Source organism: Burkholderia sp. MR1-5-21 (genome assembly GCF_053427715.1).
This window is the reverse complement of the sequence record NZ_JBSAXD010000010.1, coordinates 57,672-115,342: the sequence shown is the minus strand read 5'-3', so window position 1 is coordinate 115,342 and position 57,671 is coordinate 57,672. Positions and strand designations below refer to the sequence as shown.

The following is a 57,671-nucleotide window of genomic DNA, read 5'->3' as shown; positions in this document are numbered from 1 at the left end:
TCGATAGGAGTCGATCATGAAAAAATTTGCTGTGTTGGCTGCCACTTTCTTTTGTGTATTTCTGGCTAATGGAAGCGCATTTGCCGATCTTCGCTTTGGTGTGATGAACGAGCCGTACGCCCCGTTCTTTAAGCAAGATGCTTCTGGAAAATGGGAAGGTTGGGAAATTGATATGATGAACGCTGTCTGTGCGCAAATGAAGGAGAAGTGCACGATCGTTCCGATTTCTTGGGATGGATTGATTCCCGCGCTTCAATCGAAGAAAATTGATGTTATCTGGTCTTCGATGACGATCACGGGCAAGCGTGAAAAGGTGATCGATTTTACCGATAAATACTACAATACGGGTGCGATGCTGATCGGGTCTAAAGGTGTGAAAAGTGGCGTCGCACCGGCCGACCTCGCAGGAAAAACCATCGCAACTCAAGTTTCCTCGATCCAATCTGACTATTTCAAGAAATACTTCGCTGATAAATCGAAAGAGAAGACTTATCAAACCGTGGAAGAGATGTACCAAGATCTCTCGGCCGGACGGGTGGATTATGTCTTTTCGGATGGAACCTCGCTTCTGGAGTTTCTGAAGACTGATTTTGGCAAGGGATGCTGTGCGGTTGCTGGATCGGTAAAGGACGATCAGGCCATTCTGGGTAAGGGTGTCGGCGGTGGCGTTCGGAAATCTGATGGCACCCTGAAGAACAAGATCAACGCGGCAATCAAGGCGATTCGCAGCGATGGCGAGTATATGGCTATCTCCAAGAAGTACTTTGACTACGATCCGTACGTGCAGTAATTGAGAAAAGTGGGCGCCCGCGTCATGTGCTTCTGTTAGCTGATGACGCGGGAATCGAGCAGGCAGCATCGTGGATTTTTGAATCTTATGGATCTGGTATCTCTAATTCGGCTCTTCTCGCCCTTTCCCCCAGGTTGGGGAGGTATGCTACTTAGCGGTGCGGCCACTACACTGGCAATCGCGTTCGGGGGGTATATAACTGGCACCGTGATCGGTTTGCTAGGTGCCATGGGAAAACTCCACGGAGGCCGTGCTGTTCGCTTTTGTTTTGACAGCTACACCGTCATTGTTAGAGCTGTCCCGGAACTGGTTCTGATTGTTAGCTTGTTTTATGCGGGGACGGATGGGCTAAATGAGCTCCTCGCCTTATTTGGTCTACCACCTGCGGACCTCAATGGGTTTGCAGCTGCGATTATTGTCCTGGGAATTGTTCAGGGGGCTTATGCCACTGAGGTGATCCGGGGTGCGATTTTGGCAATTCCGGCCGGTCAGATCGAAGCAGCCAAGGCTTGCGGAATGCCAGCTTGGACTCGCTTTCGTCGCATTACATTCCCTTCCATGGTGCCCAATGCCCTTCCGGGGCTCGCCAATCAGTGGATGTCGATCACGAAGAACACTGCATTGATCGCGGTGGTTGGTTATCAAGAATTGTCGCTTGCGACTCTTGTCGCGGCGGGCAGCACGAAGCATTACTTCGCATTCTTCCTGGTGTCCGGTGCTATCTATTTGGCCATCACATTGGTTTCAAATGTTATTTTTTCGAGGCTGGACAAACGCTTCCGAGTCGGTCAGCGCCGATCATGAGCCATTTTTTGAATCTTCCGTAAACTTTTGCGTGCTCGGGTGGGCCTCATGGATTTTTCTTGGATTTATGATTATTCGACGATTCTTGTCGACGGATTCGTTCAAACTCTCTTACTGCTTGTCCTGTCCGTTTTGATTGGTTTCGCGTTGGCCATCGGTCTAGCCTTGGCACAACTGACTAAGTGGAAGTTGTTTTCTTTGCCGGCAGGATGGTTTTGCACGACGTTTCGCGGAACACCACTTCTGCTTCAACTATGGTTTTTGTACTACGGTGTCGGATCGCTGCTGCCGTCGATACCTGGTATTCGAACCAGCATTTTATGGCCGGTACTTCGAGATGGGTTTACGTTTGCCGTCATTGCGTTCTCACTTAATCTCGCAGCATATCTGGCAGAGATCCTTAGAGGGGCGCTCCTGAGTGTGCCGCGCGGCGAGCTGGAAGCAGCACAGGCCTGTGGAATGAATTATGTGCTTGTCGCTCGCAGAGTGTGGATGCCACGTGCATTTCGGCTAGCTATCCCGTCGATCGCTGGTGAGATTGTTTCCCAGCTCAAAGCAACGCCTCTTGCATTCACGGTTACGGTGATGGATCTTTATGGTGCGGTGTATAAAATCAGGCAGGACACGTTTCTGGTATATGAGCCGCTCGCCCTTGTTACGATCGTATATGTTCTGATGGCTGGGATGATAGCCAAGATTTTTAAAATCGTTGAAAATCAGGTTCCATCGCGACGGTAATTTCCAGGTGAAAAATCTGGTGAAACGCGGGTGTGATTCACTCATCTCATAAAATTGAACTAAATTTGTAAGGTTAGATATGTCGAGCGATGTCTATGGGTCGAACCAGAACTATGAGTGGTTCAGGGCGAAAGCAAAGCGTCGGCTTCCGAAAGGTATTTTCGAGTATATCGATCGCGGTGCTGAGGATGAGGTTGCTCTGGCATACAACAGGCGACAGTTCGAGAGTATAAAATTGCTGCCTCGTGTGCTGAATGATGTATCGACGCGCTCATTAAAAACGACGGTTTTCGGCCGCGAGCAAAGTATGCCGACCATTGTCTCGCCGACCGCCTGTGCAGGGTTGGGTTGGTACAAAGGCGAGATCGAGTTAGCGAAGGCGGCTGCACAAACCGGAATTCCGTTTTGTGCGGCAACTGAGGCTATCACTTCGGTTGAAGAAATCGCCGATACTGCGAAGGGGAACGTATGGTTTCAGCTCTATGTCTGGGAGGACCGCAAACTCACTCTCGAATTACTTGATCGCGCGATGGGTGCCGGGGTCGAGACGCTTGTCGTGACGTCAGATACTGCCGTATATCCGAAGCGCGAATACAACTATAAAAACGGCTTTGATATGCCGATGCGATACACATTGCCGGCGATTTTGGACATTCTGAGGCATCCAGGGTGGCTTTTTGGGGTGCTGGCGCGCTATTGGATGAGCGAAGGCATGCCTGCCAATGCAAATTATCCGGCGGAATTCAGGAATACCATAATTAAAGCGAAGGCGGATCAGAGGGTAAATATTACTCCCTCTTTAAATTGGGAAGACATTTCTCAGTTGCGGCGATACTGGAAGGGAAATTTAATCATCAAGGGTGTCCTTCATCCTGAAACGGCTTTGGCCGCAGCTTCGTCGGGAGCCGACGGAATTATTGTGTCGAATCATGGAGGGCGTTTGCTTGATAGCGCTGTCGCCCCGGCTGACATCCTTCCACAAATCGTGGATTTAGTCGGCCATAAGCTTACGGTACTTGCAGATAGCGGCATTCGTCGGGGCAGTGATGTAGTGAAACTCTTGGCTCTCGGTGCACAGGCCGTCTTGGTTGGGCGCGCATTCTTGTTTGGCACTGTTGCGGGTGGCGCACAGGGCGCTGCCGATGCGATGCACATGTTAAAGGACGAGATCGAACGCACAATGGGTTATTTGGGGTGTCGTTCAATAGATGAAATTGGTCCAGATTTGCTTCTGAGTAGTTTTTCAAACACCGTTCGAAATCTAATTAGGCGGCAATCGACTGCGATGATTGATGCATAGCTTGATTGTGTTTTCTATTGATGGTATTTTGGGGTGTGGGTGGTACTAACGGTTCTGAATGCTATTAAATATGTGCTGCGAAGAGAGAGAAAGCGGATCATTTAATTGAGTTTTTTGTCGAAGCGATCGATCCGGACCAGATCACTATCTGGCGTGACGTTCTCGGTCACCCAGAGCTCGCGCTCGAGGAACTTTGAAGTAGTCCCATTCCGTCCGGGCGGTTCACGAGAATTGGGATTGAGGACCGGATCAAGGTTGGGCGCGCAGGCGCGCTAGGTACGGTTGACTCCGGTCAGACTTGTGCGACTTTGCTGTTGCGTGCGGATCATGTCGTTCGCCGAGTCTCGGGCTCTCTTGGGAGAGGACTTCGCCTTGCTTGGCGAGCTCGTACCGACCATTTTGCTTGGTGTCGGTTCAACGACACCGGACCGGAAATCCGGAATTCATAAATCCGGTTATCAACCAGATGAAAGATGTATTCGGATAAGGGCAATGAGCTTGGTAGTGGTACGCGTAGAGCGTCACGTCAGAAGGTGTGGCGCAGCATTATCCTGCGCGCCTAGACGAATCTATGTGAATTCAGTTTTTATGCTGGTGAATATAGATGTGTGTATATCAAATTTTCTTGAAATAAGGAACCTCCGATGACTGTAACTCGCTATGAAACCGATGCGCTGATGAGCCAAGCGGTAATCCATAACGGAACCGTGTATTTGTCCGGACAAGTGGGCGAACTCGGCCAAGATGTCGCGGTTCAGACGAAGCAGGCTTTGGAGCAGGTGGACAGACTCCTTAGGCTTTCGGGAACTAGCAAGGAGAAGGTGTTGTACGCGCAGGTGTGGCTCGCTGACATCGGAGATTTTGAAACGATGAATGCAGTGTGGGAAGGCTGGGTGTCTCGTGGTCATGCACCCGCGCGAGCCACCGGGCAGTCTGCTTTGGCGGCTCCGGGGTACCTGGTGGAAGTGACGGTTGTCGCCGCACTCTAAATCGATGCAGGCACCGAAAGCTGCTTCTTCCAGCTACTTTGATGCTCGATAGAAATTGAGTTGCGCTGGCTGGAATCTGGCCAGCAGTTGCAAAACCGACTCGATTGCGCCGGCTGCTCGGCAGGCTCAATGATGCTTTGCAACTTGCGAGGCAGATTGAGCCGCGGGCCACCGCAAAGTTCGCGGTGCGGTGCGCGCTATCGCGCTTCTGCATGAACTGTTCATCTAGGAGTGACCCGATGCGGGCTTCATCAATTACCCCCACTATCGACTTCGATGCGGAGGGCGAGCAGCATGGATTTTTGAAGCTGCCGTACTCGCGCGACGATTCTGCATGGGGAGCAATCATGATCCCCATCACGGTGGTGAAACACGGCGCGGGACCGACCGTACTGCTCACAGGCGGTAACCACGGTGACGAATACGAAGGGCCGGTTGCGCTGTCTAAACTTGCAAGCGAGCTTCGCGCGCACGACGTGTGTGGACGGGTCATCATCGTGCCGTTCATGAACTATCCGGCTTTTCGAGCCGGGACGCGCACGTCGCCTATCGATGCAGGCAATCTGAATCGCAGCTTCCCTGGTAAGCCCGACGGCACCGTGACGGAGAAAATCGCCGACTATTTTCAGCGATACCTGCTCCCGCTCGCCGACTATGTGCTCGATATTCACGCTGGCGGGCGGACGCTCGATTTCGTTCCATTCGCAGCGATCCATGTTCTGTCCGACCCAGCACAGCAGGCGCGTTGCGAGGAGGCGATGGTGGCGTTCGGGGCACCGTATTCGATGCGGATACTCGAACTCGACAGCGTGGGTATGTTCGATTGTGCGGCCGAGGAAGCTGGAAAAGTCGTCGTGTCGACCGAATTGGGCGGTGGTGGGACATCGACGGCGAAAAGCGTCGCCATCGCCGAGCGGGGCGTGCGCGGTTTCCTGCGGTACGCGGGCGTTCTGGAAGGCGACGGGTTGACGCGCGTGGAGCCACACATGACGACGCTTCTCGATGTGCCTGACATATCCTGCTACATGACCAGCGAGCACGACGGGTTGCTCGAGATGTGCCGAGATCTTGGCGAGGTAGTCGTGTATGGCGACGTTCTGGCTCGTGTCTATGATGCGTCCCGCTCAGGCGTGCCTCCTGTCGAATATCGGGCGCAGCGAGATGGCATCGTGGCCGCTCGTCACTTTCCCGGGCTAGTGCAAGTCGGCGATACGGTCGCGGTCGTCGCGACCGTCGTGGAGCGTGGCATACAGGTGGCTGGCTGAATCGAACAGTGCGACAAGTGAGAGAAGTGGGGCATCGAAGAATTTTTCGATGCTTGCTGCATCTCCTATGTGCTTGGTGGCTGAGGCAGCAGTTTTGGGCACGTCGGCCGAGACGCCTGGGTACTTGCGCGATGTCAGCGTTGACCGGCGGATTCAACCGGTCGATGCAACAGCTTGATGGAATCGTTCAGCCGGTGTATCGAAGTTTAGTGTCTTGCGTGGACGTTCGTTGAGCCGCCGGGCAATGGCGTTGAGCTTGGCTTGCGAGTAGGCAGAGAGGTCAGTTCCTTTTGGGAGGTACTGTCTCAGAAGCCCGTTCGTGTTTTCGTTCGTGCCGCGTTGCCAGGGATGCTGGGGATCGCAGAAGTAGACCTTGATGTCCGTCGCGACAGTGAAGCGCTTGTGGCCAGCCATCTCCGTGCCCCGATCCCACGTCAGCGATTTATACAATTCCTGCGGAAGCTTGCCGGCGTGTCTTATCAGAGCGTTGACTACAGCCTCAGAGTCCTTGCTGGTAATCTTCACCAGCATCACGAACCGGGTCTGGTGTTCGACGAGTGTTGCAATCTGGCTGTTGGCGTTGCCGTGACCTGCCCCCGGAACATATGTGTGGCAAGGTCACAAGCTGCCGGTCGCAATGTTTCGGGGGCGAAGATCCCATATCAATCGACACCGGAACCATCTATTTCTGATCGGACGCAGCTGACAAGGCAACGGCAATGCGCTGCGCGACAAGCTTTAAGATCTGTTCGTGTTTGGCACGCTTGTCGCCCAGCAAGGAAGCGATTCCACCAGTCAGTGCCACGCTGAAAATCACGCCGACATCCGGTAGATGGACCGGATAAGCAAGCCCTCCAAACCCTTCGTAATCTTCTCCCTCACATACCGCCACCGCGCCGTGTCGTATCGCGACAAGTTCGGCAAAGAATTCGTCGAGGTCCACAATCGTTTTGTCGGTCAACCTTGGCAGCGGGTAAGGCAAGATCCTTCGCACAAGAGGGGGATCCTGGAATGCGAGGATCGCCTTTGCAGAAGACGCCGCGTGCAAGGAGAGTAGCTTGCCCGGCACGACGTATCCACTTGCGGGGTTGTTCGGTGTGACCATGGCTACTGAGCGGACTTTCAGATCTTCAAACTTGGCGATGAAGCAGGTTTGCCTGGTTTGCTCTGCGACTTCACCTAGCACAACCCGCGTCACGTTCTCGATCCAGTCCGCACCAGCACTTGTGTAAAGCAGCCTTCGTACTCTAGTCCCCGTGACGTAAAGTAAAGGCCCCGCAGGACTGGTTTCGAGTACTCGGCTCTCTAACAGGCCACGCAAAAGACGATGCACCGTCGGCTTTGGGAGTCCGACGATCTCGGCGATCTGTGCCAGACCAATACCTGACGGAAAAGCCGAAACGACCTCGAGGATACGAAAGTACCTGTCGAGAGGCTTGTCCTCGCCCTTGGTTGCCGGTGTAGTGATTTCAGACATCGTGTCGTTCTGTACCGATTTTCGGAACAAAGGTGTCATTATGCACGCTCCTCACCAGTCCCGCATCGTCGCATCAATAGGGCAGTTCCCCTCGCTAGACAAAGCTGTCTTTTTGCTATATCATAACGATAATCGGAACTACGTTCCGGTTATCGGAATTAAATTTCGCCGTGCCCAGACCAATTCGAAAGCATTTTGCAATAAATTGCTTGCATCGCCGTCAATACTACTGTTCATGCAATTGGTGTCATCTCGCCAACTTCCGAGTGGAAATCGGCTCGTTGCGGAAAGCATATCGTAAAAATGGCGATACTTCTAAAAGAGAAATTTCATTTCGATTTTAGATTGGCCAGCGGCCGTTCGCGTGCAGCTGTCAATTGGAGGGAGGCCATTTCCGCTCGGGAAGTAAAGGTACTTCGATTACTATTTTTTCGGAATGGCATTCCGATAATCGGATTTTTGGTGATGCTGGCCTATCGACCTTCTCTTCCGCATTTCATATGTTGAATATCGAGAGCTTGCCGCCGAGATGCCCAGCGCCATTACTACGTTTACTTTAGCGGTGTGCGCATAGCCCAATTCGCAGTTGCTGATGCTGTCTGCCTTGAAACGGAAGCGGCGACCAGTCACCGCGTGTGTCCCGTTGATGTTCCACGCCTGCCGAAATGGATGCGACACAACCTGCCACCGCGGGATGACAGGAGGTTTTCCTAAGAGACGCTTATATGTAAATAAAGTCGCGCTTACGATAACGGGACTGCGGCTCGCCGCTGCTACCGTTGACCGGTACGCGACAGGGATCGCGACTGAGCCAGGACCTCTACGAAATCGTCCGCCCGTGGGCGGAAATCAAGGGTGCCCATATGCGTGACGAGGCTTTCGGCCACATCGATCGAGGTGACGCACCGATACTGGTCGCGGCGCCGCATATCGGAACGTCGGTTCCAGACGCGTTGACGTTGTATCCGGCGTGGAGGGCAGTGCAAGGACTGCTTGCCGACCCGGCAGGGGCTGCGCTTCGGACTGTCGCCGCGGAACATGGTTTCACGTGCATCGCCGCAAACCATCATCCATGCGTTCTCGACGTCAATGTGCCTGCCGACAATGGGCCACTTTCTCCGGGGCTCATGCGTACGAGCCTGTGCCGAACCCACACGTCCCGTGGAGAATCCCTCTACGGTACGGAGGGCGGTCCTACGGCGAGCGAGGTCGCACTGCGTGTGGACCGCTATTGGCGACCGTTTCATGATGCACTTGCCACGGAATTGTGCCGTCTGCGCAGTAGGCACGACAACGTACTTCTGCTCCTTTCGCACGCGAGTTCATGGCTGTCGCCCTACCGCGATCAACTCGGCGCATATGACTGCAGCGTGGGAACGAATCGCGGCGCGTCGTGTGACAGACGCCTCGTGACCAGACTTACCAGGGATGTCCAGGAAGCGGGTCGCTCATGGGTCGTGAATGGAAGCTTCGCGGACGCCTTCACAGCGCAGCATTACGGAATGCCGGCCTCTGGCATTCACGTGATGGAAATTGAGTTCGCCGGGAACTGGCGGCGGGAATGCGAGGATGAACGCGCCGACAGGCGTGCGACCACAGCGCTGTTCGGGGCAATGCTGGACGGCCTGCTCGAGACACTGACGACGCTACCGAAAGGCGACGGTATCGCCCGCACGGAACTCGCGCTCAATCCGCATGGATGAAGGCTTCAGGCCGACGCCGAACCATGCTAGAGTCATCTGTCACTTTGATGCGGACCATGAAAGAGAGCGGACCGGAACGGTATCCCGATTGGGATCTATTGGCCAGTTGGGTAGCTGTCGTCGAAGCGGGTTCCATCTCGGATGCCGCGGACCGGTTGAACATCTCCCAAGCGGGCGTCTCGCAGCGAATCAAGGCGCTGGAGATGCTTCTCGATACGACGCTGCTCGACCGGGCGACCCGGCCGGCCAGGCCGACAGCGGCCGGTCAGCGGCTTTTCGAGCACGCTACGGTGCTGCTGCAGGGCGCCGACCAGATGGTTGAGAGCGTCCGGAATGTGTCCCGCGCAAAGCGCGTCGTTGTCCGGCTCGGATGTGTTGATTCGTTCGCGGCGACGATCGGTCCCATCATCATCAAGGCGCTGTCCGGTACGTCGCACCAGATTCGGCTCTGGTCAGGCATTACACCTGCACTGGACGCGCAACTCGAGGCCCGTCAACTGGATGTCGCCGTGACGACGAGCGGCGCCACGCAGGCGTCCGGCATTCGAAAGCAGAAATTATTCTCGGAGCCGTACTTCGTCGTGCTGCCGAAAGGGTTCGAAATCGATCGCTTCACGACGCTGGCGGAGTTGAGCAAGCACCTCCAGTTGATCCGCTACAGCGCCCGGTCTGTTATCGGCCAGCACGTCGACGCATATCTGGTGGCACACGCCGAGAATATCGAGCGGTCGTGCGAGTTCGATGCGACGGATCCCATGTTAAGCCTGGTGGCGGCCGGGCTCGGGTTTGCCATCACTACGCCGCTCTGCGTATGGCAGTCTCGCCACTACGCGCCGGACATCAGGGTTGTGCCGCTGTCCGCGTTCTCGCGACACGGTCGGCCGCACGCGGACCTGAGCCGCTCGTTTTTCCTTTCATACCGGGAGAACGAGCTCGGCCACCTCCCGGCCGACCTTTACGATCTGCTCCGCCGCGCCTACGAGCGACAAGTATCGAAAGATATCGCGGAGATGCTATCGTTGAAGCCGGAGGAGATTTACCTGCCGGACGAGAACTGACCCACGCATCCGTTGCGTCAGCCCTGTGACTTCTGCCGGTGCGGCAAGCGCATATTCTGTCGCCGCACGTGTCCCGTGGCGTCGCCAATCGCCCCGGAGAACACACCCGGCACTTCATCGATTGTGATGGTGGCGGACACGCGGCGTTCAACCTTTGAGATGTGCACTAATGCTATCGCCCGGTCGCAGTCGGTCTGCCGCAGATCATGCACGAAATTCGACCGCATGCGGCGGACATGGCTGCAGAAAGCGTTTTCGCCTCTTCGTCGTGCGCCGACCAACTCCGCATGTGCGGCCAACCGTTTGTGGCGTCGGGCTCATCCCCTCATCACTGAAGTACATGTCTGCAGTGAAAATCATACGCTCAACCGGTCCGACGACCCACGTCACCACGCGGTGAGCCGCGCCCGAAGGCATGTAGTGAGCTACACGAACGTCTCTAGGACGGAGACCTCAAGAGTCCAACTTGACGCTCGATCAGGCGATGCGTGATCGCTTGACCCCGGTGACAAAGATAGGGGCGGAATAATGTGCCGGCATTCCATAACGGTACCCGATTTATTACATAAGTTCGCGTGAAGAAACGCGAAGCTACTTCTCACGCAACTAATCTCGAGAGCGAAGTGCTCTGTCGGCACAAATTTGCCGCCCCATCAAAAATTGGGGAAAACCCGATAGTAGATGCCGAGTGTGTGCCCGGTTTTATCTATTCGTTTAACTAAGGAGTTAGCGTGAGTTCAGGTCCACAATTTCCGCTGCCAGCCAATGAACCGGAAGTGTCGTTTCGCCCGGGAACCGAGGCTGCCGACGCGTTGGGCAGGGCCCTCAATCAACGTGAAGTTGTTGAGATCCCGACTGTCATCGGTGGGAAGAAATACTTCTCGAACGACACCGTTGAGGTTCGTGCTCCACATGACCATCAGCGCGTGCTTGCACGCATCCACCGTCCGACGGAAGCGCAGGTCGCCGAGGCGATCGAGAGCTCGAGGACGGTTGCCCGCGATTGGGCAAGCCTGACGCATGCGAGCCGCGCGACAATTCTTCACCGGGCGGCTGATATCATTGCGACGCGTCTGCGTGTGAAGATCAACGCGGCAACAATGCTGGGTCAGAGCAAGACGGTTGACCAGGCTGAACCGGACAGCGCCTGCGAACTCATCGACTTCCTGCGCTTCAACGCGTACAACGCACAACGTGTCTACGCCGAACAACCGTTATCGGTGCCGACCGCCGTGAATCGTGCCGACTGGCGTCCGCTCGAAGGCTTCGTCTATGCGATTTCCCCGTTCAACTTTACGGCAATCGGCGGTAATCTGACGACCGCGCCCGCCATCATGGGCAACACGGTACTCTGGAAGCCGTCGGAAAAATCGGTACTGGCGAACTATATCTTCTTCGAAGCACTCGAGGAGGCTGGCCTCCCGCCGGGCGTCATCAACTTCGTGCCCGGCGATGCCGAGATGACGACGCGTGTTGCCCTGTCTTCGCGCGACCTCGCCGGTATCCATTTCACCGGCTCGTCGGCGGTGTTCCAGTCGCTATGGAAGGGTGTTGCGTCGCAGGTCGACTCGTTCCGCACTATTCCACGCCTGGTCGGCGAAACGGGCGGCAAGGACTTCGTGCTGGCCCATGCGTCGGCAAACGCGTCGGAAGTCGCGATAGCGCTCATCCGCGGCGCATTCGAATATCAAGGCCAGAAGTGCAGCGCCGCGTCGCGAGCCTACATTCCGCGCAGCCTGTGGCCGGCTGTCAGTAAGGAGCTGCGTGCGCGCCTGGCGGAGCTCAAGGTGGGTGACGTCGCCAACTTCGACACGTTCATGGGCGCTGTCATTTCGCAGGCTTCGCATCAGAAGCTCAGCCGTGTGCTCGACGCGGCGAAGGAAGACAGCTCGGTGACGGTCGTTTCCGGCGGCAAGACGTGGTCCGAGCCCGGCTACTTCGTAGAGCCGACGGTCCTGGAAGTGTCGGACCCGAAGCATGCGCTGATGACGGAAGAACTCTTCGGCCCAGTGCTTTCGGTCTTCGTTTACGAAGACAGCGCTTGGGTGGACACTCTCGAGCTCATCGACGCGACCAGCCCCTACGCGCTGACGGGCTCGGTATTCAGCACCGACCGCTTTGCGTTGCATCAGGCAGAAGGCGCGCTCATCAATGCCGCGGGCAATCTATACCTGAACGACAAGCCGACAGGCGCCATGATCGGTCAGCAGCCGTTCGGTGGTGGCCGGGCGAGCGGGACGAATGACAAAGCTGGTTCTTATTTGAATCTGCTGCGCTGGTCGTCGCCACGCGTGGTGAAGGAAACATATCTGCCGCCGCGCGAGTGGCGGTTTGGCGCCTAAGCGTAGACCTGGCGTCCACAAGGCTTTGCATGGGATCGGAGTAAGCGCTTCGGAACTTGCTCTGATCGACATGAGAACACGGTGCTGTCGCGGTGGCGGGGTGTTCGCGTAACATGATGCGATGACGAAAACGAAATCGCTTTATCACGGCCCTGGTTGCCGTCGATGATCATCAGCCATGCGGTGCGCTGGGACTTTCGTTTTCAGCTTAGCCTGCGCGACATCGAAGTGATGCTGTTCGAGCGTGGAGTGACGGTCAGCTATGAGGCGATTCGCCGCTGGTGCGAGAAGTTCGGTGCAGGCTTTGCCCATCGGGTGAAAGTGGCGCGCCGCAAGCGGGGTAGCAGATGGCACCTCGACGAGATGTTCGTCGCGCTGCGTGGCGAACCGTACCTGCCGTGGCCTGCAGTCGACGAGCACGGCGTCGAACTTGACATCTTGCTGCAAGAGCGGCGCGACAAGGCCGCTGCCAAACGTTTCTTCGGGCGTGTGCCGCGCTCGAACCCGGTGCCACGAAAGATCGTCACCGAACAATTGCACAGCTATCCGGCGGCGAAAGCCGATATCCCGGAGCTGCTCAACGTGAAGCATGTGTTCGTCAAGGCTGCGCCCGTGTCAACAACCGAGCAGAGAACGGCCATCAGCCCACACGGGAGCGCGAGCGGCGCATGCGAGGCTTTCGCAATCCGAAGCGCACGCAGGCCTTCCTGTCGAGCTTCGGTCCGATCCGGCAGCACTTCGCACTGAAACAACATGTGCTGGATGCTTCTCTCTATCGCAAGCACCTCGCGGCCCGGTTCGTCGCATGGCGCGAATTTGCCAACGTCACCCAAACTCCGTCGGATGCTTTCTGAGCCACTGCGCGTTATGCATCGTCATTGACGAACTCCCCCAAGTTGACAGTGCCCCGGAAATACCAGCGAACCGCGCAGCTGATGACGACAGCAGGGAAGTGGTGGCCGTGATAAAGCTATTCCGTTTCCGTCATCGCGTCATGTTACGCGAACACCCCGTCAACCTGACAGAGCCCGGGGATTCGCTAGGCGCTCAGATTGCCGCGGTGACCGTCATTTCGAATCGGATTCTGGGATCCGCCATCTCCACCACACCACAGCACCGCGCCGGCGGCTCGTCAGCGTCGATCCACTTGTCCCAGACGGCATTCATGGCGTCGTAATCATCCATAGTCTTGAGCCAGATTTGGACCGAGAGCACCTTTCTACGTTCGCTTCCGGCTGCATCGAGCAGACGATCAACCTGTGCGAGAGCCTGTTGCGTTTGAGCGGTAATATCACCGTCGAGGTCAGGGGCCACCTGGCCGCCGAGATAGACGATATTTCCATGAACGACAGCGCGACTACGTCGGGAGTTTTTATCCAGGCGAACAATTTGAGACATGAAATGATCCTTCAATCAGATAGGTCACACGCGAAGAGGCGGGTACAGGAACTGAAGCGCGCGAACGTGGTTTCGAATTCACGCTAAGTCAGGTTGGGGCGGCATGCCGTGCAGCCACGGTAACCTTGGAGCTGTTCGGATGATTGGCCAGCAAAACACAAGTACAACTAAATATTTATTGGCCGTGGCCTACCACGGTTGCGTAATCGCAGCTAGGCTGCGTCGCGCGATGCTTTGTCGGCAGCAGTGTCGTCCACTTCGACCTGCCGCCACGCAAAACTCAGATGGTCCGTCAGCAGTTTGCTGAGTTGCGTTCCCTGACGTGATAGGAATGCGGCAAGAATTTCGCCGTGCTCGGATGCGGCTGACAGCCAGTCCTCACTTCGTTGCATCACGGCCAGGTAGCGGGTCCGATGCAGTCTCATGTTCAACTGATAGTGCATCTGGATTAACACTGGATTGCCGCAAGCACCGATGATGCCGAGGTGGAACCCTTGGTTCGCAGTGAAATAGGCGATCCGATCCTGAGCGGCGAACGCCGCTGCCATATCGTCGCTGAAACTCGCGACCTTAGCCATCTGGGCCGCCTTCGCATTCTGGCAGGCGAGAAAGGCGCCTCTTCCTTCTAGTGTGGAATACACATCGAGCATCGCGCGAATCTCATCTGGCGTGGGGTCCGCGACTATCGCGCCGCGATTTGGCACGTTCACCACCAGTCCTTCGGCCGCGAGGATCTGTAGCGCTTCGCGCAATGGCGTCCTCGACACGTTTAGTTGCTCAGACAGATTCTGTTCCCGGACGCGCTCGCCCGGCTTCAGCACGTCATAGGCGATCAATGACCGGATGTGATGAACAAGCTGCCGCGTGAGCGACTGAGCGGATACGGGGCCGCCCCCGGCATCTGCGGGGTTTGCTGCGACCAGGCGGATCGATTCTGACTGCATAGGTAAGGCACCAGTTTTGCGGAGGTGTTGATTATCCCACTGTTGATGATCGAGACAGTAGCATCGTTGCATGCAATGTGCAACACGACGGATTGCCCGGAAATCCGGCCGTCTCATGGGGAAATCCCTGGCTGGAAAGCTCGAGTATGCTGCCTGATCTAGGGCACTATTTTGATTCGTTGCGTGTTTCCATATTGTATGCAATCGTAGCGACACAGCAGCAGGCGCAGGTATCTCAAGAAGAAAGTCGCGTTTGCATGCCGGGCACGCGAGCGATGGATGGGCATGGGGCGGCGTAGTACACGCCTCGTTATCCGTCCGGCGCGCCGAGTCGGTTCGTGGCGGTCGACCGGGCTAGCGTCAGAGACTGGTGCCAGGCCGGGAGTCCGGGGCCAGAGATAGTGTGTGGAGAACTCGACTGGCAATGCCGATCAATCGTGGCATGCCAACACAAGCCAGTAGCGACAAACAGAGTGAAGGTTGGAGGAACAAGTGAGCGAAAATATGTCTGTTTCGATGCACGAGGTTAAGCACAAATCGTATTCCACGTCGACGCGAGCGGCAGTCAGCTCGTTTATCGGTACGACGGTCGAATGGTACGATTATTTTATATACGGCACCGCCGCCGCATTGGTCTTTCCGAAGATCTTCTTCAATCAGCTGATGCCGGAGTTGGCCGTCCTCGCGTCGATGGCATCGTTTGCTGTGGCGTTCTTTCTGCGCCCCCTCGGCGGTATGATTCTCGGCCACTTTGGCGACAAGAAAGGCCGCAAACAGATGCTAGTCCTTACGCTCCTTATGATGGGGGTGTGCACGGGGGCGATCGGATTGCTGCCGTCGTACAACTCGATCGGACTCTGGAGTCCATGTTTGCTCATCTTGCTGCGCGTCGTGCAGGGTTTCGCGCTCGGCGGCGAATGGGGTGGGTCGGCCTTGATGTCAGTTGAACACGCGCCAGACGGAAAGCGTGGTCTCTTCGGGGCGACGATGCAGATGGGGATACCAGCGGGCCTGCTTGTCTCAACTGGCGCATTCGCACTGGTGTCCGCGCTTCCCGATCACCAGTTCTATGATTGGGGATGGCGTCTGCCCTTTCTTTTCAGCTTTGCTCTTCTCTTCGTTGGCATGTATATCCGTCTTCAGGTCAGCGAACCTCCGAGCTTCGAGAAAGTAAAGGCGTCTTCGAAAGGGGTCTCTAATTTTCCGTTGCTCGAAGTATGGCGCAATGAAAGAAAGAAGACACTGATCATGTCTTTTTTCCAGACCGTGACGAATGTAGGATACTTCCTGATAACTGTCTCCTCATTGACCTACTTGACGAGCAGACTGCATGTCCCCCTTGCTGTCGTTACCAGGGGACTTCTTGTGGCAGCCGGTCTTGACCTTATCATGCAGCCGGTCTTTGGTTGGCTTTCAGACAGGGTTGGACGAAAGGTTGTCTACAGTTTTGGTGCAATCTTCTTTGCGCTCTACGCATTTCCCTTCTTCTGGCTGCTCAACACGGCGGATCCGCTCCTGATCACTGTTGCACTGTCGCTCGGCCTGGGGATTGGCCACGCAGCTACCGGCTCTTTGAACGGTGTCATCTATGCCGAGCAATATCCGGCTCGTTATCGTTGCAGTGGCGCCTCGACCGCATATCAGTTGTCGGGAATGATCTCAAGCGCTCCCACGCCGATGCTCGCGGCATGGCTCGGCGCACGAAGCGACAACTCGATGGCGGCAGTCTCATGTATGGTGATCGTCGCAGCCGTGATTACGCTTGTATGTATCCTGCTTGTCAAAGAAACATATCGTGATCCAATCGACCGTTGATCGAAGCCGGCCTTTTAAGGAATTGAGATGTCGAAGCGTGTAGCGGTCATTGGGGCTGGTATCGTGGGTTCATGCATTGCGTTGGAACTGGTCGAACAGGGATATCGGGTAACTTTAGTCGAACCGAACGAAGCGGGTGGACCTCATGCGGCGAGCTACGGCAATGGGACCTGGATCAGTCCTGGGTCAATCATTCCAATGTCTACCCCGGGTCTCTGGAAGCAGATCCCCACTTTACTTGCCGATCCTCAAAGTCCGCTCGTCGTCAGGTGGAAAGATCTGCCAGGTAATGCGCGATGGTTGCTCCAATTTTTTCTCGCCGGAGCGACGCGGGAACGCCTTACCGCAACGGTTGAGGCACTGGCAAATCTGCTTGTTGACGCTCCTGAGCGATACCGGGCGCTTGCGAGCAGAATAGGTTTACCTAATCTGATCCGAAGCGAAGGATTGACTTATGTCTATCCTGAAAAATCAGCCTTTGAGGCAGAAGCATTTTTCTGGGAGCTTCGGCGCAAGTACGGAATTACCTGGTCGGAACTCGACTATTCGGCGCTACATGCGCGAGAGCCGGATCTCGCCGATCGATATCGTTTCGCGATCCTCGTGGAGGACGGTGCTCAATGTATCGATCCGGGACGTTTTGTCGCAGGGATTGTTGAGGCGGCCATCATCCTTGGTCTGGAATATCAATCCGCGGAAGCCAGTGGCTTTGAAATTGAAGCGGGCAAACTGCACGCGGTCAAAACGAATCGGGGCTCAATTCCTTGCGATTATGCTGTGATCTCTGCTGGGATCAAATCCAAACAGTTAGCGCTTAGCGTAGGCGACGGCATCTCGATGATAAGCGAGCGTGGTTATCATGCCGTCATCAAGAATCCTGCAGTCTATCCACGCTACCCGATCTTGCCCACTGACGGCAAGATGGCAAACACTTTAACTCCAGGCGGACTACGCCTGGCAGGGCAAGTCGAGATTGCAAGCATTGAAACACCTCCTGACTGGAAGCGCGTGGACCTTCTTGTAGAGCATGCGTTAAGAACCTTCCCGGGGCTCGGAGATCGCGATCATCTTGAGGTCGAGCGATGGATGGGACACCGGCCTTCGACGAGTGATGGGCTTCCGGTCATTGGTCGCGCACGTCATTCAAGTCAGATCATTCACGCGTTTGGCCATGGGCATGTTGGTCTGACTGCTGCTCCGAAGACGGCAAAGATAGTTGCTGATCTGATCGCTGGCAGGCAGCCAGAAATTTCGATCGACGCGTATACCCCGCGGCGCTTTTAAGATCGAATCCAACGTTGGTCTCGTTCTCAGTCCATGTAAGCCGAGATTAGCTGATCTCCATCTCCAACACCCGCGGGACCGTATCATGCTAGGCATCAGAGGCAGCAATGCGCAAGGCGCTGTTACGTTGGCACCATGACGTGATGACGAAAACGGAATCGTTTAAACACGGCCACCGGTTCCCGTCGATGATCATCAGCCATTCGGTACGCTGGTACTTTCGCTTTCAACTTAGCCTGCGCGACATCGAAGATCTGCTGTTCGAGCGTGGAGTGACGGTCAGCTATGAGACAATTCGCCGCTAGTGCGAGAAGTTCGACGCAGGCTTTGCCCATCGGGTGAAAGTGGCGCGACAAGGCCGCCGCCAAACGTTTCTTCGGGCGTGTGCTGCGCTCGAACCCGGTGCCACGCAAGATCGTCACCGAACGTTTGCGCAGCTATCCGGCGGCGAAAGCCGATATCCCGGAGTTGCTCAACCTGAAGCATGTGCTCGTCAAGGCTGCGGCCCATGTCAACAACCGAGCAGAGAACAGCCATCGCCCACACGGGAGCGCGAGCGGCGCATGCGAGGCTTTCGCGATCCGAAGCGCACGCAGGACTTCCTGTCGAGCTTCGGACCGACCCGGCAGCACTTTGCAGTGAAACGATATGTGCTGCGCGCTTCTCTCTATCGCAAGCACCTCGCCGCCCGGTTCGTCGCATGGCGCGAACTTGCCAACGCCACCCAAACTCAGTCGAATGCTTTCTGAGCCACACTGCGTTATGCATCGTCATTGACGAACTCCCCAAGTCGTCCGTGCTGCCTGAGTGAAAGCTTGCCGGAGCGCGTTTACGAGTCGAGCGAGTCGCTGTTCGCGAGACGCGGCATATTCTTTGATGGCGATGGCGCAGACTATCGACCGGGCGATGTGGTCGTGTTCAGATCGGCTCGCGACACAGCACATTTTCGGTCGAGGGGTGTCGGGTTGCTCTATTATCGAATATCCGCCTGTGGCGCCGTGTGGTCCGCATTATCATCGTAGACGCCGGCGAGCCTTGACGGCGAATCGCGCAAGTGCTAGGCACACGGATCCGTTGAATGCGAACAGCCCGGCGGGGCCGATTGCAGTCATGAGCAACGACGCGATTGCCGGACCGACCAGCCCCCCGAATGAGAACAACAGCAGCAACGTGGTCGATACGGCGACGCGCCTCGCGGGTTCGGCATGGTCGTTGACGTGAGAGACGATGAGCCCGTAAAGCGTGAAGGTGATCGCTACATACGCGATCGTCGCTGTCCATACGACGAGGCGTACTTGCGAACAGACCAGTAGCAGCGCGCTGAGGCATGCGGATGTGAGAGCTACACAATAGACGAGTCGGCGACGGTCGAGAGAATCTGCGAGGCGCCCCATTGGCCATTGCGGTAGCAGCGCTCCCAGGAGCGAAAAACCCATGAACGCCGATAGCTCGCTGACCGGGAAGCCGGTTCGTACAAGAAATACGGGGGTCATCGAGTAGTAGGAGCCGTAGAGGCACCCGGCGAGAATGCAGCCGGGAATCGCGAGCGGTGTGGCTGACCGCATTGCGCGAACGTTTTCCAACCAGGTCTGGGCTGGCTGGCGTCGTACGTTGTTGTCCTTCACACGCTGCGGCCATCCTTCCAGCAGGGTCACTGGCAATACGGCGGCCGCGAATAAACTCGCAACGATAGCGAGTTGCCGTTGGCCTGACGAGTCGCCTGCATTCAGGAGAAACGGACCGGTCCCCACTGCAAGGTAGTTGATGGCTGCGTAGGTTCCGAAAATGCGTCCTCGGTGTTCGTTACGCGCGGCGTCGTTGAGCAAGCTTTCGATCGACGCGTATAGCCCCATGAACGCAAATCCGGTCATGAGCCGAATCAGCGCCAGGGCGACGCGAGATTCGAACGCGCCGAAGGCAAGCGAAAGAATGGAGACGGCAGCCGAGAGTGCAACGAAGGTGCGGTGCTGACCGATCCGGTCGATGAGCTTTCGGCAGAATACGGCGCCCAGAATGAATCCGCCATAGTAGGAAGACTGAATCAAGCCTACGACGAGGGTTGGGGCGCCTGCATGAAGCAGGCGCAACGGGATGAGCGTCTGAAAGAGCCCGTTCCCGATGATCAGCAGCATGAAACTGCTCAACAGGCCAGTCAGTTCTCTGTATTCCTCGAACCTCAATGGGCCAGGGCGCGTCGAGGCATCTATTGCTGGGGCCGCAGCCGTTCGTCCGAACAGATTCGCCCCGGAAAGGGGCCTAGTATTTCCGGCGTCGCCGCATCGCTCGCCCGGCATTTCCGCCGATCCATTCGGGCCGGGGGGCGATTCGTATCCCTCTCTCATCATGACGTATTCCGCGTAGCGCTTGCACCGGTTTCGCTGGGTAATGGGAGACAATTTCACCATTCGCCGACCAGGAATGATCATAGGCCTGCCGACAAGGTTGCGACCGGATGTCGATATGCAAGCATCACCAGATATCAGAAAAAGTCGACTTGGATAACATGTGGTGATGAAGAATCTAAGCGGCGTTGATGGTGCGTCACTGCGCGTTTCGAATCCATAAGGTTGATGTGTCGGAATCCCCGCCGTGGTGACTGCCTTGGGCTTGGCTGCGAAGGATGGACCAATGCAGCGTCAGCTGCGCGGGCCAAGCCGCCGTGGCCATGCGCCGACCGCCTGATCAAGCCGAAGCGGCCGAATCCGACTTCACTCATGGAGATTCAATCTTGACCAACTCGGTATTCAGTTTTCGTGAGGGGACATTGCCGCTCCTGATTTCGATACCGCATCTTGGTACGGAAATCCCCCGGCACATCGGGGAGCAACTAAGCGACGTCGCTCCGGTAGTCGCCGACACCGACTGGCATCTGGACCGGATCTATGGGTTCGCCAAGGATGCTGGCGCGTCAGTTCTTGCCGCACGGATTTCGCGTTACGTCATCGACCTGAACCGGCCGGCTAGCGGGGATAGTCTGTACCCGGGACAGACAACGACTGGTTTGTGTCCGACCGAGACGTTTCACGGTGAACCGCTCTATCCGGACGGTGTCGGCCCGCATAAGGCCGAAATCGACGCGCGCCTCGCCGCATATTGGGGGCCCTACCATTTGCAGTTGCGCGACGAGCTGAACCGATTGAAAGCGCTGCATGGCAAAGTGCTGCTGTGGGAAGCGCACTCGATTGCGAGCGTCTTGCCACGTCTCTTTGATGGAAAATTGCCCGACCTTAATCTTGGCACGAACTCGGGGATGAGTTGCGATTCGCGGATTCTCGACGCGGTTGCGGACACACTCGACGACCAACCGTTCACTTGGGTCACGAACGGCAGATTCAAGGGCGGGTACATCACGCGCGAATATGGGCGGCCGGTGGACGGCATCCACGCCATCCAGCTCGAGATGTGCCAGTCGACGTACATGAATGAGGCTCCGCCGTTCGAGTATCGACAAGACCTTGCCGACCAGGTCAAGCCCGTTGTTGAGCGTATGGTTCTGGCGGCGGTCGACGCCTTATACGCCGTCAAACGATAAGGATGGTGCGCTCGCCGAGCCGGCCGCGCGCGCCGGCTTTAATTATTTGCCAATCCAGGAGAAAAGCCGCCATCACGGAGATTCCATGACAACGGCTGAAAAAGGGATAACCGCAGCAGTTACCCGTACCTTGGGGATTGGATCAGATAAGGTTCGTCAATTGCGGAACGACTTCGAAGAGATCGCCGACAATGCCATAGTCCGCCACGCCGAAAATCGGAGCGTCCGCATCCTTGTTGATGGCCACGATGACCTTCGAATCCTTCATACCGGCCAGATGCTGGATGGCGCCCGAAATCCCGACGGCGATGTAAAGCTCGGGCGCGACAATCTTGCCGGTCTGGCCGACTTGCCAATCGTTCGGCGCATAACCGGAATCGACCGCCGCGCGCGATGCGCCGATTGCCGCGCCCAGTCTTTCTGCGAGCGGGTCAAGCAGCGCGAAGTTCTCGGCGCTGCCGAGACCCCGGCCACCCGATACCACAACGCGTGCAGCAGTCAGCTCCGGCCTGTCGCTGGTCGCCACCTCGCGGCGAATGAAGGTCGACAAGCCGGTGTCCGCGACGGCCGGAGACGATTCGACCGGCGCATTGCCACCATCGGCACGCGCCGCGTCGAAGGCGGTGGTGCGAATGGTCGCAACCTTGACCGGATCGGGCGATTGCACGGTGGCGATGGCGTTGCCAGCGTAGATAGGGCGCTGGAACGTATTGGCGGAATCGATGGCGATCACGTCCGAGATCTGCGCCGCATCAAGCTTCGCCGCGACGCGCGGGGCGACGTTCTTGCCCGCTGCGGTGGCTGAAAAGAGAATGTGCGAATAGTCGCCGGCTAATACCAGGACCTGGGCGGCGACGTTTTCGGCCAGTGCGTCGGCGAAGTGGGGCGCATCCACGAGAATGACCTTGTCGACGCCAGCGATCTTGCTTGCCGCATACGCCACAGGCTGCGCCGCGTTGCCGGCGACGAGTACGTGGACGCCGTTCGACAGCTTCAGGGCCGCGGTGATGGTGTGAAGCGTCGAGCCCTTGAGTTGAGCGTTGTCGTGTTCGGCAATAACGAGCGTCGTCATTTAAACCACCTTTGTTTCGGATTTCAGTTTCTCGACCAGCGTCGCAACATCGGGGACCAGCACGCCTGCCTTGCGTACTGGCGGGGCGACGACCTTCAGGGTCTTGAGGCGAGGCGACGGATCCACACCGAGTGCGGTTGGCGTTACCGTGTCGAGCGGCTTCTTTTTGGCCTTCATGATGTTGGGAAGCGTCACATAGCGAGGCTCATTGAGGCGCAAGTCGGTCGTGACGATGGCCGGAAGTTTCAGCGAGATGACTTCGAGGCCGCCGTCGACCTCACGCGTTACTGTTGCAACACCGTCGCCGATTTCGATGTTGCTGGCAAACGTTGCCTGCGGCCAATTCAGCAAGGCAGCCAGCAATTGGCCCGTTTGACCCTCGTCATCGTCGATTGCCTGCTTGCCGAGGATAACGAGTTGCGGTTGCTCCTTGTCGATGACTGCCTTCAACAGCTTGGCGACGGCCAGCGGTTGGAGTTCCACGTCCGTTTCGACCAGCACCCCGCGGTCGGCGCCGATCGCGAGTGCAGTGCGGAGCGTTTCCTGCGATTGGGCGATGCCGCACGAGACGGCCACGATCTCGGTTGCTTTGCCGGCCTCCTTCAGTCGCGTGGCGGCTTCGACGGCAATTTCGTCGAACGGGTTCATCGACATCTTGACGTTCCCAATATCCACACTGGTGTGATCGGACTTCACACGTACTTTGACGTTGTAGTCCACCACGCGCTTGACGGCTGCAATAACTTTCATGTCACATACCTCAGAATTTTTAGCGTGCTTTCAAACGGGGATGGGCTCTATGGTCACGAGCACCGCATACGATTTGCCCTCAGTCTTGTCAGCGGCTGCGACCTGAGGCGCGAGCCGTAACGGATACGCGTGGCATTCGGAGACCAGCACGTATCCTTGAATCACCGTGCTCGTATGAGCGTCGGGACCGTTGGTGAAGATGCATCCGCGTTCCAGTGCGATGGCAATCGCAATGCATCCGGGAGCGACGGTAACCGGATTGGTGACAAATTGAACGTTCACCCTGTACCGACCTTTCGCGCTCATGACATTGAGAGCCGTACACGGGCGGCCAACAAGGGTGGCGTCCCAGTCTGCGTCACCGTCATATGCCACGGTGACCAACGGTCGGAGCTGCACGACCACATCCTTGTCCCTCAGCGTGACGCCGTTGCCACTCAGAATGACTGAGACACGCGAAATTCCGGGAAACCGTGAGTACGGACCGTCGCGCTTGATGGATGCCAAGCTGACTCGCCATTGAGCGCCGCCGGTCGCGATGGTTTTCGTTACACCACCGCCGTTTCGCCATGGTTCGGGCGGAATGGATTCGATGGGGTACACGTCGATCAGGGACGTCATCCCGTCCTCAGGACACCGCGCCGAGACCGTACTTGCCACTCAGCAGTTCGCCCGTGGCAAAGCGCTCGATCGAGTATGGCTTGAGCGAGACCTCGGTCGGCAGGCCCAGTGCCTCCTGCGCGAGGACGAGACCGACGGTCGGGGACAGCTTGAAGCCGTGGCCGGAGAAGCCATAACCCACCACCAGGCCCTCGATGCCGGGAAGCTTGCCGAGAACGGGGTTCCAGTCGGGCGTGACGTCGTATACGCCCGTCCACGACGACGCGATGCCGGCCGTCTCGTACGCAGGGAAACGCTCGGCAACCTGCGCACCGACATCAACGATGTAGTCCATCGGGATGTCGCCCTGCTCGACGTCCGCGGCAATGAGCTTCTCGCCGACTACGCCTTCGCTGACCAGCATCTGGCTACCGCCGTAGCTGCGGTAATACAGCATGCCAGGCGAAGCCAGATCCTTGAACACCGGCATCGAGAACGTGTACTTCGCGGCGTCGCACTCGAGCGCGAGAACCGCGTGCCGCTCCGGCATGATGGGCAGGGTTTTGCCGGTCCAGCCAGCCAGTTCCGGCGTCCAGATGTTCTGCGTGCTGACGACCATCGACGTCTTGAAGTCGCCGATATCGGTCGACACGCCGACGACCTTGCCGTTCGCGATGAGCACCTTGTTGACGTTGACGTTTTCCTTCACCGTCACGCCGCCGCGGCGGGCCACGCGCGCGAAGCTCGTGGCGACGAGATAGGCGTCGGCGAAACCCGCTTCGGGCTCGTAGCCGATGAGCGCGCAGTCGTCGAAGCGTGCGATGGGGAGCAGCTCGGCGGCTTGCTTCTGGTCGAGGCGTTCGAGCGGAATGCCTTGTTCCTTCTGTTGGTCGAGGGAGGCGCGAAGTGGTTCGAGCTTGTCATCTTCGGAGGCGACGATCATGTACCCGCATTTGACGAGACCGCACGATGCTTCATCGTCGCCGAGATACTCGGAGAAATTGTTGAAGACATGCCACGACTTGCGGGCAAGCTCCACGTTCTCCTTGACGGAGTAATGGGTTCGCAGAATGCCGGACGATTGCGAGGTCGTTCCGGCCCCGATTGTCCCGCGATCAAGGACCAGCACACTTTTCGCGCCCAGTTTGGCCAGATGGAAGGCGACTGAGCTGCCGATAACACCCGCGCCGATTATTACAACGTCATATGTATTCACAATTCGTTCCCCTCTTGAGCAAGGTACGGGCGAAGTGTGAGGGAGCAAAATTTCAAGCGCGAAAATATAAGCGGAAGCAATTCTTAGCAAAAGCGAGCGCACGGGAAGCGGGGATGAGGTCGCGTGACCCTTGGACTGGTACCGAGAAAACCGGACATGGGGGAACGCTTAAATTATGAGGTAGTCGTTTGTCTATGTTTAAGCCCAGTCACAACGTAGAACCCGTCGAAGTTTTGGCCCAGCCGGAGCAGCGCCGCCGGTGCTCTGTCGAAGAGAAGCTCGCGATAGTGCGCGAGACCTTCGAGCCCGGCGCCACGGTTTCGGGGGTTGCCCGTCACCTTCAGGTGAATGCCAATCAGGTGTTCGCCTGCACAAGCACTATCAGGATGGAAGCCTGTCGCCCGTAAGTGCCGGTGAACCGGTGGTACCGGCATCGGAGCTGGTCGACGCGATGAACCAGATTCGCGAACCCCAGCGGCAGCTGGGCATGAAAGCGATGGAAGTGGAAATTCTCCACAAAGCAGTGGAATCGCGGTGGACAGGAGCAACGTGCCCTGGCGTTCGGCCGGTTTCGAATTCCGCTGCGACGACGGCGCCCCCTTGCGCGTCATTTTTGCACTGGACTGCTGGGATCGGGAAGCCACGAGTTGAGCCGCGGCCACGAGAGGTTACACCGGCGACATGGCGCGTGACGCATGCTTCAAGCTGTCGAAAACCGCTTCCATGGTGCGCTGCAAACCGACGGCGAAATCGAGTGGCTGAGCGACAACGGTTCCTGCTACATTGCCGACGAGACGCTGATGTTCTCGCAGAAATCGGCTTGAAGCCGGTCACGACACCCGTCAGAAGTCCGCAGAGAAAACGGAATGGCCGAGCGCTTCGTCAAAACGATGAAGCGTGATTACTTGTCCTGGATGCCCAAGCCGGACGCCAGAACGGCGCTGCGCGAGTTTCGGCGCTCGATGGGTCAGTAGCCGTAGTGTGAGGTCGTGTCAAGGACTACGGGGTTAACTTCAGGCATTTCTTCTGTGGATTCGTATCGCGTGGCACCCTTGGTGTGCAGAACAACTACACCGGACAGGTCACCGATGCCTGCGGCTGCCTCGATCTCCCATGCTAGGGAAAGTCCTTAGTCCGCGGGGCGATGGCCCATTGAGAGGGCGTCGTAATCGCTCCCGCAACACTTTGGATAACATGGTCTTATAAAGAGAGTAACCGGCGCTGATGGTGTCGAGTGCATGAATATTGTCTCTTTAAGGTACCAACCATGGTCGTCGCTCCGCGGCATTGCGCATACACCGGAACTGAAAAAGGAGACATCTATGAATCAGCACCAACCCTATGCCGGAATTTTGACCGCAGTGCCGACGCCTCTCGATGCGGAGGGCAATTTTCGGCGCGGTCCGCTCGTCGAGCACATCAGTAATCTCTCCGCTGCTGGCTCAGACGGGATCGTTCCGCTTGGAGGGACCGGCGAATACACAGCGTTAAGCGGCCAGGAACGACTGCGCGTGGTAGAGGCATCGCTCGAAGCAGCAGGTAATGTGCCCGTGATCCCAGGAATTTTGTCGCCAGGCATAGGCGACGCTATCGACAATGCGAAAGCGTTCGTGCGAGCGGGCGCGAAGGCGCTGATGGTCGTGACGCCCTATTATTTCCGTCCGACGCAGGACGGCATCGTCGATTACTACAAGCGCTTCGCCGATGCAGTGGATGCAGACATCATTCTCTACGAGATCCCATACCGCACTGGCGTCTCTCTGCACTACGAAACCGTAGCGCGCCTCGCGGACATGACTCGTGTCGTGGGTATCAAAGCATGCAATCCTGATCTCGCTCAGCAGATGCGAGCGGCTGAACTTGCATCGACCAAGATTGCGATCCTTAGCGGAGAGGAAGACGTTCTGCCGCTGCACGTAGCGATGGGCGCGGTCGGCGGCATCATCTCGAGCTCTAACCTGATTCCGAAGCAATGGAATCGTGTGTTGTCGTTGGCGAAGAACGGCCAGATCAAGGATGCCATCTCGCTGCATTCGACGTTGCGCCCGCTCATCGACGCGATCTTTGCCGAGCCTAATCCCGCCCCAATCAAAGCGGCGTTGACATTGCAAGGTCTCGACTTTGGTGGTGTGCTGCCGCCGCTTAAGTCCGCCAGCGAAGCGCTCAAGGAGCGTCTTGCTGGCTTGATCCCATCGTTCGTGGCACGGGAATCCGTATAGGCCGCTCTACGTGGAAGGACAACGTGATGCCGTCGGATAGCGAAATTCGTTTTCCCCATCGCAAGTTCGTACAAGCAGTGGGGACGACTGTCCGTTCTGGTGCTATCGACGTACCCATGGTCACTACATCGGGCAAGGCTCCGGTTGCAGGTAATTTCACCGTGGGGCGCTTGGGAACCAACTCCCGTCAAGGTGTTGAGGAGACACTCTCCAAGCCCCTTTATAACGAATTCGGCGTGCACGTGACGTTTTACGACACACCTGGTTTCGCGGCGGGCGAGGCGCAGGTGATGACCAATAACGTGCAATGGGATGTGTTCGATGGGATCGGCGCGTTTGCAATGACCGGCTCGAAGAATGGCTACTGGGTAAGCAAGGTCACCAGAAATGACGTCTGGTGGACCGACCACTACGACGACTTGACGCAGCGCTTTAAGGAGTGGGCATCGTCGTAGGGAAAGCCGGTGCGCGGGGAGAGATTCGTATCCCACGCGAGTTGGTCGAAAAGGGAATGAGGAGGCGTGTATGAGAGGTCGTAACGATGGTTTACTGTACGTCGGACCGGTGACGGTATTCCTGTTCTTCGTGGTATTTGTACCGCTTGCATATGTGGTCTATACGAGTGTGGCGGTAAATGGGGCGTTCTCCTTGTCGGCGTATCGGCGGCTCTTTGCAAGCGCGCTGTTCCTTCGCACGTTATGGTCTACGTTCGAAATAAGCATCATGGCGTCGGTCTGCAGCCTGCTGCTTGGCTATCCAATCGCGATGCATCTCGCCAAACAGACGCCGAAAAAGCGCGCCATTTACATGGTGCTCGTGTTGGTGCCATTTTGGACCAGCATTTTGGTGAAGAGCTATGCCTTTACAGTGTTGCTTGGTCGGGATGGCCTGGTCAACCAGCTCCTGTCGTTCCTCTTCCAGACGCGTGTTCAGGTGCCGATGCTCTTCAACCGAGTCGGCGTGATGGTCGGCATGACAAACTACCTGATCCCCTTCATTGTGTTCCCAGTGCTCGCGAGCCTACTCGCGATCGATAAATCTCTGTATCGCGCGTCCGAGATCATGGGTGCGAAGCCACCGCGTATCTTCTTTCGTATTACGCTACCGCTCAGCATGCCTGGCGTCGCCGCGGCAGCGCTCAGCACGACTGTCATGTCGATGGGATTCTTTGTCATTCCCGCGTTGCTTGGCGGACGCAAGGACGCAATGATGTCAAACCTCGTTGACTTTTATACTCGCGAAACGATGGACTGGAACATGGCTTCCGCAATCGGCGTGATCCTGCTCGGCATTGTGACACTCGCAGCGATCGGCGCTGATCACTTCCAGAGGCGCGACGCAAAGGAAAAGGTGATGGCATGAGCACCACTGCTAAACTGAGTCCACCTACGAAGCAGAGCATTCTCGTCGACGTACTCGGACAGCGATATGCGCGGCTGCGCAACGTTATTGCGATTGCGGTATATGCGTTCATCCTTGTTCCTACGCTTATCGTTATTCCGATCTCGTTCGGCGGAAGTGGAGAGTTGACCTTTCCACCGCGAGTTTGGTCGCTCGAGCTCTATCAAACCCTCTTCAGTTCGAGCAACTGGGTCGGTCCGATTTTGCAGAGCCTGAAAGTTGCGTTCTTCACGACGGTCGCTTCGGTGTTGATCGGCGTTCCGGCTGCATACGGTCTTGTGCGCTTTGAGTTTCCTGGCAAGCGCTTCGTGATGCTGCTGATCATGAGCCCGATTCTCGTACCGGTAATCGTCATGTCGCTTGGCCTGTATTTGTATCTGTCGCGTCTGCATATGGTGGGCACGACGGCGGGCCTTGTCGTGAGTCACGTCGCATACGTGACACCTTTCATGATGATGACTGTAATGGCCGGGGTGAAGAAGCTTGATCCCGCGTTGGAGTTTGCCACGACCATCATGGGAGCGAAGCGGCAAACTGTGTTTCTCAAGGTAGTCCTGCCGCAAATCAAGCCGTCTATCCTTGCCGGAGCGCTCTTTGCTTTTCTGGTCTCGTTTGATGAAGTGGTCATCGCATGGTTTCTCACGAGCCCCACGACAACCACGTTGCCGGTCCGTATGTACAGCAGCATCCAGTGGGATATTTCCCCGGTGATTGCCGCCGTATCCGCACTTTTGACTTTTCTATCGCTTGTTTTCTGCTGCCTGTCCGCGTTCTTGCAACCTGCGGCGCCTGAGTCGGCACACTGACGTCGGAGAAGAGAATGTCACACGCAATGGTCGAAAAATCTGCAAACCCGCTTCAAATTGGTGTGGAAAGCACGTTGTCCGGCACACGAACGAACGAAGACATGATCGCGTTCCGTAGCATCAGCAAGAGCTACGGCGCTTCGGTTGCGCTTCACGCCATCGATCTTACCGTGAAGAAAGGGGAGTTCCTGAGCCTGCTCGGACCCAGTGGCTCGGGAAAGAGCACTATTCTCAACATCATCGCGGGCGCCGTCGCGCCGAGCACGGGCACGATCGTGCTCGACGGAAAAGACGTGTCGACAGTTCCACCCCGCGAGCGCGGACTCGGCATGGTGTTTCAGAATTACGCATTGCTACCGCATCTCAATGTGTTCGATAACGTCGCGTTTCCGCTGCGCATTCGCGGCATATCGAAGGCGGAGATTGCGCAACGCGTGCGCAATGCGCTGGAGCGCGTGGGTCTCGTTGGCTATGAAAATCGCAAACCGCGCGAATTGTCAGGCGGCCAGCAGCAGCGTGTGGGCATCGCGCGTTGCATCGTCTATTCGCCTTCTGTAATCTTGATGGACGAGCCTCTCGGCGCTCTCGACAAGAAGCTGCGCGATCAGTTACAAGGCGAAATCAAGCGGCTGCATCGTGATCTCGGCACCACGCTCGTTTACGTCACGCACGACCAGGAAGAGGCGCTCAACCTTTCCGATCGCGTGTGCCTGATGAATGGTGGCCGCATTGCGCAACTCGGTACGCCCGACGAGTTGTACTTCGAGCCGGTGAGCGAGTTCGTGGCGGACTTCGTTGGGGAATCAAACCTGCTCGAAGGTGCTGTGGAGGGCACCGGTCTCGTCCGTCTTAAGGACGGCACCATGCTGAAGGTCCGCAACACAGAAGGTCATGTGCCCAGCTCGAACGTAAAGGTGCTCGTGCGTCCCGAGAAAATCTCCGTGATGGAGGAAACCGAAACCGGGGCGCCTGCGGACGCAGACACAAATGTATATAGCGGCGTAATCGCACAGGTATCCTTTGTTGGCGGAATGACGCGCTTCGAGCTACAACTCTCGACCGGTGCTACGCTCCTCGTGAAGACCATTTCGGCGCGCGCCGCGGAGCGGTCACCCATCGGCCATCCACTGACAGTGTGCTGGTCCGCCCGCGATAGCGTTGTCCTGAAAAGGTAATCGCGCCATGACTCGAAATAGCATCGTAGACAAGATGGTCGAACTGGCAGGCAGTGCGAATGTGCTGACCGAGGTCGACGACATGGCGCCGCATTTGATTGACTGGCGAAAGCGGCATACTGGATTGGCTGCATGCGTGGTGTTTCCGCGCAGCGTGGAGCAGGTATCGAAAGTGCTCGCGTGGTGCAACGATGCGGGCGTGAAGGTTTTTCCGCAAGGCGGCAACACGAGCGTGTGTGGTGGCTCGATACCCGATGAAAGCGGAAACTCTATCCTGCTTAATCTCGCGAAAATGAATCGCATCGTCGAGGTCAACGCGGAAAACAATTCGATGACAGTCGAGGCTGGTTGCATCCTTGCCGATATCCAGGAAGCTGCGTTCGCTGCAAACCGTCAATTTCCGCTGACACTCGGTGCGGAAGGCTCCTGCCAGATAGGCGGCAACCTCGCGACGAATGCGGGTGGAACCAACGTCGTGCGCTTCGGCAATACGCGCGACCTCGTGCTCGGTCTCGAAGTGGTCCTTGCGGACGGCCGCGTGTGGAGCGGTCTGCGCACACTCCGGAAGAATAACAGTGGCTACGACCTGAAGAACTTGTTCGTCGGTGCGGAAGGCACGTTGGGTGTCATTACGCGGGCGTGCCTCAAGCTTTTTCCGAGGCCAGGGGCCATGGCCACTGCCATGATTGGGCTTGATTCCGTCGAGGCTGCTGTCAGCGAAGGCCTCAAACTTCAGGCCGCATTCCCTGGTGAATTGGTGGGATTGGAGTTGATCTCCCAAAGCGAGTTCGAGATTTCGCTGCGTCACGGCACGAACATGCGCAATCCTTTCGAGAAGACGCCGAAATGGACGGTACTGGTCGAACTTGCCGCGGCCACCGGCAGCAGCGCACAGCTTGCCGACTGGCTCGCCGGTGCACTGGAGAAATCACTCGCCAGCGGCGCGATCACAGACGCTGTAATTGCGTCGAGCGAGCAGCAGCGCGCCGATCTGTGGCGCATCCGCCATCATGTGACTGAAGCGAACGGACGCGAAGGCATGGGCCTCACGCACGACATCGCCGTTCCAACTTACCGCATTCCAGACTTCGTTGAGCTTGCAGGCACCGCGCTCGCCGAGCATTATCCGGATGCGGTTCCTGTGGTTGTGGGCCACATGGGCGACGGTAATCTGCACTACATCGCAATGTTCAGCCACCAATATTGGACAACGTTGGGCGACAAGCAAGGGACGCAACTGAAGCTGAGTCATCTGCTCTATGACATTGCAGCGGGTATGGGTGGCACGTTTAGCGCAGAACATGGTATCGGGTCACTACATGTTCCTGAAATGTCAGTCTACAAGGACGCGACAGAAATCGCCCTCATGCGTCAAATCAAGGAACTGCTCGATCCGTGCAATACGATGAATCCAGGTCGCGTCGTCCCGAGCGTGTGAGCAGGATCTGCTCCAATGTCAACGTCCTTCGCGAAGCCGCTCGACGACGCTTGTCCGACTTCGTGTCTCGCTGTCTCGAAGGCGGTGTGGAAGACGAAGTGAAAATGGACCGCAGTCCCAAGGGCGTTACCGATGCCGTTCCCCAAGATTGAAATGACCCGAAGAATTCAGGCGGGTCAGGCTGCTTGGAAGCGTTGCTGGAAGTCCGTTCTCTTGGATAACCATCAGTTATGTGCAACATCAGGGAATCGGATGCTGTCGAACTCTCTTTTTTTGATTTGTTAATTTTGGTATACCTGCGGAGCTCGGTTTTTCGGAGATGTTGCATCGAGTCGACGACTCGAGAACTGCTAGCGGCGAGCAAAAAGATCGCGGACCGCTCCCTCGCAGGGGCAAACTAACTTTAGCGAGGTCGTTCCATGTTGAAAGATTCAAAGAAGGTGTTGCCGCGCCGGCGATTCCTGCAGGCCGCGGGATCGACGCTGCTCTCGGCTAGTATCGCGTCTCCGATGATTGTCACTTCTCGCAAGGCATTGGCAGCCGGAAAGCTGACTGTTGTGAGTTGGGGAGGGGATTATCACGCGGCTGTAGAGGAAGCACTCGCGAAGCCGTTCGAGAAGGAGTTTGGCGTACAGGTGACGTTGGTTGACACACCGGATTTGGCGAAGGTCAAGGCTCAGGTGATGACAAATAACGTTCAGTGGGACGTTTTCGACGCAGTTGGACCGATGGCGATGACAGGCTCGAAGAACGGTTACTGGGAACCGCTGGACCCCACGCTGTTCAATCGAGGTGACCTGATCGCTCCTGTCACGAAGGATGCGGTGCCATTTTACGGCTTCGCTGGTGGCATCTGCTGGGACGAGAGCAAGTTCCCGGCAGGCAAACATCCGACGACGTTTGCGGAAATGTTCGACGTCAAGAAATTTCCTGGCCAGCGCGGATTGCGCAATCGGGCCAGCGAGACGCTCGAGATTGCTTTGCTGGCCGACGGGGTACCACCGGAAAAGATGTATCCCCTTGACGTCGAACGTGCGTTCCGCTCCCTCGATCGAATCAAGCCTTACGTCGGGAAGTGGATTGACCAGACGCCGCAAACAGTCTCGCTGGTCGAGGCAGGGCAGATCGACTTCAGCTACACATATACCACGCGGGTCAAAGACGCAAATGCAGCCGGGAAAAATCTTGGCTTCTCGTTCAAGCAGACCATTATTGGCCTTGAGTATCTGGTTGTGTTGAAAAATGCTCCGAACAAAGCAAATGCAATGAAGTTTCTGCAGTTTGCCATGCGTCCCGATCGGCAAGCCGCCTTCCTCAGTTTGACGGGTGATATGCCGGCAAGTCGCTCAGCGCAGCCTATGCTGAAGCCTGAAGTGAGAAAGTGGTTGCCAGACACTTCGAATAAGATGAACCTCATAACGAACGACGCATGGTGGGCAGACCATTACGAAGACCTCACCCAGCGGTTCAAGGAATGGGTAATGAGTTGAGCAAGAATTAATCTGTCGCCGGTATCTGTGATTTATATGAAGAGTCGCGAATGCGGGATGCCATGGAAGGGAATAGTCAATGAAATACTCGAATCTTGTAGACCGCCTGCAAGGGAAGAGGACGTCTGCGTGGGATATTCATCGCGTCGCGTTGAAGGCGCTTTCGACCGGCGAGGACGTCATCGTGCTGACTGTGGGCGATCCTGAATTCGCGACACCACCTGCGATTATTGAAACTGCTGTCTCGGCGTTACGTGCTGGCGACACGCATTACAGCACCGTCAACGGACGTGAACCTTTGCGAGCTGCTATTGCAGAGAGGCACGTTCGTATGACGGGGGTCCCCACGAGCGCTGACAACGTGATCGTCACTCCGGGGGCGCAAAACGGATTGTTCGCCGCATCGCTTTGTCTATTGGAGCCGGGCGACGAGGTGATCGTACCCGAACCCCTTTACCTTACCTACGAAGCTTGCGTGCGCGCTGCGGGCGCCATACTCGTCGCGGTTCCCGTCGATCGATTTCGTGCTTTTCATCTTGACTGCGACGCTCTGGAGGCGGCAGTTACGCAGCGAACGCGTGCGATTTTCTTTGCCACACCTTGCAACCCGACCGGGGTAGTTTTCCCACGCTCCGACCTTGAACGGATAGCGGAAATCGCGTGCCAAAACGATTTGTGGGTATTGTCAGATGAGGTTTATGCAGGTATCACGTTTGAGCGTGACCACGTCAGTATCGCGTCGCTGCCTGGTATGGCAGAGCGCTGTGTGACGCTCGGTAGTCTGTCTAAATCGCATGCGATGGCGGGGTGGCGGGTCGGTTGGGCAATCGGGCCCATTGAACTGATCGAGCACATGGGGCGACTTGCCTTGGCGATGCTGTTTGGTCTGCCGGGGTTTGTCCAGCAGGCAGCACTGACTGCTCTGGATAATGAGGAATCCATCGTTGCGGAGATTCGGGAGATTTATAGGCGGCGGCGCGACTTGGTGTTCGAGCGACTGCAGGGCGTACAAGGGTTACGTTGCTTGTTGCCGGAGGCCGGGATGTTCATGCTGATCGACGTCAGCGGTACCGGACTCGATCCCGTGGATTTCTCTTGGAAGCTCTTCCGCGCGCAAGGTGTCTCCGTTATCGACGCAAGCGCCTTTGGCGACAGTGCGCACGGTTTCGTGCGATTAGGCTTCGTTGTTGACGACGCTCGGCTAGAGGAAGCATGTGACCGGATCGAACGCTTCGTCGAATCGTTGCAACTTTAACGAGCGCGAAAAGCGATTCCGTGCATATGGACGTCGCGCGGACGTGTGACATCACCGATGTCGAAGGCGCCAATACATTCGAGCGTCTGATCTACCGGGGTAGCGCCTTTTGGGCTGCCTCGCCTGTGATGTTTTTCGCGTGCGGGAAAGCCAACGTCTCGGCAAGCACGCGTGCTCGTGGGCCCCGCAGATCCTCAAGCAATGGCACGCCGGATGCGCAGCGGTCGCACAAGTACGGTCAACGGAAAAGCTTTGAACGTCCCCCGAATCATTTCGCCCAGGACCGGGCTTTCTGAACGACGAAATCGATGAGCGTTCGGGTTGCGAGGGTCTGGTAGCGGCCGGGCATTCGAAGCAGGAACATGCGTGTTCCGAACACGCTCAGACGCCAGTTGTGCAGGGCGGTGACTACGCGTCCGTCGGTCGCATCCTGTTCGACGACGTAGTCGGGCACGAGACCCACTCCCAGGCCGGCCAGGATGGCCTCCCGCAGAAACTGGAAGTTCTCGGACGCCAACGTTGGGTGTAGCGTCAGCTCACGCCTTTCCTCACCTTGGTAGGCCGAAACTCTCAAGTCGCGTCCAGTGACGGCCGACGTAATCAGTGGAACGTTGCTGAGGTCTTCCAGGCACGACGGCATTGCGTGCTCGCGCGCATACTCGAATGATGCACAGGTGACGTAACGGACCTGCGCGAGCTCGACAGCAACCATTTGCTGCGGCGGCTCGGACATTACGCGCACGGCTACGTCTACTTCCTCGCGCAAGAGGTCGTCGACTCGGTTGTCGAACAGCAGATCAAGCGAAATATCAGGATAGGAGCGCTTGAACTCGATCAGCCAACTGGACATTACCATATGTCCGAAGCCGGTTGGCAAGCTCAGCCTGACGGACCCATGTAGTCCCTTACCAAGTGTGGCCACCGATTCCCTTGCGGCGAGCACTTCATCGCGAATGACGCGGCCATGGTTGTAGAGGCGCTGGCCAACCTCGGTGAGTTCAACGCGCCGCGTGGTGCGCCGCATCAATTGCATGCCGACAGATTTCTCGAGCTGGGTCAGGTGGTAGCTGATGTTGGCCCGGCTCATCTTCATGTTCCGCGCCGCGAGGCTGAGATTCCCGGCCTCCACAATGTCGACGAAGAGTGCGAGCGAGTGGGCATCCATTGAGTTCTGGTCCGTCAAAAATCCTTGACAGAATGTTCATTTTCTTTGGGATTGTCAAGCCAGATCGATGTGCGAACAATACCTCTAAATTCACAGGAGATTCCATGTCGCTCGATCAAGAAACCTTCCAGCTCCTCAAGGACAGCGTTCAGCGCTTCGTTCGGGAACGGCTCATGCCCGCTGAGGATCACGTAGAGGAACACGACGAGGTTCCAGCGGATATCGTGAACGACATGAAGGAACTCGGGCTGTTCGGGATTTCGATTCCCGAGGAATACGGTGGCATCGGCTTGAGCATGGCGCAGGAGTGCGAGGTGGCCTACGAGCTGGGTCATACCGCGCTGGCGTTCCGGTCGGTGGTCGGTACGAACATCGGCATCGGCTCGCAAGGGATCTTGATGGACGGCACGGCCGAACAGAAGGCCGAGTACCTGCCGCGCATCGCGAGTGGTGACCTGATCGTCTCGTTCGCGCTCACAGAGCCCGATGCCGGCTCGGACGCAGCATCGATCAAGACCAAGGGCGTGAAAGAGGGGAGCGATTACCTCCTCAGTGGGACCAAGCGTTTCATCACCAATGCCCCGCGCGCTGGTGCCTTCACTCTGATGGCGCGTACAGAAGGCGCTGGTGCCGGCGGCATCACGGCGTTCATCGTTCCGGCCGGCCTGCCGGGGCTTTCGCTCGGCAAGCCGGACCGCAAGATGGGCCAAAGGGGCACCAAAACCTGCGACGTGAACCTGGACAGCGTGCGCGTGCCGGCGGCCAATATCATCGGTGGTGAACCAGGCAGGGGCTTCAAGACGGCAATGAAGGTGTTGGATCGTGGCCGCCTGCACATTTCTGCTCTGGCCTGTGGCATGGCGAGCCGCATTCTGCAGGAGAGCGTGGCCTATGCTCAACAGCGCAAGCAGTTCGGGCAGCGCATTGGCGACTTCCAGTTGGTCCAGGCAATGCTGGCCGACAGCCAGGCAGAACTGCTGGCCGGTTGGTCCCTGGTGCAGTCGGTGGCACGCCGCTACGACGCGAAGCCTTTCGGCGTGAGCGATCCGGACGTCAGCATGCAAGCGTCGTGCACGAAGATGTTCACCACTGAAATGGTGGGCCGCGTCGCGGACCGTGGGGTTCAAATCCATGGCGGCTCTGGCTACATCAACGAGTACAAGGTCGAGCGGTTCTACCGCGATGTGCGACTGCTGCGCCTCTACGAGGGCACCACGCAGATCCAGCAGCTTGTCATCGGCAAGCAATTGATGAAGGCGGCGTGAGGTTGACCATGTCCGACATCCTCAACGGCGTTGCCGTTATCACTCTCGACAACCCCCCGGTCAACAGCTTGGCCCACGCATTGCGCGAGCGCATCGTGCAGCGACTCGACGAGGCGTTGGCCGATCCCGACGTGCGCGCGATCGTGCTCACCGGCAATGACAAGGCGTTCTCGGCTGGTGCAGACGTCACAGAGTTCGGCACGCCGCGCCAACTGCACGAGCCTATCCTGCGCTCCGTTATTTCGCGTCTCGAGCAGAGCACCAAGCCGGTCGTGGCGGCTATTAGCGGCGTGGCCCTCGGCGGGGGGCTCGAACTCGCGCTCGGCTGCCATGGGCGAGTCGCGCACGAGGCGGCGCGGATCGGCTTGCCTGAGATCACCCTGGGTCTCATTCCTGGCGCGGGCGCGACGCAGCGCCTGCCTCGCTTGGTGGGAATCGAAATCGCCCATTCTCTGATGTCTAGCGGTAAGCCGCAAAGTGCTCGGCAGCTGGCGAAGTCTGGACTGTTCGACGACGTAGTAGCCAGTGACGTGGTCGGGGCAGCTGCTGCTCGCGCGGCGATGCTCGCTGAACAAGGCCTGCCTTATCCGCGAGCGTGCGAATGCGAGCTCGACGCCACTGCGGTCCAAGCAGTGGTTGACGCGCAACGGGAAAAACTCACAGCACGCCAACGGCTCCAACCTGCGTATGGAGCCCTGCTTGATGCCCTGGCTGCGTCTACGTTGCCTTTCGATCAAGGTATGAAAAAGGAGCGCGAGCTTTTCCTCGCTCTCGTGCCCACGACGGCGGCGCAGGCGCTGCGCTACCAATTCAAGGTCGAACGAGAGGCCACCAAGCTTCCCCCGCAATTTCAGGCGCCCGCGCGTCAGGTGAAATCTGTCGCGGTGATTGGGGCTGGCACGATGGGCTCCGGCATCGCAATCGCTGCGCTTGATTCCGGTTTGAGTGTGCTGTTGCTTGAGCAGGATGACGCCGCGCTTGAACGGGGGCGGCGGCGTATCGTCGACCACTATGAAGGGCGGATCGCCGCGGGCAAGCTTTCGACCGAGACTGCGTCGTCCAACATTTCGCGCTTGCTCGCGAGTACGTCGTGGGAGTACCTGCAGGCAGCAGATTTGGTGATCGAGGCTGTCTTCGAAGAGCTTGCCGTCAAGCAAGAGGTGTTCCGAAAGATCGATGCACACGCTCGCGCCGGTGCGGTCTTGGCTACGAACACGTCCTACCTAGACATCGACGCGATTGCAGCGGTGACGTCGCGTCCGCAGGATGTGCTGGGCTTGCATTTCTTCAGCCCGGCGCACGTGATGAAGCTGCTCGAGGTGGTCCGAGGAGCGGAGACGGCACCCGACATTCTCGCCACCGGCATGGCCCTCGGTGTGGCTCTCAAGAAAATGCCGGTGCTGACCGGGAATGCATTCGGATTCATCGGCAACCGCATTTACAACGCTTACCGGCGTCAGTGCGAATTCATGCTTGAGGACGGGGCATGGCCTGAAGATGTCGACAATGCTTTGACCGCCATGGGCTTTGCCATGGGACCGTTTGCTGTCGCCGATTTGTCTGGCCTCGACATCGCTTGGCGTATGCGCAAGTCGCAAGCCGCCGAACGTGATCCACGTGAGCGCTACGTGGCCATACTGGATCGGTTGTGTGAGTCGGGCCGCCTCGGGCGAAAAACGGGTGCCGGCTACTACACCTATGTAGATGGCAAGCAGACGAGAACGACCGACGCCACTGTTCGCGAAGTGATCCTGCAGGCGAGCGCGCAGCGCGGCGTCGTCCGTCGGACACTGGCGCCTGAAGAAATCCAGCGTCGCGCTTTGCTTTCGATGGTTAACGAGGCTGCGCTGCTGCTCGCTGAAGGTGTGGCGAGTCGACCCAGCGACGTCGACGTAGTACTGGTACAGGGCTATGGTTTCCCTCGCTGGGAGGGCGGTCCAGTGTTCTGGGCTCGCCAGCAGGATCGCACTCGACTCGAGACCGATCTCAAGCGCCTGGCGGATGAAGCAGGGCATGGCTTCATCTTGGCCGATCTTAATCCGCTGCTCGCAGCCTGATAGAGACATCATGAATCTTCCCCAAGCCTTTATCTGTGACGCTATTCGCACACCTTTCGGCCGTTACGGCGGCGTACTTTCCAGCATTCGCGCCGATGATCTCGGCGCCATCCCACTCAAGGCGCTGATGGTGCGCAACCCGGGCGTGGACTGGGCGGCGGTGACCGACGTCCTGTTCGGCTGCGCCAACCAAGCCGGTGAGGACAATCGCAATGTGGCCCGCATGAGCGCGCTGTTGGCAGGGCTCCCGCTCGAAGTACCGGGAGCTACGATCAACCGCCTCTGCGGGTCAGGCCTCGATGCCGTGGGCTCGGCGGCGCGCGCGATCAAGTCCGGTGAAGCCGGTCTCATGATTGCCGGCGGTGTGGAGAGCATGAGCCGTGCGCCATTTGTGATGCCCAAGGCTGAGACGGCATTCGGTCGTGCCAATGCGGTGTACGACACCACGATCGGCTGGCGCTTTGTGAACAAGCTCATGAAGGCGCAGTACGGCGTGGACTCCATGCCGGAGACAGCGGAGAACGTGGCTGACGACTACAAGATTGAGCGCGAGGCCCAGGACCGTATGGCGCTGGCGAGCCAACAGAAGGCCGTGGCCGCCCAGCAGGCTGGCCACCTGGCGCGGGAGATCACACCGGTGACCATTCCTCAGAAGAAGGGTGAGCCGATTGTGGTCGCGAAAGACGAGCATCCGCGCGAGACCAGTATGGAGGCGCTGGCTAAGCTCAAAGGCGTAGCGCGCGAGGGCGGCACTGTCACGGCCGGCAATGCCAGCGGCGTAAACGACGGCGCTTGCGCGCTGCTGTTGGCCGATGAAGCAAGCGCCGCCAGGCACGGCTTGACCCCAAAGGCCCGTATCGTCGGCATGGCCACGGCCGGAGTAGCGCCGCGCGTGATGGGCATCGGTCCTGCACCGGCCACCCAGAAAGTACTCGCGCAAACCGGACTCACCTTGGACCAGCTCGATGTGATTGAACTCAACGAAGCGTTCGCTGCACAGGGCCTCGCCGTGCTGCGGATGCTTGGTTTGAAAGATGACGACGAGCGAGTCAACGCTTGGGGCGGGGCCATCGCCCTTGGCCATCCGCTGGGCGCCAGCGGAGCGCGGTTGGCTACGACCGCAGTGAATCGTCTGCACGCGACCGGTGGCCGCTACGCGCTAGCCACGATGTGCATCGGGGTCGGGCAAGGGATCGCGGTAATTCTGGAACGGGTCTGACTGCTCGGCCGTGGCTAGCAATCACCAAAGCTCATTTGAATTTCAGAGGGAAGTGGCATGAGAGTTTTTGTCGCTGTCAAACGCGTTGTGGACTACAACGTTAAGGTCCGCGTGAAGTCGGACAACACGGGCGTGGATATCGCGAACGTGAAGATGTCGATGAACCCGTTCGATGAAATCGCCGTGGAAGAAGCGGTGCGCCTGAAGGAAGCGGGCGTGGCGACCGAAGTGGTCGCAGTGTCGGTCGGCGTTGCGCAGGCGCAGGAAACGTTGCGTACGGCGTTGGCGATCGGCGCGGATCGCGCGATCCTCGTCGAATCGAACGACAGCGTCGAGCCGCTGGCCGTCGCGAAGATCCTGAAGGCGCTGGTCGACAAGGAACAGCCGCAACTGGTGATCCTCGGTAAGCAGGCGATCGACGACGATTCGAACCAGACGGGCCAGATGCTGGCTGCGCTGGCGGGTCTGCCGCAAGCGACGTTCGCATCGAAGGTGACGATCGCTGATGGCAAGGCAACGGTCGCGCGTGAAGTCGACGGCGGCGCGGAAACGCTGTCGCTGACGCTGCCGGCGGTCGTGACGACCGATCTGCGCCTGAACGAGCCGCGCTACGTGACGCTGCCGAACATCATGAAGGCGAAGAAGAAGCCGCTCGAAACCGTGAAGCCGGAAGATCTTGGCGTGGACGTGACGCCGCGCCTGAAGACGCTGAAGGTTGCGGAACCGCCGAAGCGCGCGGCCGGCGTGAAGGTGCCGGACGTGAAGACGCTGGTCGAGAAGCTGAAGACCGAAGCCAAGGTGCTGTAAGAGGGAGCGGAAAGAAATGACGATTCTGGTGATTGCAGAACACGATAACGCATCGATCAAGGCAGCGACGCTGAACACAGTGGCTGCTGCGCACGAAGTTGCCAAATCCGTCGGCGGCGACATTTACGTGCTGGTCGCGGGTAACAATGCGCAAGCGGCTGCGGATGCGGCGGCGAAGATTGCAGGCGTCAGCAAGGTCCTGCTGGCCGACGCACCGCAACTGGCCGCAGGCCTCGCGGAAAACGTCGAGGCAACCGCGCTGAACATCGCGAAGGACTATTCGCACATCCTGGCGCCGGCGACCGCCTACGGCAAGAACATCGCGCCGCGTATCGCCGCGAAGCTCGATGTCGCGCAGATCTCGGACATCACGGCGGTCGATTCGGCCGATACGTTCGAGCGCCCGATCTACGCGGGCAACGCGATCGCGACGGTGCAGTCGAGCGACGCGATCAAGGTGATCACGGTGCGTTCGACGGGCTTTGACCCGGTTGCAGCGGAAGGCGGCAGCGCAGCCGTCGAGAAGATCGAAGCGACAGCCGACGCAGGCAAATCGCAGTTCGTGAGCCGCGAAGTGACTAAGCTGGACCGTCCGGAACTGACGTCGGCGAACATCATCGTTTCCGGCGGCCGTGGCCTCGGCAGCGGCGAGAACTACACGAAGGTGCTGGAGCCGCTGGCGGACAAGCTGCAGGCTGCACTCGGCGCATCGCGCGCGGCAGTCGACGCCGGCTACGTGCCGAACGACTATCAGGTGGGCCAGACCGGCAAGATCGTCGCACCGCAGCTGTACATCGCGGTCGGCATCTCGGGCGCGATCCAGCACCTGGCCGGCATGAAGGATTCGAAGGTGATCGTCGCGATCAACAAGGATCCAGAAGCGCCGATCTTCAGCGTGGCCGATTACGGTCTCGTCGACGATCTCTTCTCGGCAGTACCCCTACTGGTGTCCGACCTGAGCTAACCGCCGGCCTCAACGTTTGTGCGCATTCGGAACGATTATGTCGACAGCGAATGAGAAGGTTCGCGCCGAAGCGGCGCGACTTGCCGATAAGGACGATGCTTCGCTTTGGCGCTGGTTTTCCGAACTCTATGAGGAAGGAAGGATCCGATGGTGTCGGTCGGCAAGCGGGTGGTTGGTCAGTGTCGACCACAAGCATCTCGCCACCGAGAAAGACTTCGACGCAGCAATTCGCGTGTCGCGACTGCGCTTCCGAACGAAAGATTCGCACTGAGCAAGCCGTTTCCGGAAACACGTGCGCCCAGTTTCAGATGGGCGCACGGCGACCGGAGGCCTGACTATTCCATGATCGGCTTGCTCGTATCGGTGCCGAACCATTGAATGGAAAGCTTGGTCAGGGTCCCATCCTGCCGCATCGATTCGAGCGCCGTGTCGATCGCGTTCGCGAACTTCGGATTTCCTTTTCGGAACGGGATGCCCATCTGGATGCTCGTACCGGCGAGCACACCTCCCGGACGCAACGGAAGACTGACCTTCTTCAGGATGTACGGGAGTGTGAGTCGATCGCCCAGGGCTGCATCGACGCGGCCAGCCGCCAGATCACGGAATTTCTCCGGCGGCCCTGGATAAACCTGCACGCCAACACCGGGAACAGACTTCGCGAGATCGGCAAAATTCGTCCCTAGCACGACGCCGACCTGTTTGCCTTTCAGTTCATCAAGCGATTTGAAGTTTCGCTTGTCGTCGGCACGTTGGATTAGCTGGACAGCCGAGTAGATGTACGGCTTGGAGAAGTCGAGTGTGGCCTGACGCAGCGGGGTGATGGCGACTTCGTTCACGATAACGTCGAACTTGCCGGCCTGAAGTCCGGCGATGATGCCGGACCACTCCGTCGTGATGAAACGTGGCGTGAGCCCCATTCTGCTCGCGACCACCTTTGCCACGGCTACGTCGAAGCCGTCGAGCTCGCCGGCTTCGTTTCGATAGTCAAAGGGGGGATAGGTGCCTTGGACTCCGATCGTTAATACCCCCTTTGCCCGGACCGCATCAAGCAAATCTTCGGCATGCACCGAAGGAGTCAGGAAATCGATGGCAAGGCACACCATCGGTCCTTGCAGAAGCCACTTCACGTTTTTCATGCGAAGCCCTTTCGAATTGCGTTATATGGTCAGAGAAGACGGCACCTAGGACGCGAAGCCGTCGTGAGCGATTGGGTTCAGCAGACTCGAGAATTCACTCGTTTTCCCGAGTTGTCGGGCGGTAGATGCGGCGATGACAGGTATCGCCGCCTAATGAAAGCCGGGATGCGCCTTGCCGCTAATTAACCGGCTGACTCGTATCGGCACCGAACCATTGCATCGAAAGCTTGCGCAGGGTTCCGTCCTGGCGCATCGAGTTGAGTGCATCGTTGATCGCTTTGGCGAACTTCGGGTTACCTTTGCGAAACGGAATTCCCATCTCGAAGCGCGCTCCTGGTAGTACAGCACCCGGACGCAGTGGCAGGTTGGACTTCTTCAGAATGAACGGAAGTGTCAGCCGATCGTCGAGCGCGGCGTCAATCCGGCCGGCAGCAACATCGCGCAGCTTCTCAGGCAGACCGGGATAGATCTGAACTGCCACACCAGGAATACTCTTTGCAACGTCGGCAAAGTTGGTGCCGCTGACGACGCCCAGAGTCGTCCCTTTGAGCTCCCCCGGCGACTTGAATTCGCGCTTGTCGTCGCCTCGTTGAATCAACTGGACGGCCGAGTACGTGTACGGTTGTGAAAAATCGAGCGATTGCTGGCGTTGCGGCGTGATCGAAACTTGGTTCACGATGACGTCGAACTTGCCTGCTTGGAGTCCGCCGATGATGCCGGACCATTCGGTCGTAATGAACTCCGGCTTAAGACCCATCCGCGCAGCAATGGCCTTCGCGATGTCTACATCGAAGCCGTCGAGCTGATTCGCGTCATTGCGAAATCCAAACGGCGGATAGGTACCCTCAAGACCGATCTTGAGTACACCACTCGCTTTTGCTGCGTCGAGCAGGTCTTCGGCGTGTGCGGTCGTGGTCGCGAAATTGATACTGATCGCAATCAAGACACTTCGGAATAACCACTTCGAGCATTTCATAAAATGTCTCCAAACACGTAAATTTAGTTTTATGCTTAAAGCTTGCTGCATTAGTCGATTGCGAAAAAACAGGTGAAGATCGAGGTTGCTTTCCTCCTTTGTCCGCCATTCAATGTCGGCTTTCACAGTGCATTGGTTTTGGCTGAGGACGACGTCTTATCCGCGCAGTCATCGCGAGACGCTCTGTCAACGTAGTGTCGATGCCATTCGAAGTGGATGCGGTCAATGGCTACTGGTGAATCGACGCATTGCGACTTCGACACAGCAGGATCAAGTCGTTAGGCCGGACCAAAATGGCTCACGCTGCCCTAGCTGAGGACCGAACGGAAGTAGATCTCCCGAAGTCTTGTCGCGATTGGGCCTGGTCGTCCTGAACCTATGACATGGTCATCGATCTTCACGACCGGCAGCGCAATGATGACTGCCGCGTTGATGAAGGCTTCTTTTGCCGTTCGAACTTCCTCGACCGTGAACATTCTTTCTTCTATCTTGAGTGCACACTCTTTCGCCAAGGTAAGGATAGAGTGGCGTGTGACACTAGGGAGAATCGCATCGGAAAGGTGGCGGGTGACGATTTTGTCGTCTTCAGTGACGATGAACGCGGACGACGACGCACCTTCGGTAACATAGCCGTCCTCGACGAGAAGAGCCTCCCGCGCGCCGGCTTCAGATGCGGTTTGAGCCGCAAGTACCTGAGCGAGCAGCATGGTTGACTTGATGTTTCGACGTGCCCATCGTTGCTCCGGCAGACTGACTACGGAGATTCCTGTCTCGTAAGCCGGAACGTTCACGACCGGATGTGCCTGCGTGAACATAAAGACTGTCGGGCGCGTGGCTTCTGGAAACGTGAAGCTGCGGTCGGCAACCCCCCGAGTTACCTGAAGATAGATCCGACCCTCGTCGAGGTTATTCCTTTTGATGAGTTCGGCTTGAAGATTGATCCACTCCTCGGTCGTATGCGGTTTCTCAATGCTGAGCATTGCCAATGAGCGATCGAGGCGCATAAGGTGACCGAGGTTGTCTATCGTTCGCCCGTTAACCACGCCGAAAACTTCGTATACGGCATCTGCAAAGAGGAAGCCTCGGTCCAGTACGGAGACTACCGCTTGGCTCTCGGGGACAAACGAGCCATTCAGGAAGAAAGTACGTTCGGTGTGCATGTTCCAGAACCTTCGATGACAAAATGTGCGAGACCGGATGTCGTCGCTGATAGAATCAATCGTGCCTTAGAACAGTGGTCCTCACGATGCATTTGACACATCGCGACGATTGCCTTTTGATGTCCGGAATGCGCCAGACGCATGGTTGACGCAGCGCTTTAGAATCGAGTGAGGGTGGAACGATGGACGCTGGATTGTTTCTTGACTTTCTTGTGTTGGCGGAGACAAAAAACTTCACGCGCGCTGCCGAGATTCGTCACGTTTCGCAGGCGGCATTCAGCAGGCGGATACAGGCACTGGAGGTCTGGGCGCGGACCGCGTTGGTGGAGCGCGGAATGTCCCCAATCCGTCTCACCGATGCCGGTCAAAAGCTGAGAGTGTCGGCCGCCGAGATATCGGCTCACATTTCGCGCGCGCGCGAAGAGCTCGTCGGCAATGTGAAAAAGAATGTTGAGCACATTAAAATTGGGACGACCAACACGCTTGCGACGCTCTTCCTCCCGGAACTATGGGAGAGGTGGTCTGATGGCAAGGCGTTAAGCGCCAACATTAAGGTTGGCGACATTTATGATCTGGTAACCGAACTGGCGTCGGGAAACATCGATTTGCTGATCGTCTACCAATGTCCGACGCTTCCGCTATACCTCGACGCAAGACGGTACGATGCGAAAGTGATCATGCCGGACATGCTAAGTCCAGTTGCTTCGCGCACGTGGGTGGAGTCCGGCGCGTTTGAATGGCCGGGCTGTCAGTCGGCCCCGGTTCCTCTTGTGTTATGGCCAGCTGGCAACTACTTTGCTCGCCTTGTCGAAAAGATCATGCAAGATGCGCCCGCGCGGCTTATCGGCAACAAGGTGATGGAAAGCAGCGCATCGGACGTGCTAAGAGCGATGACTGCCCGCGGATTTTGCGTATCGTGGTTACCGGAACGGGCAATAAAGAAAGCAGGTTTGGACTGCATTGCTCTCGGCGAGGGGGGCTGGAGTCTTCCTCTTGCCGTGATGGCATTCAGGGATAGAGAGAACGAGTCACCGTCTCTCGATCGGTTATGGGGAAGCCTTGACGCCTGAATACGCGGTCGATGTGCAAGATGGCGTATTCCTTGTGTTCTCCGAGGCCCGCACTGAAGAATGCGGGCCGTCGATGGAGTATACGTCGCGAGTATCGGCGGGACGTCACGGCATACATCACTTCAAGGGAAAATGACTCCTTTGTCACTCAACTGCTGAATCTCGGATGCCGACATGCCGGCGATGCTTGCCAGTACGTGCTTCGTGTGCTCCCCGAGGGTTGGCGGTGCCTTGGAGTACGTGATCGGTGTCCCAGAAAACTTGATGGGATTGGCTACCGACGGTGTGCTACCGGCGATGGGGTGGGGCAAATCCACTCGCATGCCCCGATGTTGAACCTGAGGATGGTCGAATACCTGACGGATGTTGTTGATCGGGCCACACGGGACGCCCTCGGGTTCGATCAGCGCGATCCAGTCGGAAACGCTTCGAGTGGAGAGGACATCCTGCAGAATCGGTATCAGTAGATCTCTGTTTCGAACTCGATTCGCGTTGGTTGCGTAGCGGTCGTCTGTCGCGAGATTCGAACAGCCGATTGCATCGCATAACTTAGCGAACTGGCCGTCATTTCCGGCTGCAATGACAAGTTCGCCGTCTGCTGCCTTGAACACCTGATACGGGACAATATTGGCATGCGCATTGCCTTGTCGGACCGGAACCTTGCCCGAGCACAGATAGTTCATGTTCATGTTCGCCATCGTGGCCACTTGGACATCCAGCAGAGCCATGTCGACGTACTGCCCTTTGCCGGTCTGATCGCGGTACGCAAGAGCGCCCAGAATACCGATAGTCGAGTATAGGCCGGTCATGATGTCGGCTACCGCTACGCCCACTTTTTGAGGACCGCCGCCGGGATGATCGTCGCGCTCGCCGGTAATACTCATCAGGCCACCGATCCCCTGAACAATGAAGTCATAGCCGGGAAGGTGAGCCATCGGCCCCGTCTGGCCGAAGCCGGTGATCGAGCAGTAAATCAGCCCCGGATTGATCTGCTTCAGATCATCGTATGACAAGCCGTAGCGTGCCATGTCGCCGACCTTGTAGTTTTCAATGAAGACGTCGCATTCTTTCACTAGGCGGCGGATAACGTCTTGCCCTTCAGGTTTCGATATATTCAGTGTTACTGACTGTTTCCCCCGATTTGCCGCGAGATAGTACGCCGCTTCGCCCGTGTCGTTACCCGCGGAATCTTTCAGGTAGGGAGGGCCCCATCCTCGCGTGTCATCGCCGCTGTGAGGACGCTCGATCTTGATAACTTCGGCCCCCATGTCGGCCAGCGTTTGGCTGGCCCAGGGGCCGGCCAATACGCGCGAGAGGTCGAGAACGCGGATATGCGAGAGTGCTCCAGACATGATAGTTCCTTGATAACAAACGCTAGGTTCCGACGGCATTCGTGAGCTGACCCCATAGGCATCCATCCGATGGCGGATGAGTGGCCGGACTCAACGACGGGCCTGAAGCGTGGATCGCTATTTCGGGCTCGACGGGGCTGCCTTTTGGGGGGAATGCAGCTCTGGCCGTATGGCGCTCGGCACCGTGGGGGCGTGCCGCAACTTTACCGCGTTATGTCTCGGAAGCGGGCTTTACTAGCACGTTCGGATAGTGATGCGTCGCAATAATAGTGGAGTGTGCTACAAACGAGCGCAACGACGCGCCTGTTTACGTCCTGCCCAGCGGATAGCCTGCCGCTTTTAGCATAAGCCACCATTCTTGGGCTCGATTTCGGGTTCTTGCCTCCAATCCCGGGAAAAAAAATTACATTTGACGCATACGCAGATTTGCTCTGCGAGGCTGTAGGAGCGGTGCCGCCAGCATGGCGACCGTGTCCCGCCTGTTACCACGCGAGTGTAGGTCGCAAGTTTGAGCAATCGGCGACATGAGATCGCTGATGAGCAAGAGCAGGAACTGAGGGTAGTGAAAATGGCTGCAACTGGATATGTTGACACGCGTCTCTTCATCGCCGGCGAATGGTGCGAGGCGGCATCGCGCGCAACGCTCGACGTCGTGAGCCCGGCTACCGGCGAAGTCATCGGAACCGTTTCGCGGGCTGGCGTTGCGGATCTGGAGCGCGCCGTCGCCGCATCCAAGCAGGGCTTCGCCACGTGGCGCGCGGTTCCCGCCGTCGAGCGAGCCGCGACGATGCGTGCGGCTGCGAGGTTGGTGCGAGAGCGCGCTGACATGATCGCGCGTTTCATGACGCAGGAACAGGGCAAGCCGCTCGCAGAGGCGTTGGCTGAGGTGAATGCGGCTGCCGACATTATCGAATGGTTCGCCGATGAGGGGCGTCGCGTGTACGGACGGATTGTTCCGCCTCGGAATCTCGCGGCTCAACAAACCGTCGTGAAGGAACCCGTGGGCCCCGTGGCGGCGTTCACGCCCTGGAATTTTCCGGTCAATCAAGTCGTTCGTAAGCTGTGTGCAGCCCTTGCGACCGGCTGCTCGTTCATCGTGAAGGCTCCGGAGGAGACTCCCACCTCTCCCGCCGAACTGATTCGCGCCTTTCAAGACGCAGGCGTACCGAAAGGTGTTCTCGGATTGGTTTTCGGGGACCCCGCCGAGATCTCCCAATACCTCGTTTCGCATCCGGACATCCGGAAAATCACCTTTACCGGATCGACCGCGATCGGCAAGCATCTCGCAGCATTGGCAGGGCAGCACATGAAGCGTGCAACGATGGAACTGGGTGGACATGCCCCGGTGATCATCGCTGAAGACGCTGACGTCGAAGTAGCCGTGAGATCGTCGGCTGTCGCGAAATTCCGGAATGCCGGTCAGGTTTGCATTTCGCCGACGCGATTCCTGGTGCACAACAGCATCAAGCACGACTTCGTTGAAGCCCTCGTGCGGCACGCGCAGGGTCTGAAGATCGGTGACGGGCTGGCGGCCTGCACGACTCTTGGGCCGCTCGCCAACGCGCGTCGAGTCACCGCCATGAGCGCCGTGGTCGACGACGCGCGAAAGGTTGGGGCGACCATTGCAACAGGCGGTGAGCGGATCGGAAGCCGCGGCAATTTTTTCGAGCCAACCGTGATCGACAACGTTCCGCTTGATGCAGACGTGTTCAACTCGGAACCGTTCGGTCCGGTTGCGGCGGTGCGTGGCTTCGATCACCTTGACGAAGCGATCGACGAGGCGAATCGGTTGCCGTTCGGTCTGGCAGGGTACGCATTCACCCGGTCGTTCAGGAACGTTCATCTGCTCACCCACCGAATGGAGGTGGGGATGCTCTGGATCAATCAGCCTGCGGCGGCATGGCCCGAAATGCCGTTCGGCGGCGTGAAGGACTCGGGATATGGCTCGGAAGGCGGACCGGAAGCGCTCGAACCGTACCTTGTGACGAAGTCCGTCTCCGTCATGTCGATCTGAGTGCAGTACATCAGTCGGGCCTTCTCAACCGTCAATCGTGGCGTATCGATGATCCGTCATTGTGGTCGAGATACTGACGCTAGCTAGCACCGATCAAATCTCAAGCAAAGTTTTCCATCTGATCTCGTTTCTTATAGGCAGCCAATTATGACGCTCCCGGCATCGACCCCCGAATTGAATGGCGCAGAAAGTCTCGTGCACACCCTGCTGAAGTCAGGTGTCGATACGTGCTTCGCCAATCCTGGTACCAGCGAAATGCACTTCGTCGGCGCACTCGATCGCATTCCGGGCATGAATTGCGTACTGGGCCTGCAGGAGAACATCGTCACCGGTATGGCGGATGGCTACTATCGGATCGCTGGAAAACCCGCCTCCACACTGCTGCACTGTGGCCCCGGGTTGGCGAATGGCATGGCGAACCTGCACAACGCTCGCCGCGCCCGTGCTGGCATCGTGAATATCGTCGGCGACCAGGCGACTTACCATCGCCCCTTCGACGCTCCGCTTACCGCCGACACGGAAGGCATGGCCCGCACGGTGTCGCACTGGGTTCGCACCAGCACCCATGTTGGCGAAGTGGGCCGGGACGCGGCAGCCGCGGTCCAAGCCGCGCGTGCCGTTTCGGGTCAAGTCGCCACGCTGATCCTGCCGGCCGACTCATCGTGGAACAAAGGGGGCGTCGTTGCCGAGCCGCTGCCGGTCCCGGCATCGCCCCCGATCGATCCTCATGCAGTGCAGACCGCGGCACGCATTCTGCGCTCGGGCAAGAACGTCTTGATCCTGCTGGCCGATCAGGCCACGCTCGCGCCGTCGCAGGCACTGGCATGGCGCGTCGCTTATGCGACGGGCGCCGATCTGCTTGCGACCTACACGAATGGCCATATGGCTCGCGGCCGCGGTCGCCTGCCGCTCGAGCGCGTGCCCTATGGCACCGATGCCGCAATCGCGGCCCTGAGCAAGTACGAGCACATCATCCTGGTGAACTCCAACCCGCCGGTGGGCTTCTTCGCGTACCCGGGCAAGCCGTCCAAGCAGTATCCGTCGAGTGCCCAACTCCACGTCCTGTCGCGCTACGACCAGAACTCGGACCACGCGCTGCAGGCGCTCGTCGACGAGCTCGGCGCACCCGAGGCTCCGATTCCGGACCCGGGTCAGCGCCCGGAAGCCGCGAGCGGCGCCGTGACTGCGGAAGGTCTCGCAATCACGCTGGCCGCGCTGATGCCGGAGAACTCGATCGTCTCGAACGAGAGCATTTCGTTTGGCCGCGACACGTACAAGCTCACGCACGCCGCGCCGGCGCATGACTGGCTCAACCTGGGCGGCGGTGCTATCGGCGACGGTCTGCCCGTGTCGACCGGCGCGGCGATCGGCGGTGGCGGAGAGCGGCGCGTGATCAGTCTGCAAGCCGACGGCTCCGCGATGTACTCGTTGCAGTCGCTCTGGACGCAGGCGCGCGAGAAGCTGCCCTGCACGACGATCCTGCTGAACAACCGCAAGTACAACATCCTGATCGGCGAATACAAGAACGTTGGTGCAGTACCTGGGCCGACGGCGATGGGCATGCTCGACCTGTCGAATCCTGATCTCGACTGGGTAAAGCTCGCGAACGGCATGGGAGTGGAGGCGGCACGTGCAACCACGCTGGAGGAACTCGCTGTTCTCATGAAGCAGAGCTTCCGTCAACAAGGTCCGTTCCTTATCGATCTCATCATTTGAGATCTCCAGGCAGCAGGTATCAACGTCGTTGACCGGAATAGCCGACGCGACTTTCGGTCAACGCAGCCTGTACCTGCGACCTCGCCAGATATTGAACAAAGACCACTCAAGGGATTAGGAGACTTCCATGCTGGAGAAAAAGCAGTTCTACATCGATGGTGAATGGGTAGCACCGCAGGTCGCGCGCGAGCTCCCCGTGATCGATCCGTCAACCGAGCAGCCGTGCGCAGTCATCAGCATCGGCGAGGAAGTCGACGCCGATCGTGCCGTCGCCGCGGCGAAACGTGCATTCGAGGCTTGGTCGACGACGGATCCGACCGAACGATTGAGGTTGGTCGAGCGCCTGCTCGAGATCTACAAGCGTCGAGCGCCTGAAATGGCAAAGATGATCAGCCTGGAGATGGGTGCGCCTATCGATATGGCACTCAAAGATCAGGTTGGCGCGGGCACGTGGCACATCGAGAACTTCATCACCGCTTTCAAGCGCTTTCAGTTTGTCCGGCCGCTCGGCGCACATGCTCCAAACGACCGCATTCTGATGGATCCGATCGGCGTCGTGGGCCTGATCACTCCGTGGAATTGGCCGATGAACCAGGTGACGCTTAAGGTGATTCCGGCACTTCTCGCCGGGTGCACGATGGTGCTCAAGCCGTCCGAGATCGCGCCGCTTTCGTCAATGTTGTTCTCCGAGTACGTGGAAGAGGCCGGTTTCCCGAAGGGTGTGTTCAACCTCGTCAATGGTGATGGCGCCGGCGTAGGCACGCGCCTTTCGTCCCACCCGGACGTGGAGATGATCAGCTTCACCGGATCGACGCGGGCTGGCGTCGCGATCTCGACCGTGGCCGCAGCAACCCTCAAGCGTGTTGTGCTGGAACTGGGCGGCAAGGGGGCGAACCTGATCTTCGCAGATTCGGATCCGGATGCCGTTCGTCGCGGCGTGCTGCACTGCTTTAACAACACGGGGCAAAGCTGCAACGCGCCTACGCGAATGCTCGTCGAGCGCTCAATTTACGACCGAGTCGTCGACGAAGCAAAGGCGATCGCCGAGAGCGTCGCGGTTGACTCCGCCCATCAGTCGGGCCGGCATATCGGTCCCTTGGCGTCTGAAGCACAGTTTATCAAGGTCCAAGAAATGATCGAGAAGGGTATCGCCGAAGGTGCACGCCTTGTCGCCGGCGGGCTCGGTCGTCCGGACGGGTTTGAATGCGGCTACTTCGTGCGTCCCACCATCTTTGCAGACGTCAACAACCAGATGGCGATCGCACGTGAAGAGATTTTTGGCCCGGTACTGACGATCATCCCGTTCGACAACGAAGAAGAAGCAATCGCAATTGCCAACGACACGCCTTACGGGCTCACGAACTACGTTCAGTCGACCGATGACGCGAGACGCAATCGAGTGGCGTCTCGCCTGCGATCGGGCATGGTTGAAATGAACGGAAAATCTCGCGGTGCTGGATCTCCGTTTGGCGGTGTCAAGGCGTCGGGACGTGCACGTGAAGGCGGGGTCTGGGGAATCGAGGAATTTCTGGAGGCGAAGGCGATCTCCGGTTGGGGTGAAACGAATACGAACTAAACACCCGCGATGGCCACATGCCATCCTTCTGAACAGAAGATGATCGAGACGTAAATTCGGATTACTGAATAAAACGCGTAAAAAGAGTTGAGGGCATGGTTCGCCGGTAGGCGAATTGTTGTCGAGGTACGTGTGCGTCTTGAAGCGGAGGAGGACCAGATCGCCGTTCGGCAAGCGGCAGTTTGAAGGTGAGCGAGGAGATGAAGACCGACTCGCAAAAGATAAATAGACGTTTGTTTGGAGCTTTCAATGAAACCCATGAAATGGCTGATCAATAGCGCGGTGCTCGCGCTTGCTGTGAACTTTGCGGTACCGGCTGCGCAGGCAGAGGATCTGATGGATTCCGTCAAATCGAGCGGCGTTCTGCGGATCGGTTTGGAGGGGACGTACCCCCCGTTTGGCTACCGGAACAATGCCGGGGAACTCGACGGCTTCGACGTTGCGGTTGCCAAGGGCATCGCAAGTCGGATGGGCGTTAAGCCCCAGTTCATCACGACGGATTGGGCTGGCATCATCGCCGGCCTCCAGGCCGGCAAGTATGATGTGATCATCAACAACGTGACCGTCACGCCGCAACGTCAGCAGTCGCTTGATTTCTCGCAGCCGTATGCCTATTCCGCAGTGCAGCTGATCCAACGTGCGGACGACAAGCGCGAGTTCAAGTCGCTCGACGATCTCAAGGGTAAGCCGGTCGGCGTGACGCTGGGCTCGAGCTATGCCGACAACGCCAAGGCGGTGCCCGGCGTTATCGTTCATACCTACCCGGGTATGGCAGAGATCCTGCGTGATCTGGCGGCCGGGCGCGTGGAGGCCGCTCTCGACGATCGATTGATGCTCCCGTATCTCCTCAAGAAGGCCAACTTGCCGCTCCGTCCGGGCGCAACGCTTGCCGGCACGACCGTCGATACGGCGATCCCGTTCCGCAAGGGCAACCCGAAGTTCGCGAAATCCATCAATGACGCTCTTGAATCGATGCGTCAGGACGGAACCCTTCGCAAACTGTCTGTCCAGTGGTTCGGCGTCGATACGAGCCAGCCAGTTACGCAATAACACCGTGTATTTGTTGGTCGGCGTGCCATCTGCGAGCGCGGAAGGCACGTGATTCCAACACGAGGGATCCAATCATGCATTCTTTTGATCTGGTTGTGAGCGCGCTGCCTGTGCTGCTGCAAGGCGCGGTCATCACGATGAAGTTCGCTATCGCGTCGATGGTGTTCGGGCTGATCGTCGGCATCGTTGTCGCTGTTATTGGCATCAGTGGAAACCGTGTTCTGCAAAGCATCGCGCGCGCATACGTGAGCGTCATGCGCGGCACGCCGCTTCTGGTTCAGATGTTCGTTGTCTACTATGGCTTGCCTGATCTGGGGATTTCTCTTGATCCGACTTCGGCCGGCATTTTGACGTTGACGGTCAACGCGGGCGCATATCTTTCCGAAAGCATGCGAGGCGCAATTCTCGGCATCGGGAAAGGACAATGGAGCGCCGCCCACAGCTTGGGCCTGAGCTATCTTCAGGCGTTGCGCTATGTAGTGTGTCCGCAAGCATTGCGTCTCGCCGTTCCCAGCCTGGGAAACACGCTTATCAGCCTGATCAAAGACACTTCGCTCGTTTCCGTCATCACGGTGACGGAGTTGCTGAGATCTTCGCAAGAAGTGATCGCGACAACGTTTCAACCTTTGCCTCTGTATCTTGCGGCCGCGGCGATCTACTGGGTTCTGAGCACGGGCCTCTCGTGGATTCAGCGGCGGGTCGAGTTGCGCCTGGCACTACCGATGCACCGTTGATCAACGGGTGTCCAACTTAAACACGACCCTCTGGAGACAAAGGATGATTACGATCGAAGGCGTTTCGAAATGGTACGGCCAGTTCAAGGTGCTGGACGCATGCACAACTCAGGTCGAGAAAGGGGAGGTAGTAGTCGTCTGTGGCCCATCGGGCTCAGGCAAGTCTACGCTTATCAAGACCGTCAATGGTCTTGAACCCATCCAGGAGGGGCGGATCTGTGTCGACGGCGTAGTAGTGGGAGATCCGAAGTTGAAGCTGGCTCAACTGCGAGCGCGCGTCGGCATGGTGTTTCAGCATTTCGAACTGTTCCCGCACCTGTCGATTCTCGACAACCTCACCCTGGCCCAGGTCAAGGTTCTGAAGCGGCGGAAGGACGAAGCTGCAGAGAAAGGTATGCGATTGCTCGATCGGGTCGGTCTTAAGTCGCATGCGGAGAAGTTTCCCGCGCAGCTTTCCGGCGGGCAGCAACAACGCGTCGCAATCGCACGCGCACTGTCGATGGATCCGATCGCCATGCTGTTCGATGAACCTACGTCCGCCCTTGATCCGGAAATGATCAACGAGGTACTGGACGTCATGGTCGAGCTCGCCCGCGAAGGCATGACGATGGTGTGCGTGACTCATGAGATGGGGTTCGCGAAGAAGGTTGCTAACCGGGTCGTATTCATGGACCGCGGGGCAATTGTCGAGGATTCCAGCAAAGAGTCGTTTTTCAGTTCGCCCGAATCACCGCGCGCCAAGGATTTCCTCGCGAAGATCCTTCACTAAATCATCGAAAGATTGTCGATCATGTACGAATTCTCCCGCCCCTTTGTCCATCCCGCGAGTTCACCGATTCGCGAACTGTTCAAGTACCTCAGCGACCCCGAGATGATCTCGTTCGCTGGCGGATATCCCGATCCGAAACTCTTTGATGTGGATGGGCTCGGCGAAGCGTCCGTTCGGGCATATAAGGACAGCCTGTCGTGCCTCCAGTATGGAAGCACCGACGGGATCGCCAAGCTGAAGACCGAAATCATCCGCTTGATGGAGACGAGGGGTGTCAAGGCCGCCGCGGAGAACGTGGTTGTCACGACTGGTTCGCAGCAGGCGTTCGATCTGCTGCTGCGCGTGCTGATCAACGAGGGCGACGCCGTACTGGTCGAGAATCCCACGTACTCGACCAACATCCAGGCGATTCGTGTGCAAGGTGCACGGATGATTCCGGTGCCTACTGATAGCGACGGGCTAGATGTGGACGAACTCGAGCGGATCCTCTCCGGCATTCAGAACGATGCCGACCGACCGAAGCTTCTCTACACCGTGCCGACGTGTGGAAATCCCACTGGCGCAACGATGTCGCTGCGGCGCCGGCTTCGGCTGCTGGAGCTGGCAGTGAAGCATCGCTTCGTGGTCGTCGAGGATGACCCCTATGGTGACATCCGCTTTGCGGGGGAAGCGATTCCCTCGTTGGCTGCGCTTACGGGCGAGGTAGAAGGATCGAAGGACTGGGTGGTCCACATGGCGAGCCTGTCGAAGATCATCGCGCCCGGTATTCGTGTTGCATGGAGCATCTCACCCGTCGATATTGCCTACCGGTGCTACGTGGCAAAGCAAAGCGCCGACGTCGGTAGTTCGCCCTGGACGCAGGGAATCGCTGCCGAGTATCTGGCCAGCGGAAGTCTGGAGGTTCACCTGGAGAAGATTCGCAACGGCTACGGCGAAAAATGCCGAGCGCTTTGTGACTCCCTTCGCGCGCTGATGTCAGACGCGCTGACGTTCCATGAGCCAAACGGCGGGATGTTCGTTTGGGCGAAGCTCAAGGGTGACATTCAAGCGGTCGATTTGCTGAAGGAAGCGATCGCCCGCAAGGTCATGTTTGTACCGGGCGCCGGCTTCCATGTGGGCGAGGCGGATCCTCAAACCCTTCGCCTTTCGTTCGCCGCACCGTCCGTCGCCAACATCAAGGAAGGCGTCCGGCGCTTGTCGTTGGCCTGGCACGCGATTCAAGAGCGCAGTTGAAAACGACGTTGTGCTCTTGTCCCTCTGATGTCGGGACCGGATTCGAGGACGCGACTGGGCTCGCTGAGCAGAATGCCGTATCGTCGTGTTTCGAGTGGCGGGGTTCGATTGATTGAACCCGCGGAGGAATTCAGGCACAGCCTGAATAATGCAGCACCCTCAGTCTTCGGCCAGGATCGCTAGCGCGGTTCTGGCTTTTTTTCGATTTAACTTCTTCTTTTACTGTTTTCGGGGGCGCCCGCAATGCAGGCGTTTCCTGCTTACCCGAAATTCTGGATCAGCGATCATGAGCACTATTCTCGAGAACCTCCCAACCGGCCAGAAGGTCGGCATCGCCTTCTCCGGTGGGCTGGATACCAGCGCTGCGTTGGTGTGGATGCGCCAGAAGGGTGCTGTACCGTACGCCTATACGGCGAATCTTGGCCAGCCCGACGAAGAGGATTACGACGCGATCCCGAAACGAGCGATGGAATACGGCGCAGCAGGCGCGCGCCTGGTCGATTGCCGGGCGCAGCTCGTCGCCGAAGGCATCGCGGCGCTGCAATGC

47 protein-coding genes and 5 pseudogenes (1 of these 52 only partly in view) are annotated in these 57,671 nt (G+C 57.9%); 37 read left to right on the top strand and 15 right to left on the bottom strand.

Annotation, left to right across the window (positions count from 1 at the left end; all coding sequences use genetic code 11):
- Positions 1 to 16: 16 nt before the first annotated feature.
- The 6 genes from ACV229_RS15980 (at position 17) to doeB (ending at position 5,886) form a co-directional block, all read left to right on the top strand.
- On the top strand, positions 17 to 790 hold the full coding sequence (locus ACV229_RS15980; RefSeq protein ID WP_448084074.1) for a transporter substrate-binding domain-containing protein: 774 nt from the start codon (positions 17 to 19) through the stop codon (positions 788 to 790).
- Between the two features lie 87 nt (positions 791 to 877).
- Positions 878 to 1,594, top strand: coding sequence for an ABC transporter permease (locus tag ACV229_RS15975; RefSeq protein WP_448084073.1), 717 nt, complete (start codon positions 878 to 880; stop codon positions 1,592 to 1,594).
- Between the two features lie 48 nt (positions 1,595 to 1,642).
- Positions 1,643 to 2,332 carry an ABC transporter permease gene (locus ACV229_RS15970; RefSeq protein ID WP_448084072.1) on the top strand — a complete coding sequence of 230 codons (690 nt, stop codon included), beginning with the start codon at positions 1,643 to 1,645 and terminating at the stop codon, positions 2,330 to 2,332.
- 79 nt (positions 2,333 to 2,411) lie between these two features.
- Positions 2,412 to 3,632, top strand: coding sequence for an alpha-hydroxy acid oxidase (locus tag ACV229_RS15965; protein WP_448084071.1), 1,221 nt, complete (start codon positions 2,412 to 2,414; stop codon positions 3,630 to 3,632).
- Between the two features lie 644 nt (positions 3,633 to 4,276).
- Positions 4,277 to 4,621: a RidA family protein gene (locus ACV229_RS15960; protein ID WP_448084070.1), complete on the top strand. Its 345-nt coding sequence runs from the start codon at positions 4,277 to 4,279 to the stop codon at positions 4,619 to 4,621.
- Between the two features lie 239 nt (positions 4,622 to 4,860).
- Entirely contained in the window at positions 4,861 to 5,886 is a 1,026-nt protein-coding gene (gene doeB / locus ACV229_RS15955) for a N(2)-acetyl-L-2,4-diaminobutanoate deacetylase DoeB (protein WP_448084069.1), read from the top strand.
- A 153-nt stretch (positions 5,887 to 6,039) separates the two neighbouring features.
- Here doeB and ACV229_RS15950 read toward each other — a convergent pair.
- A pseudogene (locus ACV229_RS15950) lies at positions 6,040 to 6,471 on the bottom strand (IS30 family transposase); the annotation flags it as partial.
- Positions 6,472 to 6,568: 97 nt separating this feature from the next.
- Positions 6,569 to 7,402, bottom strand: coding sequence for an IclR family transcriptional regulator (locus ACV229_RS15945; RefSeq protein ID WP_448084068.1), 834 nt, complete (start codon positions 7,400 to 7,402; stop codon positions 6,569 to 6,571).
- 824 nt (positions 7,403 to 8,226) lie between these two features.
- Here ACV229_RS15945 and ACV229_RS15940 point away from each other — a divergent pair.
- From ACV229_RS15940 to ACV229_RS15925, 4 genes and pseudogenes are all read left to right on the top strand, one after another.
- Positions 8,227 to 9,066, top strand: coding sequence for an N-formylglutamate amidohydrolase (locus ACV229_RS15940; protein WP_448084067.1), 840 nt, complete (start codon positions 8,227 to 8,229; stop codon positions 9,064 to 9,066).
- Between the two features lie 47 nt (positions 9,067 to 9,113).
- Positions 9,114 to 10,124, top strand: coding sequence for a LysR family transcriptional regulator (locus ACV229_RS15935; RefSeq protein ID WP_448084066.1), 1,011 nt, complete (start codon positions 9,114 to 9,116; stop codon positions 10,122 to 10,124).
- A 731-nt stretch (positions 10,125 to 10,855) separates the two neighbouring features.
- The gene (gene pruA, locus ACV229_RS15930) at positions 10,856 to 12,466 is read left to right on the top strand and encodes an L-glutamate gamma-semialdehyde dehydrogenase (protein WP_448084065.1); all 1,611 of its coding nucleotides are present in this window, start codon (positions 10,856 to 10,858) and stop codon (positions 12,464 to 12,466) included.
- Between the two features lie 121 nt (positions 12,467 to 12,587).
- A pseudogene (locus ACV229_RS15925) lies at positions 12,588 to 13,320 on the top strand (IS6 family transposase).
- A 38-nt stretch (positions 13,321 to 13,358) separates the two neighbouring features.
- Here the strand turns inward: ACV229_RS15925 and ACV229_RS15920 are convergent.
- The 3 genes and pseudogenes from ACV229_RS15920 to ACV229_RS15910 all read right to left on the bottom strand — a co-directional run.
- Positions 13,359 to 13,436, bottom strand: a pseudogene (locus ACV229_RS15920) (IS6 family transposase); the annotation flags it as partial.
- A 77-nt stretch (positions 13,437 to 13,513) separates the two neighbouring features.
- Positions 13,514 to 13,864 (bottom strand): RidA family protein, encoded by a 351-nt coding sequence (locus ACV229_RS15915; protein ID WP_448084064.1) that lies wholly within the window; start codon positions 13,862 to 13,864, stop codon positions 13,514 to 13,516.
- A gap of 212 nt (positions 13,865 to 14,076) precedes the next feature.
- Positions 14,077 to 14,808 (bottom strand): GntR family transcriptional regulator, encoded by a 732-nt coding sequence (locus ACV229_RS15910; RefSeq protein ID WP_448084063.1) that lies wholly within the window; start codon positions 14,806 to 14,808, stop codon positions 14,077 to 14,079.
- Positions 14,809 to 15,300: 492 nt separating this feature from the next.
- On the opposite strand from ACV229_RS15910, the gene ACV229_RS15905 reads away from it, so the two are divergent.
- The 3 genes and pseudogenes from ACV229_RS15905 to ACV229_RS15895 all read left to right on the top strand — a co-directional run bounded on the left by ACV229_RS15905 (position 15,301) and on the right by ACV229_RS15895 (position 18,656).
- Positions 15,301 to 16,623 (top strand): MFS transporter, encoded by a 1,323-nt coding sequence (locus ACV229_RS15905; RefSeq protein ID WP_448084062.1) that lies wholly within the window; start codon positions 15,301 to 15,303, stop codon positions 16,621 to 16,623.
- Positions 16,624 to 16,650: 27 nt separating this feature from the next.
- Positions 16,651 to 17,907, top strand: a complete 1,257-nt coding sequence (locus ACV229_RS15900) for an NAD(P)/FAD-dependent oxidoreductase (RefSeq protein ID WP_448084061.1) — start codon at positions 16,651 to 16,653, stop codon at positions 17,905 to 17,907.
- 143 nt (positions 17,908 to 18,050) lie between these two features.
- Positions 18,051 to 18,656 (top strand): annotated as a pseudogene (locus ACV229_RS15895) (IS6 family transposase).
- A 264-nt stretch (positions 18,657 to 18,920) separates the two neighbouring features.
- Here the strand turns inward: ACV229_RS15895 and ACV229_RS15890 are convergent.
- On the bottom strand, positions 18,921 to 20,039 hold the full coding sequence (locus ACV229_RS15890) for an MFS transporter (RefSeq protein ID WP_448084060.1): 1,119 nt from the start codon (positions 20,037 to 20,039) through the stop codon (positions 18,921 to 18,923).
- Positions 20,040 to 20,635: 596 nt separating this feature from the next.
- Here ACV229_RS15890 and hutG point away from each other — a divergent pair.
- Entirely contained in the window at positions 20,636 to 21,439 is an 804-nt protein-coding gene (gene hutG / locus ACV229_RS15885) for an N-formylglutamate deformylase (protein WP_448084059.1), read from the top strand.
- A gap of 142 nt (positions 21,440 to 21,581) precedes the next feature.
- On the opposite strand, the gene ACV229_RS15880 is transcribed toward hutG, so the two are convergent.
- Genes ACV229_RS15880 through ACV229_RS15865 form a run of 4 tightly spaced genes read right to left on the bottom strand, consistent with a single transcriptional unit; the run spans position 21,582 to position 25,077 of the window.
- Positions 21,582 to 22,511, bottom strand: coding sequence for an electron transfer flavoprotein subunit alpha/FixB family protein (locus ACV229_RS15880; protein WP_448084058.1), 930 nt, complete (start codon positions 22,509 to 22,511; stop codon positions 21,582 to 21,584).
- Positions 22,512 to 23,261: an electron transfer flavoprotein subunit beta/FixA family protein gene (locus ACV229_RS15875; RefSeq protein ID WP_448084057.1), complete on the bottom strand. Its 750-nt coding sequence runs from the start codon at positions 23,259 to 23,261 to the stop codon at positions 22,512 to 22,514.
- Between the two features lie 30 nt (positions 23,262 to 23,291).
- Positions 23,292 to 23,882, bottom strand: a complete 591-nt coding sequence (locus ACV229_RS15870) for a HutD/Ves family protein (protein WP_448084056.1) — start codon at positions 23,880 to 23,882, stop codon at positions 23,292 to 23,294.
- 7 nt (positions 23,883 to 23,889) lie between these two features.
- Entirely contained in the window at positions 23,890 to 25,077 is a 1,188-nt protein-coding gene (locus tag ACV229_RS15865) for an NAD(P)/FAD-dependent oxidoreductase (protein WP_448084181.1), read from the bottom strand.
- Between the two features lie 194 nt (positions 25,078 to 25,271).
- On the opposite strand from ACV229_RS15865, the pseudogene ACV229_RS15860 reads away from it, so the two are divergent.
- The 9 genes and pseudogenes from ACV229_RS15860 to ACV229_RS15820 form a co-directional block, all read left to right on the top strand.
- A pseudogene (locus tag ACV229_RS15860) lies at positions 25,272 to 26,024 on the top strand (transposase); the annotation flags it as partial.
- 375 nt (positions 26,025 to 26,399) lie between these two features.
- Positions 26,400 to 27,296, top strand: a complete 897-nt coding sequence (gene dapA / locus ACV229_RS15855) for a 4-hydroxy-tetrahydrodipicolinate synthase (RefSeq protein ID WP_448084055.1) — start codon at positions 26,400 to 26,402, stop codon at positions 27,294 to 27,296.
- 26 nt (positions 27,297 to 27,322) lie between these two features.
- The gene (locus ACV229_RS15850; RefSeq protein ID WP_448084054.1) at positions 27,323 to 27,751 is read left to right on the top strand and encodes a hypothetical protein; all 429 of its coding nucleotides are present in this window, start codon (positions 27,323 to 27,325) and stop codon (positions 27,749 to 27,751) included.
- Positions 27,752 to 27,821: 70 nt separating this feature from the next.
- Positions 27,822 to 28,658 carry an ABC transporter permease gene (locus tag ACV229_RS15845; protein WP_448084053.1) on the top strand — a complete coding sequence of 279 codons (837 nt, stop codon included), beginning with the start codon at positions 27,822 to 27,824 and terminating at the stop codon, positions 28,656 to 28,658.
- Positions 28,655 to 29,503: an ABC transporter permease gene (locus tag ACV229_RS15840; RefSeq protein WP_448084052.1), complete on the top strand. Its 849-nt coding sequence runs from the start codon at positions 28,655 to 28,657 to the stop codon at positions 29,501 to 29,503. The genes ACV229_RS15845 and ACV229_RS15840 overlap by 4 nt, the downstream gene beginning before the upstream one ends.
- Before the next feature lie 14 nt (positions 29,504 to 29,517).
- Complete coding sequence (locus ACV229_RS15835; RefSeq protein ID WP_448084051.1) at positions 29,518 to 30,678, top strand: ABC transporter ATP-binding protein; 1,161 nt, start codon at positions 29,518 to 29,520, stop codon at positions 30,676 to 30,678.
- Between the two features lie 7 nt (positions 30,679 to 30,685).
- Positions 30,686 to 32,116 (top strand): FAD-binding oxidoreductase, encoded by a 1,431-nt coding sequence (locus tag ACV229_RS15830; protein ID WP_448084050.1) that lies wholly within the window; start codon positions 30,686 to 30,688, stop codon positions 32,114 to 32,116.
- 419 nt (positions 32,117 to 32,535) lie between these two features.
- Positions 32,536 to 33,606, top strand: coding sequence for an ABC transporter substrate-binding protein (locus ACV229_RS15825; protein ID WP_448084049.1), 1,071 nt, complete (start codon positions 32,536 to 32,538; stop codon positions 33,604 to 33,606).
- Positions 33,607 to 33,685: 79 nt separating this feature from the next.
- A complete protein-coding gene (locus tag ACV229_RS15820; RefSeq protein ID WP_448084048.1) occupies positions 33,686 to 34,861 on the top strand; it encodes a pyridoxal phosphate-dependent aminotransferase in 1,176 nt (391 codons plus the stop codon).
- A gap of 268 nt (positions 34,862 to 35,129) precedes the next feature.
- On the opposite strand, the gene ACV229_RS15815 is transcribed toward ACV229_RS15820, so the two are convergent.
- Positions 35,130 to 36,026, bottom strand: a complete 897-nt coding sequence (locus ACV229_RS15815; protein ID WP_448084047.1) for a LysR family transcriptional regulator — start codon at positions 36,024 to 36,026, stop codon at positions 35,130 to 35,132.
- A gap of 104 nt (positions 36,027 to 36,130) precedes the next feature.
- Between ACV229_RS15815 and ACV229_RS15810 the strand changes: the two genes are divergently transcribed.
- From ACV229_RS15810 to ACV229_RS15790, 5 genes are read left to right on the top strand one after another with little or no spacing between them, the layout of a single operon-like run.
- Positions 36,131 to 37,291 (top strand): acyl-CoA dehydrogenase family protein, encoded by a 1,161-nt coding sequence (locus tag ACV229_RS15810; protein WP_448084046.1) that lies wholly within the window; start codon positions 36,131 to 36,133, stop codon positions 37,289 to 37,291.
- Between the two features lie 8 nt (positions 37,292 to 37,299).
- A complete protein-coding gene (locus ACV229_RS15805; protein ID WP_448084045.1) occupies positions 37,300 to 39,348 on the top strand; it encodes a 3-hydroxyacyl-CoA dehydrogenase NAD-binding domain-containing protein in 2,049 nt (682 codons plus the stop codon).
- A gap of 10 nt (positions 39,349 to 39,358) precedes the next feature.
- Positions 39,359 to 40,567, top strand: coding sequence for a 3-oxoadipyl-CoA thiolase (pcaF, locus tag ACV229_RS15800; RefSeq protein WP_448084044.1), 1,209 nt, complete (start codon positions 39,359 to 39,361; stop codon positions 40,565 to 40,567).
- 57 nt (positions 40,568 to 40,624) lie between these two features.
- Positions 40,625 to 41,374, top strand: coding sequence for an electron transfer flavoprotein subunit beta/FixA family protein (locus ACV229_RS15795; protein WP_448084043.1), 750 nt, complete (start codon positions 40,625 to 40,627; stop codon positions 41,372 to 41,374).
- A 16-nt stretch (positions 41,375 to 41,390) separates the two neighbouring features.
- Entirely contained in the window at positions 41,391 to 42,338 is a 948-nt protein-coding gene (locus tag ACV229_RS15790; RefSeq protein ID WP_448084042.1) for an electron transfer flavoprotein subunit alpha/FixB family protein, read from the top strand.
- Between the two features lie 335 nt (positions 42,339 to 42,673).
- On the opposite strand, the gene ACV229_RS15785 is transcribed toward ACV229_RS15790, so the two are convergent.
- The 3 genes from ACV229_RS15785 to ACV229_RS15775 form a co-directional block, all read right to left on the bottom strand.
- Positions 42,674 to 43,474 carry a transporter substrate-binding domain-containing protein gene (locus tag ACV229_RS15785; RefSeq protein WP_448084041.1) on the bottom strand — a complete coding sequence of 267 codons (801 nt, stop codon included), beginning with the start codon at positions 43,472 to 43,474 and terminating at the stop codon, positions 42,674 to 42,676.
- A gap of 178 nt (positions 43,475 to 43,652) precedes the next feature.
- Complete coding sequence (locus ACV229_RS15780) at positions 43,653 to 44,450, bottom strand: transporter substrate-binding domain-containing protein (RefSeq protein ID WP_448084040.1); 798 nt, start codon at positions 44,448 to 44,450, stop codon at positions 43,653 to 43,655.
- A 308-nt stretch (positions 44,451 to 44,758) separates the two neighbouring features.
- The gene (locus ACV229_RS15775) at positions 44,759 to 45,610 is read right to left on the bottom strand and encodes a D-amino-acid transaminase (protein WP_448084039.1); all 852 of its coding nucleotides are present in this window, start codon (positions 45,608 to 45,610) and stop codon (positions 44,759 to 44,761) included.
- A gap of 182 nt (positions 45,611 to 45,792) precedes the next feature.
- Here ACV229_RS15775 and ACV229_RS15770 point away from each other — a divergent pair, with 182 nt between their 5' ends.
- Positions 45,793 to 46,680: a LysR family transcriptional regulator gene (locus ACV229_RS15770; protein ID WP_448084038.1), complete on the top strand. Its 888-nt coding sequence runs from the start codon at positions 45,793 to 45,795 to the stop codon at positions 46,678 to 46,680.
- Between the two features lie 122 nt (positions 46,681 to 46,802).
- On the opposite strand, the gene ACV229_RS15765 is transcribed toward ACV229_RS15770, so the two are convergent.
- Entirely contained in the window at positions 46,803 to 48,032 is a 1,230-nt protein-coding gene (locus tag ACV229_RS15765) for a CaiB/BaiF CoA transferase family protein (protein ID WP_448084037.1), read from the bottom strand.
- Between the two features lie 568 nt (positions 48,033 to 48,600).
- Here ACV229_RS15765 and ACV229_RS15760 point away from each other — a divergent pair.
- The 8 genes from ACV229_RS15760 to argG all read left to right on the top strand — a co-directional run.
- Positions 48,601 to 50,046: an NAD-dependent succinate-semialdehyde dehydrogenase gene (locus ACV229_RS15760; RefSeq protein WP_448084036.1), complete on the top strand. Its 1,446-nt coding sequence runs from the start codon at positions 48,601 to 48,603 to the stop codon at positions 50,044 to 50,046.
- Positions 50,047 to 50,220: 174 nt separating this feature from the next.
- The gene (locus ACV229_RS15755; protein WP_448084180.1) at positions 50,221 to 51,762 is read left to right on the top strand and encodes an acetolactate synthase large subunit; all 1,542 of its coding nucleotides are present in this window, start codon (positions 50,221 to 50,223) and stop codon (positions 51,760 to 51,762) included.
- A gap of 127 nt (positions 51,763 to 51,889) precedes the next feature.
- Positions 51,890 to 53,338, top strand: a complete 1,449-nt coding sequence (locus ACV229_RS15750) for an aldehyde dehydrogenase family protein (protein WP_448084035.1) — start codon at positions 51,890 to 51,892, stop codon at positions 53,336 to 53,338.
- A 249-nt stretch (positions 53,339 to 53,587) separates the two neighbouring features.
- The gene (locus ACV229_RS15745; protein WP_448084034.1) at positions 53,588 to 54,388 is read left to right on the top strand and encodes a transporter substrate-binding domain-containing protein; all 801 of its coding nucleotides are present in this window, start codon (positions 53,588 to 53,590) and stop codon (positions 54,386 to 54,388) included.
- Between the two features lie 74 nt (positions 54,389 to 54,462).
- Positions 54,463 to 55,122: an amino acid ABC transporter permease gene (locus ACV229_RS15740; RefSeq protein WP_448084033.1), complete on the top strand. Its 660-nt coding sequence runs from the start codon at positions 54,463 to 54,465 to the stop codon at positions 55,120 to 55,122.
- A 43-nt stretch (positions 55,123 to 55,165) separates the two neighbouring features.
- Positions 55,166 to 55,891, top strand: coding sequence for an amino acid ABC transporter ATP-binding protein (locus tag ACV229_RS15735; RefSeq protein ID WP_448084032.1), 726 nt, complete (start codon positions 55,166 to 55,168; stop codon positions 55,889 to 55,891).
- A gap of 21 nt (positions 55,892 to 55,912) precedes the next feature.
- Complete coding sequence (locus ACV229_RS15730) at positions 55,913 to 57,124, top strand: aminotransferase-like domain-containing protein (protein WP_448084031.1); 1,212 nt, start codon at positions 55,913 to 55,915, stop codon at positions 57,122 to 57,124.
- A 286-nt stretch (positions 57,125 to 57,410) separates the two neighbouring features.
- A protein-coding gene (gene argG, locus ACV229_RS15725) for an argininosuccinate synthase (RefSeq protein ID WP_448084030.1) crosses the window boundary here: on the top strand, positions 57,411 to 57,671 show its start. The gene runs 1,074 nt beyond the window's last position; 261 of the gene's 1,335 nt are visible here — the first part of the coding sequence; it begins with the start codon at positions 57,411 to 57,413; its stop codon lies beyond the right edge, outside the window.

Bases quoted from the DNA above. Each gene is read 5' to 3' on its own strand.
- ACV229_RS15735 (WP_448084032.1), top strand. From the start codon at position 55,166: ATGATTACGATCGAAGGCGTTTCGAAATGGTACGGCCAGTTCAAGGTG.
- dapA (WP_448084055.1), top strand. From the start codon at position 26,400: ATGAATCAGCACCAACCCTATGCCGGAATTTTGACCGCAGTGCCGACG.
- ACV229_RS15970 (WP_448084072.1), top strand. From the start codon at position 1,643: ATGGATTTTTCTTGGATTTATGATTATTCGACGATTCTTGTCGACGGA.
- ACV229_RS15910 (WP_448084063.1), bottom strand. From the start codon at position 14,808: ATGCAGTCAGAATCGATCCGCCTGGTCGCAGCAAACCCCGCAGATGCC.
- ACV229_RS15890 (WP_448084060.1), bottom strand. From the start codon at position 20,039: ATGCTGCTGATCATCGGGAACGGGCTCTTTCAGACGCTCATCCCGTTG.
- ACV229_RS15810 (WP_448084046.1), top strand. From the start codon at position 36,131: ATGTCGCTCGATCAAGAAACCTTCCAGCTCCTCAAGGACAGCGTTCAG.
- ACV229_RS15935 (WP_448084066.1), top strand. From the start codon at position 9,114: ATGCGGACCATGAAAGAGAGCGGACCGGAACGGTATCCCGATTGGGAT.
- doeB (WP_448084069.1), top strand. From the start codon at position 4,861: ATGCGGGCTTCATCAATTACCCCCACTATCGACTTCGATGCGGAGGGC.
- ACV229_RS15805 (WP_448084045.1), top strand. From the start codon at position 37,300: ATGTCCGACATCCTCAACGGCGTTGCCGTTATCACTCTCGACAACCCC.
- ACV229_RS15845 (WP_448084053.1), top strand. From the start codon at position 27,822: ATGAGAGGTCGTAACGATGGTTTACTGTACGTCGGACCGGTGACGGTA.
- ACV229_RS15875 (WP_448084057.1), bottom strand. From the start codon at position 23,261: ATGAAAGTTATTGCAGCCGTCAAGCGCGTGGTGGACTACAACGTCAAA.
- ACV229_RS15815 (WP_448084047.1), bottom strand. From the start codon at position 36,026: ATGGATGCCCACTCGCTCGCACTCTTCGTCGACATTGTGGAGGCCGGG.
- ACV229_RS15965 (WP_448084071.1), top strand. From the start codon at position 2,412: ATGTCGAGCGATGTCTATGGGTCGAACCAGAACTATGAGTGGTTCAGG.
- pcaF (WP_448084044.1), top strand. From the start codon at position 39,359: ATGAATCTTCCCCAAGCCTTTATCTGTGACGCTATTCGCACACCTTTC.
- ACV229_RS15770 (WP_448084038.1), top strand. From the start codon at position 45,793: ATGGACGCTGGATTGTTTCTTGACTTTCTTGTGTTGGCGGAGACAAAA.
- ACV229_RS15795 (WP_448084043.1), top strand. From the start codon at position 40,625: ATGAGAGTTTTTGTCGCTGTCAAACGCGTTGTGGACTACAACGTTAAG.
- ACV229_RS15740 (WP_448084033.1), top strand. From the start codon at position 54,463: ATGCATTCTTTTGATCTGGTTGTGAGCGCGCTGCCTGTGCTGCTGCAA.
- ACV229_RS15785 (WP_448084041.1), bottom strand. From the start codon at position 43,474: ATGAAAAACGTGAAGTGGCTTCTGCAAGGACCGATGGTGTGCCTTGCC.
- ACV229_RS15760 (WP_448084036.1), top strand. From the start codon at position 48,601: ATGGCTGCAACTGGATATGTTGACACGCGTCTCTTCATCGCCGGCGAA.
- ACV229_RS15940 (WP_448084067.1), top strand. From the start codon at position 8,227: ATGCGTGACGAGGCTTTCGGCCACATCGATCGAGGTGACGCACCGATA.
- ACV229_RS15730 (WP_448084031.1), top strand. From the start codon at position 55,913: ATGTACGAATTCTCCCGCCCCTTTGTCCATCCCGCGAGTTCACCGATT.
- ACV229_RS15975 (WP_448084073.1), top strand. From the start codon at position 878: ATGGATCTGGTATCTCTAATTCGGCTCTTCTCGCCCTTTCCCCCAGGT.
- ACV229_RS15960 (WP_448084070.1), top strand. From the start codon at position 4,277: ATGACTGTAACTCGCTATGAAACCGATGCGCTGATGAGCCAAGCGGTA.
- ACV229_RS15775 (WP_448084039.1), bottom strand. From the start codon at position 45,610: ATGCACACCGAACGTACTTTCTTCCTGAATGGCTCGTTTGTCCCCGAG.
- ACV229_RS15830 (WP_448084050.1), top strand. From the start codon at position 30,686: ATGACTCGAAATAGCATCGTAGACAAGATGGTCGAACTGGCAGGCAGT.
- ACV229_RS15820 (WP_448084048.1), top strand. From the start codon at position 33,686: ATGAAATACTCGAATCTTGTAGACCGCCTGCAAGGGAAGAGGACGTCT.
- ACV229_RS15780 (WP_448084040.1), bottom strand. From the start codon at position 44,450: ATGAAATGCTCGAAGTGGTTATTCCGAAGTGTCTTGATTGCGATCAGT.
- ACV229_RS15750 (WP_448084035.1), top strand. From the start codon at position 51,890: ATGCTGGAGAAAAAGCAGTTCTACATCGATGGTGAATGGGTAGCACCG.
- ACV229_RS15880 (WP_448084058.1), bottom strand. From the start codon at position 22,511: ATGACGACGCTCGTTATTGCCGAACACGACAACGCTCAACTCAAGGGC.
- ACV229_RS15840 (WP_448084052.1), top strand. From the start codon at position 28,655: ATGAGCACCACTGCTAAACTGAGTCCACCTACGAAGCAGAGCATTCTC.
- ACV229_RS15980 (WP_448084074.1), top strand. From the start codon at position 17: ATGAAAAAATTTGCTGTGTTGGCTGCCACTTTCTTTTGTGTATTTCTG.
- ACV229_RS15850 (WP_448084054.1), top strand. From the start codon at position 27,323: ATGCCGTCGGATAGCGAAATTCGTTTTCCCCATCGCAAGTTCGTACAA.
- ACV229_RS15900 (WP_448084061.1), top strand. From the start codon at position 16,651: ATGTCGAAGCGTGTAGCGGTCATTGGGGCTGGTATCGTGGGTTCATGC.
- ACV229_RS15915 (WP_448084064.1), bottom strand. From the start codon at position 13,864: ATGTCTCAAATTGTTCGCCTGGATAAAAACTCCCGACGTAGTCGCGCT.
- ACV229_RS15825 (WP_448084049.1), top strand. From the start codon at position 32,536: ATGTTGAAAGATTCAAAGAAGGTGTTGCCGCGCCGGCGATTCCTGCAG.
- ACV229_RS15835 (WP_448084051.1), top strand. From the start codon at position 29,518: ATGTCACACGCAATGGTCGAAAAATCTGCAAACCCGCTTCAAATTGGT.
- ACV229_RS15870 (WP_448084056.1), bottom strand. From the start codon at position 23,882: ATGACGTCCCTGATCGACGTGTACCCCATCGAATCCATTCCGCCCGAA.
- ACV229_RS15790 (WP_448084042.1), top strand. From the start codon at position 41,391: ATGACGATTCTGGTGATTGCAGAACACGATAACGCATCGATCAAGGCA.
- ACV229_RS15745 (WP_448084034.1), top strand. From the start codon at position 53,588: ATGAAACCCATGAAATGGCTGATCAATAGCGCGGTGCTCGCGCTTGCT.
- ACV229_RS15765 (WP_448084037.1), bottom strand. From the start codon at position 48,032: ATGTCTGGAGCACTCTCGCATATCCGCGTTCTCGACCTCTCGCGCGTA.
- ACV229_RS15945 (WP_448084068.1), bottom strand. From the start codon at position 7,402: ATGACACCTTTGTTCCGAAAATCGGTACAGAACGACACGATGTCTGAA.